55 protein-coding genes (1 of these 55 running past the window's edge) are annotated in these 56837 nt (G+C 71.2%); 36 read left to right on the top strand and 19 right to left on the bottom strand.

The genetic code is table 11. The features are described from left to right. A partial coding sequence (locus EAO72_RS28225; protein ID WP_148022085.1) for a DUF2786 domain-containing protein occupies positions 1-780 on the top strand: 780 nt, incomplete at its 5' end. 102 nt (positions 781-882) lie between these two features. Then, complete coding sequence (locus EAO72_RS28230) at positions 883-3033, top strand: FUSC family protein (RefSeq protein ID WP_148019979.1); 2151 nt, start codon at positions 883-885, stop codon at positions 3031-3033. A gap of 73 nt (positions 3034-3106) precedes the next feature. Here EAO72_RS28230 and EAO72_RS28235 read toward each other — a convergent pair whose 3' ends face one another. Next, the gene (locus tag EAO72_RS28235; protein ID WP_148019980.1) at positions 3107-3598 is read right to left on the bottom strand and encodes a hypothetical protein; all 492 of its coding nucleotides are present in this window, start codon (positions 3596-3598) and stop codon (positions 3107-3109) included. Between the two features lie 251 nt (positions 3599-3849). Here EAO72_RS28235 and EAO72_RS28240 point away from each other — a divergent pair, with 251 nt between their 5' ends. Further along, complete coding sequence (locus EAO72_RS28240; protein ID WP_148019981.1) at positions 3850-4092, top strand: DUF397 domain-containing protein; 243 nt, start codon at positions 3850-3852, stop codon at positions 4090-4092. 76 nt (positions 4093-4168) lie between these two features. On the opposite strand, the gene EAO72_RS28245 is transcribed toward EAO72_RS28240, so the two are convergent. Continuing rightward, positions 4169-4669, bottom strand: a complete 501-nt coding sequence (locus tag EAO72_RS28245; RefSeq protein ID WP_148019982.1) for an ATP-binding protein — start codon at positions 4667-4669, stop codon at positions 4169-4171. Positions 4670-5001: 332 nt separating this feature from the next. Here EAO72_RS28245 and EAO72_RS28250 point away from each other — a divergent pair, with 332 nt between their 5' ends. The 5 genes from EAO72_RS28250 (at position 5002) to EAO72_RS28270 (ending at position 9939) form a co-directional block, all read left to right on the top strand. Next, positions 5002-5883, top strand: coding sequence for a helix-turn-helix domain-containing protein (locus EAO72_RS28250; protein WP_148019983.1), 882 nt, complete (start codon positions 5002-5004; stop codon positions 5881-5883). Positions 5884-5937: 54 nt separating this feature from the next. Beyond that, positions 5938-7395, top strand: a complete 1458-nt coding sequence (locus EAO72_RS28255; protein ID WP_148019984.1) for an aldehyde dehydrogenase family protein — start codon at positions 5938-5940, stop codon at positions 7393-7395. 95 nt (positions 7396-7490) lie between these two features. Further along, complete coding sequence (locus EAO72_RS28260) at positions 7491-8132, top strand: PadR family transcriptional regulator (protein ID WP_148019985.1); 642 nt, start codon at positions 7491-7493, stop codon at positions 8130-8132. Positions 8133-8206: 74 nt separating this feature from the next. Next, on the top strand, positions 8207-9157 hold the full coding sequence (locus EAO72_RS28265) for an ATP-binding cassette domain-containing protein (protein ID WP_315986316.1): 951 nt from the start codon (positions 8207-8209) through the stop codon (positions 9155-9157). Further along, entirely contained in the window at positions 9154-9939 is a 786-nt protein-coding gene (locus EAO72_RS28270) for an ABC transporter permease (RefSeq protein WP_148019987.1), read from the top strand. The genes EAO72_RS28265 and EAO72_RS28270 overlap by 4 nt, the downstream gene beginning before the upstream one ends. 70 nt (positions 9940-10009) lie before the next feature. Here the strand turns inward: EAO72_RS28270 and EAO72_RS28275 are convergent, their stop codons facing one another. Further along, positions 10010-11434 (bottom strand): glutamate decarboxylase, encoded by a 1425-nt coding sequence (locus EAO72_RS28275; RefSeq protein ID WP_148022086.1) that lies wholly within the window; start codon positions 11432-11434, stop codon positions 10010-10012. A gap of 152 nt (positions 11435-11586) precedes the next feature. Further along, positions 11587-12873, bottom strand: a complete 1287-nt coding sequence (locus tag EAO72_RS28280) for an ion channel protein (RefSeq protein ID WP_148019988.1) — start codon at positions 12871-12873, stop codon at positions 11587-11589. Between the two features lie 136 nt (positions 12874-13009). Here EAO72_RS28280 and EAO72_RS28285 point away from each other — a divergent pair, with 136 nt between their 5' ends. Next, positions 13010-13768: a MerR family transcriptional regulator gene (locus EAO72_RS28285; protein WP_148019989.1), complete on the top strand. Its 759-nt coding sequence runs from the start codon at positions 13010-13012 to the stop codon at positions 13766-13768. A 46-nt stretch (positions 13769-13814) separates the two neighbouring features. On the opposite strand, the gene EAO72_RS28290 is transcribed toward EAO72_RS28285, so the two are convergent. Beyond that, complete coding sequence (locus tag EAO72_RS28290) at positions 13815-14180, bottom strand: YbjQ family protein (protein ID WP_148019990.1); 366 nt, start codon at positions 14178-14180, stop codon at positions 13815-13817. 148 nt (positions 14181-14328) lie between these two features. Here EAO72_RS28290 and EAO72_RS28295 point away from each other — a divergent pair, with 148 nt between their 5' ends. Then, complete coding sequence (locus tag EAO72_RS28295) at positions 14329-15045, top strand: DedA family protein (RefSeq protein WP_148019991.1); 717 nt, start codon at positions 14329-14331, stop codon at positions 15043-15045. A 40-nt stretch (positions 15046-15085) separates the two neighbouring features. Here the strand turns inward: EAO72_RS28295 and EAO72_RS28300 are convergent, their stop codons facing one another. Both EAO72_RS28300 and EAO72_RS28305 read right to left on the bottom strand, forming a co-directional pair. After that, the gene (locus EAO72_RS28300) at positions 15086-16783 is read right to left on the bottom strand and encodes a threonine/serine exporter family protein (RefSeq protein ID WP_148019992.1); all 1698 of its coding nucleotides are present in this window, start codon (positions 16781-16783) and stop codon (positions 15086-15088) included. A gap of 144 nt (positions 16784-16927) precedes the next feature. Further along, positions 16928-17422 carry an inorganic diphosphatase gene (locus EAO72_RS28305; protein WP_123525235.1) on the bottom strand — a complete coding sequence of 165 codons (495 nt, stop codon included), beginning with the start codon at positions 17420-17422 and terminating at the stop codon, positions 16928-16930. An 86-nt stretch (positions 17423-17508) separates the two neighbouring features. On the opposite strand from EAO72_RS28305, the gene dacB reads away from it, so the two are divergent. The 6 genes from dacB (at position 17509) to folE (ending at position 25104) form a co-directional block, all read left to right on the top strand. Then, the gene (gene dacB / locus EAO72_RS28310) at positions 17509-19014 is read left to right on the top strand and encodes a D-alanyl-D-alanine carboxypeptidase/D-alanyl-D-alanine endopeptidase (RefSeq protein WP_148019993.1); all 1506 of its coding nucleotides are present in this window, start codon (positions 17509-17511) and stop codon (positions 19012-19014) included. 49 nt (positions 19015-19063) lie between these two features. Beyond that, complete coding sequence (locus tag EAO72_RS28315) at positions 19064-20197, top strand: zinc-dependent metalloprotease (protein WP_148019994.1); 1134 nt, start codon at positions 19064-19066, stop codon at positions 20195-20197. Positions 20198-20398: 201 nt separating this feature from the next. Beyond that, on the top strand, positions 20399-21490 hold the full coding sequence (tilS, locus tag EAO72_RS28320; protein WP_148019995.1) for a tRNA lysidine(34) synthetase TilS: 1092 nt from the start codon (positions 20399-20401) through the stop codon (positions 21488-21490). Positions 21491-21587: 97 nt separating this feature from the next. Beyond that, positions 21588-22127 (top strand): hypoxanthine phosphoribosyltransferase, encoded by a 540-nt coding sequence (gene hpt / locus EAO72_RS28325; protein WP_148022087.1) that lies wholly within the window; start codon positions 21588-21590, stop codon positions 22125-22127. Between the two features lie 196 nt (positions 22128-22323). Continuing rightward, positions 22324-24348 (top strand): ATP-dependent zinc metalloprotease FtsH, encoded by a 2025-nt coding sequence (gene ftsH, locus EAO72_RS28330; protein ID WP_148019996.1) that lies wholly within the window; start codon positions 22324-22326, stop codon positions 24346-24348. Between the two features lie 150 nt (positions 24349-24498). Then, complete coding sequence (folE, locus tag EAO72_RS28335) at positions 24499-25104, top strand: GTP cyclohydrolase I FolE (protein WP_148019997.1); 606 nt, start codon at positions 24499-24501, stop codon at positions 25102-25104. Between the two features lie 77 nt (positions 25105-25181). On the opposite strand, the gene EAO72_RS28340 is transcribed toward folE, so the two are convergent. The 6 genes from EAO72_RS28340 to EAO72_RS28365 all read right to left on the bottom strand — a co-directional run bounded on the left by EAO72_RS28340 (position 25182) and on the right by EAO72_RS28365 (position 30139). Continuing rightward, positions 25182-25664, bottom strand: a complete 483-nt coding sequence (locus EAO72_RS28340; RefSeq protein WP_148019998.1) for a DUF3180 domain-containing protein — start codon at positions 25662-25664, stop codon at positions 25182-25184. A gap of 83 nt (positions 25665-25747) precedes the next feature. Beyond that, on the bottom strand, positions 25748-26359 hold the full coding sequence (folK, locus tag EAO72_RS28345; RefSeq protein ID WP_148019999.1) for a 2-amino-4-hydroxy-6-hydroxymethyldihydropteridine diphosphokinase: 612 nt from the start codon (positions 26357-26359) through the stop codon (positions 25748-25750). Then, a complete protein-coding gene (folB, locus tag EAO72_RS28350; RefSeq protein ID WP_148020000.1) occupies positions 26356-26715 on the bottom strand; it encodes a dihydroneopterin aldolase in 360 nt (119 codons plus the stop codon). The genes folK and folB overlap by 4 nt, the downstream gene beginning before the upstream one ends. A 212-nt stretch (positions 26716-26927) precedes the next feature. Further along, positions 26928-27410 carry a nuclear transport factor 2 family protein gene (locus tag EAO72_RS28355; RefSeq protein WP_148020001.1) on the bottom strand — a complete coding sequence of 161 codons (483 nt, stop codon included), beginning with the start codon at positions 27408-27410 and terminating at the stop codon, positions 26928-26930. Beyond that, positions 27407-28267 (bottom strand): dihydropteroate synthase, encoded by an 861-nt coding sequence (gene folP / locus EAO72_RS28360; RefSeq protein ID WP_459112828.1) that lies wholly within the window; start codon positions 28265-28267, stop codon positions 27407-27409. The genes EAO72_RS28355 and folP overlap by 4 nt, the downstream gene beginning before the upstream one ends. A 30-nt stretch (positions 28268-28297) precedes the next feature. Next, positions 28298-30139 (bottom strand): phosphatidylglycerol lysyltransferase domain-containing protein, encoded by a 1842-nt coding sequence (locus EAO72_RS28365; protein ID WP_187285251.1) that lies wholly within the window; start codon positions 30137-30139, stop codon positions 28298-28300. Between the two features lie 140 nt (positions 30140-30279). On the opposite strand from EAO72_RS28365, the gene EAO72_RS28370 reads away from it, so the two are divergent. Then, positions 30280-31401: an alpha/beta hydrolase gene (locus tag EAO72_RS28370; protein ID WP_148020003.1), complete on the top strand. Its 1122-nt coding sequence runs from the start codon at positions 30280-30282 to the stop codon at positions 31399-31401. A gap of 189 nt (positions 31402-31590) precedes the next feature. Here EAO72_RS28370 and EAO72_RS28375 read toward each other — a convergent pair whose 3' ends face one another. Continuing rightward, positions 31591-32778, bottom strand: coding sequence for a betaine/proline/choline family ABC transporter ATP-binding protein (locus EAO72_RS28375; protein WP_148020004.1), 1188 nt, complete (start codon positions 32776-32778; stop codon positions 31591-31593). 128 nt (positions 32779-32906) lie between these two features. On the opposite strand from EAO72_RS28375, the gene EAO72_RS28380 reads away from it, so the two are divergent. The 4 genes from EAO72_RS28380 (at position 32907) to EAO72_RS28395 (ending at position 36491) form a co-directional block, all read left to right on the top strand. Continuing rightward, positions 32907-33620 (top strand): ABC transporter permease, encoded by a 714-nt coding sequence (locus EAO72_RS28380; RefSeq protein WP_148020005.1) that lies wholly within the window; start codon positions 32907-32909, stop codon positions 33618-33620. A 3-nt stretch (positions 33621-33623) separates the two neighbouring features. After that, positions 33624-34298: an ABC transporter permease gene (locus tag EAO72_RS28385; RefSeq protein ID WP_148020006.1), complete on the top strand. Its 675-nt coding sequence runs from the start codon at positions 33624-33626 to the stop codon at positions 34296-34298. A gap of 70 nt (positions 34299-34368) precedes the next feature. Then, positions 34369-35355, top strand: coding sequence for an ABC transporter substrate-binding protein (locus EAO72_RS28390; RefSeq protein ID WP_148020007.1), 987 nt, complete (start codon positions 34369-34371; stop codon positions 35353-35355). A 101-nt stretch (positions 35356-35456) separates the two neighbouring features. Beyond that, on the top strand, positions 35457-36491 hold the full coding sequence (locus EAO72_RS28395) for a hypothetical protein (RefSeq protein ID WP_187285252.1): 1035 nt from the start codon (positions 35457-35459) through the stop codon (positions 36489-36491). A 37-nt stretch (positions 36492-36528) separates the two neighbouring features. Here EAO72_RS28395 and EAO72_RS28400 read toward each other — a convergent pair whose 3' ends face one another. Next, positions 36529-37671, bottom strand: coding sequence for an NADH-quinone oxidoreductase subunit D (locus tag EAO72_RS28400; protein ID WP_148020008.1), 1143 nt, complete (start codon positions 37669-37671; stop codon positions 36529-36531). A gap of 56 nt (positions 37672-37727) precedes the next feature. Next, complete coding sequence (locus tag EAO72_RS28405) at positions 37728-38720, bottom strand: SAM-dependent methyltransferase (RefSeq protein WP_148020009.1); 993 nt, start codon at positions 38718-38720, stop codon at positions 37728-37730. A gap of 96 nt (positions 38721-38816) precedes the next feature. On the opposite strand from EAO72_RS28405, the gene EAO72_RS28410 reads away from it, so the two are divergent. From EAO72_RS28410 to EAO72_RS28420, 3 genes are all read left to right on the top strand, one after another. After that, positions 38817-40031: a sensor histidine kinase gene (locus EAO72_RS28410; protein ID WP_148020010.1), complete on the top strand. Its 1215-nt coding sequence runs from the start codon at positions 38817-38819 to the stop codon at positions 40029-40031. Between the two features lie 140 nt (positions 40032-40171). Then, the gene (locus EAO72_RS28415; protein WP_148020011.1) at positions 40172-40846 is read left to right on the top strand and encodes a response regulator; all 675 of its coding nucleotides are present in this window, start codon (positions 40172-40174) and stop codon (positions 40844-40846) included. A 3-nt stretch (positions 40847-40849) separates the two neighbouring features. Next, positions 40850-41458 carry an AAA family ATPase gene (locus EAO72_RS28420; RefSeq protein WP_148020012.1) on the top strand — a complete coding sequence of 203 codons (609 nt, stop codon included), beginning with the start codon at positions 40850-40852 and terminating at the stop codon, positions 41456-41458. An 18-nt stretch (positions 41459-41476) separates the two neighbouring features. On the opposite strand, the gene EAO72_RS28425 is transcribed toward EAO72_RS28420, so the two are convergent. Together EAO72_RS28425 and EAO72_RS28430 are read right to left on the bottom strand one after the other, a co-directional pair. Next, entirely contained in the window at positions 41477-42595 is a 1119-nt protein-coding gene (locus EAO72_RS28425) for a DUF5937 family protein (protein ID WP_148020013.1), read from the bottom strand. A gap of 101 nt (positions 42596-42696) precedes the next feature. After that, positions 42697-43914, bottom strand: coding sequence for a threonine aldolase family protein (locus tag EAO72_RS28430; protein ID WP_148020014.1), 1218 nt, complete (start codon positions 43912-43914; stop codon positions 42697-42699). 184 nt (positions 43915-44098) lie between these two features. On the opposite strand from EAO72_RS28430, the gene EAO72_RS28435 reads away from it, so the two are divergent. From EAO72_RS28435 to EAO72_RS28480, 10 genes are all read left to right on the top strand, one after another. After that, on the top strand, positions 44099-45055 hold the full coding sequence (locus EAO72_RS28435; protein WP_410090512.1) for a Rossmann-like and DUF2520 domain-containing protein: 957 nt from the start codon (positions 44099-44101) through the stop codon (positions 45053-45055). Next, positions 45052-46068 carry a pantoate--beta-alanine ligase gene (gene panC / locus EAO72_RS28440; RefSeq protein WP_148020016.1) on the top strand — a complete coding sequence of 339 codons (1017 nt, stop codon included), beginning with the start codon at positions 45052-45054 and terminating at the stop codon, positions 46066-46068. Before EAO72_RS28435 ends, panC begins: the two co-directional genes overlap by 4 nt. Continuing rightward, on the top strand, positions 46065-47801 hold the full coding sequence (locus EAO72_RS28445; protein WP_148020017.1) for an L-aspartate oxidase: 1737 nt from the start codon (positions 46065-46067) through the stop codon (positions 47799-47801). Before panC ends, EAO72_RS28445 begins: the two co-directional genes overlap by 4 nt. A gap of 2 nt (positions 47802-47803) precedes the next feature. Continuing rightward, complete coding sequence (nadC, locus tag EAO72_RS28450) at positions 47804-48847, top strand: carboxylating nicotinate-nucleotide diphosphorylase (protein ID WP_148020018.1); 1044 nt, start codon at positions 47804-47806, stop codon at positions 48845-48847. Further along, positions 48847-49644 (top strand): type III pantothenate kinase, encoded by a 798-nt coding sequence (locus tag EAO72_RS28455; RefSeq protein WP_148020019.1) that lies wholly within the window; start codon positions 48847-48849, stop codon positions 49642-49644. The genes nadC and EAO72_RS28455 overlap by 1 nt, the downstream gene beginning before the upstream one ends. Positions 49645-49782: 138 nt before the next feature. Next, positions 49783-50358: a hypothetical protein gene (locus EAO72_RS28460; RefSeq protein ID WP_148022090.1), complete on the top strand. Its 576-nt coding sequence runs from the start codon at positions 49783-49785 to the stop codon at positions 50356-50358. Between the two features lie 45 nt (positions 50359-50403). Further along, positions 50404-50583, top strand: coding sequence for a hypothetical protein (locus EAO72_RS28465; RefSeq protein ID WP_148020020.1), 180 nt, complete (start codon positions 50404-50406; stop codon positions 50581-50583). 112 nt (positions 50584-50695) lie between these two features. Beyond that, entirely contained in the window at positions 50696-51205 is a 510-nt protein-coding gene (locus tag EAO72_RS28470) for a BlaI/MecI/CopY family transcriptional regulator (RefSeq protein ID WP_148020021.1), read from the top strand. Between the two features lie 63 nt (positions 51206-51268). Continuing rightward, positions 51269-51772, top strand: coding sequence for an amino-acid N-acetyltransferase (locus EAO72_RS28475; RefSeq protein WP_148020022.1), 504 nt, complete (start codon positions 51269-51271; stop codon positions 51770-51772). Between the two features lie 145 nt (positions 51773-51917). Continuing rightward, positions 51918-52253, top strand: a complete 336-nt coding sequence (locus EAO72_RS28480) for a histone-like nucleoid-structuring protein Lsr2 (RefSeq protein ID WP_148020023.1) — start codon at positions 51918-51920, stop codon at positions 52251-52253. On the opposite strand, the gene EAO72_RS28485 is transcribed toward EAO72_RS28480, so the two are convergent. Further along, positions 52232-52852: an SCO3374 family protein gene (locus EAO72_RS28485; protein WP_148020024.1), complete on the bottom strand. Its 621-nt coding sequence runs from the start codon at positions 52850-52852 to the stop codon at positions 52232-52234. The two genes, EAO72_RS28480 and EAO72_RS28485, sit on opposite strands and share 22 nt — an antisense overlap. A gap of 442 nt (positions 52853-53294) precedes the next feature. Between EAO72_RS28485 and EAO72_RS28495 the strand changes: the two genes are divergently transcribed. Together EAO72_RS28495 and EAO72_RS28500 are read left to right on the top strand one after the other, a co-directional pair. Next, a complete protein-coding gene (locus EAO72_RS28495; RefSeq protein WP_148020025.1) occupies positions 53295-55823 on the top strand; it encodes an ATP-dependent Clp protease ATP-binding subunit in 2529 nt (842 codons plus the stop codon). Between the two features lie 220 nt (positions 55824-56043). Continuing rightward, positions 56044-56837 carry the 5' portion of an outer membrane protein assembly factor BamB family protein gene (locus tag EAO72_RS28500; protein WP_148020026.1) on the top strand. Its footprint extends 394 nt past the window's final position, so 794 of the gene's 1188 nt are visible here — the first part of the coding sequence; the start codon lies at positions 56044-56046; its stop codon lies beyond the right edge, outside the window.

Below are 56837 nucleotides of genomic sequence, written 5' to 3' on the forward strand. Positions count from 1 at the left end.
CCCGTCGGGCCGCCGCCCGGCGCGTTGCGCGACGCCCTGCACCTGCCGCCCGCGCACGACGAACCGCGCATGCTGACCCGGATCCGGGCCCTGCTGGCCAAGGCCGAGGCGACGGGCTTTCCCGAGGAGGCGGAGGCGCTCACCACCAAGGCGCAGGAGCTCATGGCCCGGCACAGCATCGACGAGGCCCTGCTGGCGGCCCGTACGCACAGCGGCAGTGTGCCCGGCGCCTGCCGGATCGGGGTGGACGCCCCGTACGAGACGGCCAAGGCGATCCTGCTCGACGCCGTCGCCTCGGCGAACCGCTGCCGGGCCGTGTGGAACAGCGATCTCGGCTTCTCGACGGTGGTCGGTTTCGAGCCGGACCTGGAGGCCGTGGAACTGCTCCACACCTCGCTGCTGGTGCAGGGCACGGCGGCGATGACCCGGGCCGAAGCGGGCCAGCGGGCCGGCGGCCGCAAACGGACCAAGACCTTCCGGCAGTCCTTCCTGATGGCCTACGCGCAGCGGCTGGGTGCCCGGCTGGCCGACGGCACCGCCCGTGCCACCGCCGAGGCCGAAGCCGAGGGCGCGGTCCCCGGCGCACCGGCCCCCGGTGCCGGGCTGCTGCCGGTCCTGGCCGCCCGGGACGTGGCGGTCACCGGCGCCGCCGAGAAGATGTTCCCCGAGACCACGACCACCCGGGTCCGCGGCGCCACGGACCTGGACGGCTGGACCCACGGGACGGCCGCGGCGGACCGTGCCCGGGTGGGCGGGAACACCCCGGAGATCTCCGGCTGAGGGCGGCGGCCCCGCCCTCGGGAGCGTCCGGGCCCGGCCCGCGAAGCAGACAAGCACACCCGACAACTCGGGCATACCGGAAAATCCGGTTAGGCTCTGGGCATGAGCTGGCTCCGGGCGCTGAGGGAGACCGCCCGCTCGGGGCTGACGATCGAGAGGACGCGTCTCGAACCGCTGATCGCCATCCGCGGCGCGGCGGGTCTCGCCCTGGTGATCGGGGTGAGCCTCGCGCTCTTCGGACCCGTGGTCGCCGCCAGCTCCGCGTTCGGCGCCTACCAGGCGGCGATCGCCACCTTCCAGCGCAGCTGGCGGCCCCGGCCGGTACTCGCCCTGGTCTCCGGCTTCAGCCTCGGCATGTCGACGTTCCTCGGCTACGTCACCGGCTCCCATCTCCCGCTCTTCATGGTCCTGCTGGTGCTGTGGACCTTCCTGGCCGGGCTGGCCTGGGCGGCGGGCCCGACGGGCGGCATCATCGCCGCGTCCAACGTCGCGATCATGCTGGTGACGGTCACGCTGCCCACCTCCGTCGCCGAGGCGGCCCTGCACGCCCTGATGATCACCTTCGGCGGGGTCGTCCAGGCGGCGCTCATCGTGATGTTCCCCGTCCGCAGATGGGGCGCCCAGCGCGACGCCCTGGCCGACGCGCTGGCCGCCGAGGCCGACTACGCCCGCAGACTGCGTCACGACCCGGTCGCCCACTTCGACCCGGCCCCCCTGATGGAGGCCCGCAGAGCCGCCGCCGTCACCGCCCGCCAGGCCCGGCGCCGCCCCGCCGAACTGCACGGTTCGCGCGGCGCCGCCGAGCGGATCAGGCCCGTCCTCGCCTCACTCGCGGACCCGGCTATGGGCGTCCCGGCCGAGGGCCCCGAGCGCGACCGCGTCCGCGAACTCCTCGCCGCCGCAGCCTCCCTGCTCGACGCGGCCGCCCGGGCCATCCGCCACGGCGACCCGGTGCGCCTGCCCGCCCCCGCCGTCGCCGCGCTCAAGACCCCCGACACCGGCGCGCTGCTCACCGGCCCCCCGCTCCGCGCCGCCGACCGGCTGGCCGCCCTGCTCTCCGACGTCATCGAGGCCGCCGAGGGCGACGGTACGAAGGAGGAGCGGGCCGGGGCCGCGGAGGCGGCCGACGCCATCGAGGCCGGGCGGGGCCGCCGGGGCACCGCCGAGCACCACCGGCGGCCCACCCTGCTGCGGCTGATCCCGGTCGTGATCGCGTCGATGCGCCGCGAACTGCACCCCGGCTCACCGATCCTGCGGCACGCGATCCGGATCTCCGTCGTCGCCGCGGCCGGCTACCTGCTCGGCCTGGCGCTGCCGTACGGCCACGGCTACTGGGTGCCGATGGCGGCCGTCATGGTCATGCGGCCGGAGTTCTCCCGGACGTACGAACGGTCCGTGGCGCGCTTCGGCGGCACCGTCGTCGGTGTCTTCGTCGCCAGCGCGATCGTCCAGGCGGCCCACCCCCGCGCCGGGCTGTCGGCCGTGCTCGCCGTGGTCTGCGCCCTGCTGATGTACCTGCTGATGCGCACCGGCTACGCCGTCGGCCAGGCCTGCGTCGCCGCGTATGTGGTCTTCCTGCTCGGCATGGCGGGCGACGACCTCTCGCAGACCGTGCTCGAACGGGTCCTGCTGACCCTGCTCGGCGGTGTCCTGGCGATGATCTCGTACGCCGTCTACCCGGCCTGGGAGACCCCGCGGCTGCGCGGCCGGCTCGGCGACTGGCTGAAGGAGGACGGCCGGTACGCCGCCGCGGTCGTCGACCAGTACGCGGACCCGGCCGACCGCGGCCATGACGACGTCCGCCAGGCCCTGCTCGCCACCCGGAACGCCCGGGTCGCCTGGCAGGAGGCGGTGGCCACCGCCCAGCACGAACCGGTGCGCCACCGCGGCCTCTCGCACGCCGCGGCCGACGACACCCAGCACGCGCTGGCCCAGCTCGGCCGGGTCGCGATGCTGATGGAGGCGCACCTTCCGGAAGGCGGCGCCACTCCCGTACCGGCGGCCGCTCCGCTCGCCGACGCGCTGCGCCGGGCCACCGAGCAGGGGGCCAAGGCGGTCCGGGAGCGGCGGGTGCCCGACTGGTCGGCGGTGCGGGAGGCGCTCGCGCGATGGGACGAGGAGGACCGGCTGCGCGAAGAAGGGTCGGACCCGGTCGTACGGAACGGGGCCGACCTCCTGCTCGAAGCCCTGGAGGAGTTCTCCGAGGGCCTGGAGAGCGGCTCGTCGAGCTCCCGTGCTGCCTCCCGTGACTGAGTGGCGGTCAGGGCCCGGTCTGGTGCCGCCTCCCGTGACTGAGTGGCGGTCAGGGCCCGGTCCCGCGCCCGGATCAGGGGGTCGGGAGGTCGGGCAGGCCCTCCAGCGAGTCGGCGTCGGTCTTGGCGAGCGTGTCCTTGGTGCCGCCGTCCCACGAGACGACGACGGTCTTGCCGTCGTTGGACTCGATGGCTCCCGTGGTCCGGTCGGTGTTGCCGTCGGCGCACGTCAGCGACAGCATCGGCTTGCCCGTGTCCTTGGCGGTACCCGAGCAGACGTGGGAGTCGGCGACGACCACGGCCTTCCCGGATGCGACGGACAGCACCACGGCCTTGCCGCCGGTCTGTCCGGCCCAGGCGCCCTCCAGCGCCTTGAGGCCGCCGGTGGCGCCCTCGGTTCCCGAGGTGGCGTCGTCGCCGGCACCGCCGTCGGGTGCGGGGGTGGTGGTGGAACCGGAACCCTTGTCCGCGCTCTCCTTGTCGCCGTCGCTGCCGCACCCGGTCAGGGCGAGAGCGGTCAGCAGTCCGGTGGCGAGGACGGCGCCGGTACGTACGCGTTTGTGCATGCTGAATTCCCCCTGGTAGACGAATGACCGTCCAAGCTACCAGCCGGTCACCATCGGGGCGGAGCGGTCAACTCCCCGAATCGGGAGCCGAACAGCTCTCTCGTTCGTCTTTCTTCTGCAGAGAGCTGTAACCGAGGGAACACCCCGCGTGCACGTGCATCTGCGCATGCATCCGCTCATGCACCAGAAATTGAACACAGCTATGATCCGAGACAGTTGACACTTGCACTTTGCAACTCGGGGAGCGTCCTGTGCACCACGTGTACAACGGCATGGCGGCCACAGAGCTTCGCGGAGTCGTCTGGCAGAAGAGCAGGCACAGCAACTCCCAGGGATCCTGCGTGGAGTTCGCGAAGCTGCCCGGCGGCGATGTGGCGATGCGCAATTCGCGGCACCCCGACGGGCCGGCGCTCGTCTATACGCCCGCGGAGATAGAGGCACTGCTGCTCGGCGTGAAGGACGGAGAGTTCGACCACCTCATAGCGGAGGCGTGAGCGCTTTCTGTGCGGCGGAGGTCTGAGCGCCCTCTGCCCGCCGCACTTTCGCCCGTCCGTCGTACCTGCTCCGGCGTCAGGCCGGTTCGGACAGCCGGAAGAGTGCCCAGACGACCTTTCCGCGCGGCGCCGGTCCGGTGACGGTGCTTCCCGTCGCCCATACGGGTGAAGGGTGCCAGCCCCAGCAGTCGCTGAAGGAGTCCACCAGGAAGAGCCCGCGGCCCGACTCCGCGGAGTCCTCGGCCTCGGACGCGACGGGGCTCGCCTGGCTGGGATCACGCACCGCGCACACCAGCCGCGAGGTCCACCGCATCAGGTGCAGGCGGACCGGCGGGTCCTGGGGCTCGCGCGGCGCGTCGGTGGGTAGGGCGTGCCGCAGGGCGTTGGTGACCAGCTCGGACACGACCAGGGCGACGTCGTCGAAGCGCTCGTTCAGGCCCCAGCCGCTCAGGGTCGACCGGGTGAACTGCCGTGCTCCGCCGACCGCTTCGTAGCGGGCGGGCAGGGTGCAGGTGGCTGATCCGGAGACGGTGGAGGGGTCGATGGGGGGAAGCCCCTGCCGTAACGGCTCGAGCATCGTCGATCCATTCGTCCCCATGCGAGGCACTCCCAGGAATCGCGGCTGTATCGGTACTGCGGGTACGCGGGTACAGCGGCACAACACGAACGAGCACGCAGGTGCGCGAGGCCCATGGTTCCGAATGCGCAGGGCAGATGCAAGGGCAGATGCACGTGCACGCGCCGGACCTGTCCGATACCGTGCCGGTTCTTGCTCATTTCTTCCTGGGTGGAGTTTCGGGACCTTCGGGAAGTCTTCTCATTTCCGTAATCGAATGAGTACGGGCTGAAGCGTTTTGATGGCAGAATCCGGCACTTGGGGTTCGGGGGGACCCCGATGTCAAGGAAGCGATGGGGAGGGTTGGACCGGTGGCGGCAGGCGAGTCGAGTGGATCCGTGGTGCGGCGCATCCTGCTGGGCTCGCAGCTGAGGCGGCTGCGGGACTCACGCGGCATCACGCGCGAGGCGGCCGGCTACTCCATCCGGGCTTCCGAATCGAAGATCAGCCGCATGGAGTTGGGACGGGTGAGCTTCAAGGCCAGGGACGTCGAGGACCTGCTCACGCTCTACGGAGTCACGGACGAGGCGGAGCGCGACTCCCTGCTCGGCCTGGCGCGTGAGGCCAACGTGGCGGGCTGGTGGCACAGTTACGGGGATGTGCTGCCCGGCTGGTTCCAGACGTACATCGGCCTGGAAGGCGCCGCCTCACTCATCCGGATCTATGAAGTCCAGTTCGTCCATGGTCTGTTGCAGACCGAGGACTACGCGCACGCGGTCGTCTCGCGGGGTATGCGAGGTGCTCCCGCCGCCGAGATCGACCGCCGGGTCGCGCTCCGGCTGGAACGCCAGAAGGCCCTCGTCTCCGAACGGGCCCCCCGCTTCCACGCCGTACTGGATGAGGCCGCGCTGCGCCGCCCGTACGGCGGGCGGGAAGTGATGCGCACCCAATTGCGCCATCTGATCGAAATGTCGGAACGGCCCAACATCACGCTCCAGGTGATGCCTTTCAGTTTCGGCGGGCACGCGGGTGAGAGCGGTTCCTTTACGATGCTGCGATTCCCGGAATCCGATCTGTCGGACATTGTCTATTTGGAGCAGCTGACAAGTGCGCTCTATCTGGACAAGGCCGAAGAAGTCGCCCAGTACGAAAAGGCGATGGTCCGGCTCCACGACGAGAGCCCGGGGCCGGAGGAGAGCCGTGATCTGCTCCGTGGGCTCCTCCAACTCTCCTGATATTTCAGTACGATGACGTACCGACAGGAGTCTGCACCTGCAGTAAGGGATCGCATGTCCTTCTTCCACGAGCTGGCTGCCCAGTACATCGACGGTGAATGGCGCACCGGCACCGGCTCGTGGGACATCATCGATTTCAATCCCTACAACGGGGACAAGCTCGCCGCGATCACCGTCGCCACCGCGGACGAGGTCGATGCCGCCTACCGCGCCGCCGAGCGCGCCCAGCGGGAGTGGGCCGCCACAAGTCCGTACGAACGCCGGGACGTTCTGGAGCGGGCCGCGCGGATCACCGAGGAGTTGGCGGACGACATCGTCGAGGCGGTCATCGACGAACTGGGCGGCACCCGGGCGAAGGCGCTGTACGAGCTGAGCGCCGCCCAGGACTTCCTGCGCGAGGCAGCCCATCAGGCGCTGCACCCCGAGGGCCGGATCCTGCCTTCCCCGGTGGACGGCAAGGAGAACCGCCTCTACCGGCTCCCGGTCGGCGTCATCGGCGTCATCAGCCCCTTCAACTTCCCTTTCCTGGTGACGATGAAGTCGGTCGCACCGGCCCTGGCGCTCGGCAACGCGGTCGTCGTCAAGCCCAACCAGAACGCGCCGGTGACCGGCGGCGGGCTGATCGCCCGGATCTTCGAGCGGGCCGGGCTGCCGGCCGGGCTGCTCAACGTCGTCGTCACCGACATAGCCGAGATAGGCGACGCGTTCATCACCCACCCCGTCCCCAAGGTGATCTCGTTCGCCGGGTCGGACCGCGTGGGCCGTCACGTCGCCGCGACGGCGGGCGCGCTCTTCAAGCGCACCATTCTCGAACTCAGCGGCAACAGCGCCCTGGTGGTGCTCGACGACGCGGACGTCGACTACGCCGTCGACTCCGCCGTCTTCAGCCGCTTCGTCTACCAGGGCCAGGTCTGCATGGCCGCCAACCGGATCCTGGTGGACCGCGCCGTCGCCCCCGAGTTCACCGAGAAGTTCGTCGCCCGGGTGGCCGCGCTCCGGGCCGGCGACCCGCGCGACCCGGAGACCCAGATCGGCCCGGTCATCAACACCTTCCAGGCCGACGCGCTGACCGCCCTCGTCGACCAGGCGCTCGCGGACGGAGCCACGGCGCCGGTCCGGGGCCGCACCCGCGGCAACCTCGTCGAGCCCACCGTGCTCACCGGGCTCCCGGAGGGCTCGCCGCTGCTCTCCCAGGAGATCTTCGGGCCGGTGGCGCTGCTGATCGAGTTCGACGGCGAGGAGGAGGCCGTACGGATCGCCGACGACAGCCCCTACGGGCTCAGCGGCGCCGTGCACACCGCCGACGCCGAACGCGGAGTGCGCTTCGCCCAGCGGATCGACAGCGGCATGTTCCACGTCAACGACGCCACCGTCCAGGACGATCCGCTGGTCGCCTTCGGCGGCGAGAAGAACTCCGGGAACGGCCGGCTGAACGGCGAGGCGACGGTCGAGGCCTTCACCACCCGGAAGTGGATATCGATCCAGCACGGCCGGAGCCACTTCCCGCTCTGACCCCGGAGCCGCTTCCCGCTCCGGCCCCGGAGCCCTGCCGCGTCCCGATCACCGCACCGCTACGCTCGTCAAAGTTGAGTAGAGAGGTGGGTGGGATGTCAGCGATCCGGTTGCTGGTCCTCTGTGCCGTACGGCAGCACGGCCGGGCACACGGCTATCAGATCCGCAACGACCTGGAGTACTGGGGCGCGCACGAGTGGTCCAACGCCAAGCCGGGGTCGATCTACCACGCACTGAAGCAGATGGCGAAGCAGGGCGTGCTGCTCGCCCACGAGGTCGCGCCGAGCACGGTGGGCGGCCCGCCGCGCACCGAGTACGAGATCACCGAGCAGGGCGACGAGGAGTACTTCACGCTGCTGCGCGCGGCGCTGACCTCGTACGACCAGAGGCTGGACGTGCTGTCGGCCGGTCTTGGCGGGATCGTCGACCTGGAACGGGCCGAGGCGGTGGCCCTGCTCAAGGAGCGGGTGGCGGGCCTCGACCGGTGGCGGACCTCGGTCACCGAGTACTACACGCCCGAGGAGGGGCCCGAGTCGATCGGGCACATCGGCGAGATCATGAACATGTGGGTGCACTCGGCGGACTCGGGCGCGGAATGGACCCGGGGGCTGATCGAGCGCATCGAGGGCGGGGCGTACACCTTCGCGGGTGAGGGCGAGCCGTTCGTCGGCGTGCTGGCCGAGGGCGAGGCGAACCCGTACGCGACCGGGGTCGCCGATCCGGGGGACGCTCACTAATCAAGTTTGACGAATGCGGGACGGTCCGCTACCTTTCCGGAGCTAGTCAAGTTTGACTAATAGGGGGTGTGGCGATGTCCGACGACGCGATCGTCGTTGAAGGAGTGCACAAGCGCTACGGCACGAAGCGCGCCCTGGACGGCCTCGACCTCACGGTCGCCCGCTCCACCGTCCACGCGGTGCTCGGTCCCAACGGGGCGGGGAAGACCACGGCGGTCCGCATCCTGTCGACGCTGTCGCGGTACGACGAGGGCCGCGTCGAGGTGGCCGGGCACGACGTGCGGCGGCGACCGGGCGAGGTCCGGCGCCGGATCGGGCTGCTCGGCCAGAACGCGGCGGTGGACGAGCAGCTCGGTGGCCGGCAGAACCTGGAGATGTTCGGGCGGCTGTACCACCGGGGCGCACGCCGGGCGGGAGCCAGGGCGGACGAATTGCTGGACCGGTTCGGTCTCGCGGACACCGGCCGCAAGGCGGTCGCGGAGTACAGCGGCGGCATGCGGCGGCGGCTCGACCTGGCCGCCTCGCTGATCACGGACCCGGAGGTGCTCTTCCTCGACGAGCCGACGACCGGACTCGACCCGCGCGGCCGGGCCGAGGTGTGGGCGGCGGTGCGGGCCCTGGTGGGCGGCGGCACGACCGTACTGCTGACCACGCAGTACCTGGAGGAGGCCGACCAGCTCGCGGACCGGATCTCGCTGGTCGACGGCGGGCGCGTCGCCGCCGAGGGCACGGCCGACGAACTGAAGGCCCGGGTCGGCGGCGACCGGATCGACGTCGTCGTCCGCGACGGCGCGCAACTGGTCAGGGCGGCCGCCCTGCTCGCGGGCGGGGCGGTGACGGACCCGGACCGGCGCCTGATCGGCGCACCCGCCGGGGACCGGATGGCGACGCTCTCGCGGACCGTACGGGTCCTGGAGGAGGCGGGTATCGAGGCGGAGGACATCGCGGTGCGCCGGCCGACGCTGGACGAGGTGTTCCTGTCCCTGACGGGGAGCAGGCAGGACGACGTGGAGGTGGCGGTATGAGCGGGGCGGGATGGGCGGCGGTCGATTCCTGGACCATGACCCGGCGCGAACTGGCGCACTGGGCACGGCAGCCGGTGCAGGTCGTCGTGGGGCTGGTCTTCCCCGTGATGCTGCTGCTGATGTTCAACTACCTGGTCGGCGGCGGCCGGGGGGTCGACGGTGACACCACCGAGTACCTGGTGCCCGGCATGCTCGCCCTCACCATGGCCTTCGGCCTGGAGTCGACGATGCTCGCGGTCACCCAGGACCTCAACAAGGGGGTCGTCGACCGGTTCCGCTCGATGCCGATGGCCTCCGGCGCGGTACTCGTCGGCCGGGCCGTCGCGGACATGCTCCAGTCGGTGGCCGCGCTGGCCGTCATGACCGGGGTGGGGTACGCCATCGGCTGGCGCTGGCACCACGGACCGCTCGCGGCGCTGGGAGCCCTGGGGCTGCTCCTGCTGCTCCGGTTCGCGATGCTGTGGCTCGGCATCCTGCTGGCGCTGGTGGCGGGACGGCCGGAGATGGTGCAGGCGGTGCAGATCCTGGTCTGGCCGGTCGGCTTCCTGTCGAACGTCTTCGCGGTGCCGGATTCGATGCCGGGATGGCTGGGCGCGGTCGTCGAATGGAACCCGATGTCGGCGACGGCCACGGCGGTGCGCGATCTGTTCGGCAACCCGGGCGGAGGCGGGCTCTCCTGGGCCGCGGGCCATGCCGGACTGCTGGCGGTCGTGTGGCCGTTGGCGCTGCTGGCGGTGTTCTTCCCGCTGGCGGTACGGCGGTTCGCGCGGCTCAGCCGCTGACGGCGGCGTACGGCTCCGGCCCCCGTCCGGTGTTCACGGGCGGGGGCCGGAGTGTGCGGGTGACAGCCTCTCAGTGGTGGAACGACGTCGCCGGGCCGTGCTCGGAGCTCAGCGGGTGGTCCTGGCTGCGCAGCTCCGGCAGCAGCAGCCGCAGGTCCTCCAGCAACAGCTCCGCCAGGTCGGACGAGAACCCGTTGCGGCACACGATCCGGAGCACGGAGAGGTCCTCGCGGTTGGCCGGGAAGGTGTACGCGGGCACCAGCCAGCCGCGTTCACGGAGCCGGCGCGACACGTCGAAGACGTCGTACGCCGTCACCTCCGGCTTGGTTGTCAGCGCGAAGACGGGCAGTTGGTCGCCCAGGGTGAGCAGCCGGAAGTCGCCCAGTTCCTCGATCTTCTTCGCCAGCCCCATGGCCACGTCCCGTGACGCCTGCTGTACGGCCCGGTAACCCTCCCGGCCCAGCCTCAGGAAGGTGTAGTACTGCGCCACGACCTGGGCGCCCGGCCGGGAGAAGTTCAGCGCGAAGGTGGGCATGTCGCCGCCGAGGTAGTTGACCCGGAAGACGAGCTCCTCGGGCAGTTCGGCGGGCGAGCGCCACAGGGCCCAGCCGACGCCCGGGTAGACCAGGCCGTACTTGTGCCCGGAGGTGTTGATCGAGGAGACCCGGGGGAGGCGGAAGTCCCACACCAGGTCCTCGTCCAGGAACGGCGCCACCATCGCGCCGGACGCCCCGTCGACATGGACGGGGATGTCGAGGCCGGTGCGCTCCTGGAGGGCGTCGAGGGCGGCGCAGAGTTCGGCGATGGGTTCGTAGCTGCCGTCGAAGGTGGAGCCGAGGATGCCGACGACCCCGATGGTGTTCTCGTCGCAGAGGTCGGCGGCGGCCTGCGGGTCGAGGTGGAAGCGGTCGCCGTCCATCGGGACGAGGCGCGGTTCGACCTCCCAGAACGTGCAGAACTTGTCCCAGCAGACCTGCACGTTGATGCCCATGACCAGGTTGGGCCGGGCGGTCGCCGGATAGCGGTCGGCGTTCCTGGCCGCCCAGCGGCGCTTGAGCGCCATGGCGGCCAGCATGCAGGCCTCGCTGGACCCGGTCGTCGAACAGCCGACGGCCGTGGCGGGGTCGGGAGCGTTCCAGAGGTCGGCGAGCATCGCCACGCAGCGCCGTTCCAGTTCGGCGGTGCGCGGGTACTCGTCCTTGTCGATCATGTTCTTGTCGCGGCACTCGCCCATCAGCACACCGGCCTGGGGCTCCATCCAGGTGGTGACGAAGGTGGCGAGGTTGAGCCGTGAATTGCCGTCGAGCATCAGCTCGTCGTGGACGAGGCCGTAGGCGGTGGCAGGCGGCAGCGGTCCGTCCGGCAGCTTGTGGCGGGGTGGGGCGGAGTCCATCCCGGCGGTCGGGTCGGCCTCCCCGAAGAACGGGTTGAGCGCGAGCCGGCGTCGTGGGTCGGACGGTTCGGTGCTGTGTGCGGACCCCTTGTGGAGCGCCATCGCGGACCTGCCCTTCTCGGCTGTCGCCGGCATGACGGAAATGAATCCGGCGATACGGACAAAGCCTGACGATACGGATGGTGGGGGCGTCCGGCGCGCCGTACGGACGTCCGCCCGGCCGCAGGGCGTGTCGCGGCGCCGCGACACGCGTCTCAGCGCAGCGGCGTACCGTCCGCACGCAGTTGCATCAGCGGCCGACCGGTCACCAGCAGCCAGGCCGGCAGTGTGGCGACGCACAGCACGGGGAGCAGGGCCATGTCGGAGGCCAGTACCGCGGCGGTGAACAGGCTGAGCCAGCCCTGCCGGGTGATGGCGAGCAGAATGCCGAGCACTCCGCAGGTCACCGCGAGGGCCACCGGCACCCCGTCCACCAGGGCGTGCGCGCACAGGCCGAGCGCGACGCCGCAGAACACCGCCGGGAAGATCCGGCCGCCCCGGAAGCCGCAGGCGGCCGCGACCAGCAGGGCCGCGGTCTTCACTACCGCCATGCCCCCGAACCCGCCCGCCGACCAGCCGTCCGGATCGGCGGCCAGCACCTTTACCTCGTCCAGCCCCTTGAACAGGGTGAGGTGGCCGCCCAGCGCCCCGAGCAGGCCGAGCAGCAGCCCGCCCGCCGTCATGGCCAGGACCGGGTGGCGCAGGGCGCGGAAGGCGCGGTGCGCGTACGGGAAGGCGTACACCGCCGCCAGCCCGAGCAGCGCGCCCGCGCAGGCGATCACGGCGGCGGAGAGCAGGTCGCCCCAGTGGGCTCCGGGGTACGCGGGCAGCGACAGGTCGAAGCTCGGGTGCGCGGCCAGTGTCATGGTGAGCGCTCCCGCGGCGCCGGCCGCGAGCGGGCCGAAGAGGCGGTCCCAGAGGGCTCCCTTGCCCGGGGTGGCGGTGAGCGTCTCGGTGAGGATCAGTGCGGCGGCGACCGGGGTGCCGAAGAGGGCGCCGATGGTGCCCGCGGCGGCGAGTGCCAGCCACAGCTGGGCCGGGGCGCTCGGCGCGAACCGGCGGCCCGCCCAGCAGGCCAGCGCGATGTTGGCGGCGGTGATCGGGTTCTCCGGACCCAGGCTGACCCCGCCCGCCAGGGCCAGCACCGTCACGATCAGCAGTCCCGGCAGGACGGCCGGCGGCAGCGGCGGGTCGACCAGCCCCGTGGTCGCCGGGTCGGGTCCGGCGTGGCCCGGCACCGTCCGGATGGCCAGTCCGGTCACCAGGCCGATCGCGGTGAGCATCACGATCATCCACAGCGAGGAGTACCGGCCGATCGACAGGGTGTCGGGCAGCGTCTTCCACAGGACGTCCTGCAACTGTTCCGCGAGCAGGCTGACGCCGAGTAGGACGAGGGCGGAGACCACGCCGACGGCCAGCGCGGGCACGATGAGCATCAGCAGGCGGCGCGCGGGGGCCGGTTCGGCGGTGACGGGGGAACCGGCGGCGGATTCGGTGGCCATCGGCTCACCATAGCCATGCAAAAGACCTATAACCCCTCAAATGGGTCAGCGTCTGCGGTATTTCGGGCTTGCACCTCACGTCACGTCAGGGCCGAGGCTCAGACACGTACCGACCACACGGAAGGAGCGGGGAGCCATGGAGCACTCCGTGGGACAGGTCGCCGGGTATGCCGGGGTCACGGTGCGCACGCTGCACCACTACGACGGCATCGGACTGCTCTCGCCCAGCGGGCGCAGCCACGCGGGCCACCGGCGTTACGACGACGCCGACCTCGACCGGCTGCAGCAGATCCTGTTCTACCGGGAGCTCGGCTTCCCGCTCGACGAGATCGCCGCACTGCTCGACGACCCGGACGCGGACCCGCAGGAGCGTCTGCGCCGCCGGCACGCGCTGCTGTCGCACCGGATCGCCGAACTGCGGCGGATGGCCGCGGCCGTCGAGACAGCCATGGAGGCACGGAAGATGGGCATCAACCTCACGCCCGAGGAGAGGTTCGAGGTCTTCGGTGACAAGGACCCGGAGCACTACGCGCAGGAGGCCGAGCGCCGCTGGGGCGGCAGCGACACCTACGCCGAGTCGCAGCGCCGGGCCGCCCGTTACACCAAGGAGGACTGGCAGCGGATGAAGGCCGAGGTCGCCTCCTGGGGCGAGCGCTACGACGCGCTGATGGAGGACGGCGAGCCGGCCACCGGGCAACGCGCGATGGACCTCGCCGAGGAGCACCGGCTCCACATCACGACCTGGTTCTACGACTGCACGACGGAGATCCACCGGGGACTCGGCGAGATGTACGTCGCCGATCCGCAGTTCAAGGCGTTCTACGACGCGATGCGGCCGGGCCTTGCCGAGCACCTGCGCGACGCGATCAACGCCAACGCGCAGCGCCAGGAGTAGCCGGGCCGCGCGTACGGGGGTGGGGCGCCCCGCCCCCGTACGCCGCTCAGTTCTTGCTGATCACCGCCGCGGTGCCGTACGCACAGACCTCCGTGCCCACGTCCGCCGCCTCGGTCACGTCGAAGCGCATCATCAGCACCGCGTTGGCGCCACGGGCCCGCGCCTGCTCCACCAGCCGTTCCATGGCCTGGTTGCGGGTCTCGACGAGCGTCTTGGTGAGCCCTTTCAGCTCGCCGCCGATCATGGACTTCAGTCCGGCGCCGATCTGGCTGCCGAGGTGACGGGACCTGACCGTCAGCCCGAAGACCTCGCCGATGACCTGTGTCACCTGGTGGCCGGGTACGTCATTGGTGGTGACGACCAGCACATCGGACTGTGCCGTCTGACCGCCGCCGTAATCCTCAATGCCCATGGTGTGGCACCTCCTGGCACCGAGTTTTGCCCCGGTTCATCCTGTGTGCATCTCCACGGGGGCCAGTGGAACCGGGAGGAGGGCTGCGGCGTTGATAGCTTTGGGCGGCCACGCAGCCGCCATCGACCACATCCTGGAGCCCGGACCCTTGAATACGCTTGCGCTCGGACCGAGCTGGCTGGACCCGGACCACCTCATCGGGCAGTTCGGGCTGATCGGTGTGCTGGTCATCGTCTTCGCCGAGTCCGGGCTGCTGATCGGGTTCTTCCTGCCCGGCGACTCGCTCCTGTTCACCACGGGTCTGCTCGTGACGACGGACAAGCTGGACACCCCGCTGTGGCTGGTCTGCGTCCTGGTCGCCCTGGCGGCGATCATCGGCGACCAGGTGGGCTATCTGTTCGGCCGCAAGGTCGGCCCCTCGCTCTTCAACCGCCCGGACTCCCGCCTCTTCAAGCAGGAGAACGTCGAGAAGGCCCACGAGTTCTTCGAGAAGTACGGGCCGAAGTCGCTGATCCTGGCCCGCTTCGTGCCCATCGTGCGGACGTTCACGCCGATCATCGCCGGTGTCAGCCGGATGAACTACCGCTCGTTCATCACGTTCAACATCATCGGCGGAATCCTGTGGGGCGTCGGCGTGACGCTGCTGGGCGCGGGGCTCGGCCGGATCGAGTTCGTCCACAAGAACATCGAGGCGATGCTGGTCCTGATCGTGCTGATCTCGGTCGTGCCGATCGGCATCGAGTTCCTGCGCGCCCGCAGCAAGTCGAAGAAGGAAGCCGCGTCGGGCGAGGACGAGGACCAGGACCCGTCCGCCGGTGGCGGTACGGCCGCGGGCCGCCGCGGCGGCCGCCACGCCAAGCGCTGACACCGGCTCCCCGGGCCGGGACCCGGCCCGCGGGTCCCCGTCAGAAGCCGCGCGTCCGCTTGGCCGCGCGGCGGTTCGCTCCGCCGACCGCTCCCGGCACCCGCATGAACAGCCGGGAGATCTCGCTTCCCAGATTCACCCCGATCGCGATGGCCAGCGCCGTCGCCACCGCGGTCGACAGAGACGCGAGCCCCCGGTCCAGCTCGTTCTGCGCGACGCCCAGCAGACCGAAGTACGTGGCCGAGCCGGGTAGCAGCGGACCGATCGCGGCCGTGATGAACGGCAGCGACGAGGTGTAGCGGTAGCGCGAGAACAACTGCCCGAACAGCCCGACGAGACCGGCCGCGGCGGCGGTGGCCGCCACCGGGGAGAGACCGCCCGTGCGCGCCATCGCCCCGTAGATGACCCAGGCCACGCCACCGTTGAGGGTCACTGCCAGGACCGTGGACCGTTCCTGCTGGAGCAGGATCGCGAAGGCCAGCGTCAGCACCATCGACGCCAGGATCTGCGTCACCGGCCGGTCGTGCGAGATGAACCGCGCCTCCGGGTCCAGCTCGGCACCCAGCTGAAGCCCTCCGTAGAGCGCCAGCAGCACCCCGGCGACGATCGCGATGAAGAAGTACATGACCTCCAGCAGTCGCGCCGACGCGGTGATGTAGTAGCCGGTCAGGCCGTCCTGCACCCCCGCCACCAGCGCCCGCCCCGGCAGCAGCGCGAACAGCCCACCGGTGATCACCGCCGAGGGCCGTACGTCCGACCAGTGGGTGAGGGTCAGCGCCACGCCCATCGCGGCGGGCGGCATCGCCGCCACGACGAACTGGTAGAACTCCGGCAGCCCGCGTCCGGCACAGAGCCAGGCCAGCCGGTCACCGAGCATCGCGCCGAGCGCGGCGATCACGAACACCAGCGGCCCGCCGCCGACCAGCACCGATGCCGCGCCCGCCAGCCCGCCGGCGGCCATGGTGAGTACCCAGCCGGGATACGGATGCCGGTTACGGCGGATCTCCGCGAGGCGCCGGTAGGCCTCCTCCAGCGAGATCTCGCCCTCCACGGTCGTGATGTCGTCGATGAGCCGGAAGACCGCGGCCAGCCGGGTGTAGTCGGTGCCGCGGCGGCGTACGGTCCGGCTGGCCGTCACCGGGTCCTCGACCAGCGACGGCTGATGCGAGATCGACAGCAGTGTGAAGGTGACGGTCGGCTCGCAGCGGTCGAGCCCGTAGCTGCGGGTCACCGCGAACATGGCCGCCTCGACGTCCTCGGCGCCCTCACCGCCGGCGAGCAGCAGCTCCCCGATACGCAGGGTCAGGTCGAGCACGCGCGGCACGGCCGGGCCCGATTCCTCGTCGTGCCGCTGGACCGTTTCCGGGGCCGGCCGGTCGTGGACCGGCATCCGCAGCATCGTGCGCATCCGGTCCTGCCAAGGCGCCTCCTTGGTCAGCCGGATCATCGGGATGCCGTGCGCCGGCGTGAAGGCGGGCGGGGAGTTCCTGGCGTCGTAGGTGCGCGGCGGGGCGAAAGCGGAACCGATCGTGTCCGACCCGGAAGCGGAACCCGTTCCCGGTCCGGCAGACGGGGCCGGTGGCTCGGGCGCAAGACCCGACGGCAGGGAGAACTCCGATGTCGGATGGTCGTCGTCCGAAGGCCCTGCCGACCTCTCGACCCCGGCGGGCTGCGAGAAGGCGCTGCGCGCCTCGTCGGACTGGGGCTTCTGGTCATCGGGACCGCCCGGTTCCGCCACTACTCGACCTCGCTCCTCGTCGGCTGCGCGTTCTCGGCCGCACTCCTGCCCAGTATGGCCGCGCCTATGGGCGCTCATGCGAACGGGCGGCACACCCGTGAAGGTGTGCCGCCCGGAAGCGTGCTCAGAACCGCAAGCGGAACGTCAGTGCGCGCCGCCCTGCGCCTCGAGGCGCTTGTACGAGTTCTCGATCTCGGCCTCGGCCTCGACCCGGCCGACCCAGTCGGCACCCTCGACGGACTTGCCGGGCTCCAGGTCCTTGTAGACCTCGAAGAAGTGCTGGATCTCCAGGCGGTCGAACTCCGACACGTGGTGGATGTCGCGCAGGTGCTCCACCCGGGGGTCGGAGGCCGGCACGCACAGCAGCTTGTCGTCGCCGCCGGCTTCGTCCGTCATCCGGAACATGCCGATCGCGCGGCACTTGATGAGGCAGCCGGGGAAGGTCGGCTCCTCCAGGATGACCAGCGCGTCCAGCGGGTCGCCGTCCTCGCCGAGGGTGTTCTCGACGAAGCCGTAGTCGGCCGGGTAGCTGGTCGAGGTGAAGAGTCGACGGTCCAGGCGGATCCGACCGGTCTCGTGGTCCACCTCGTACTTGTTCCGCGAACCCTTCGGGATCTCGATAACGACGTCGAACTCCACGGGTGGCTCCTCCATGATCAACACATACGACTGATGGTTAAGTGTCCCCCACGGAGTTGTGTGCTCGCGAAAGGGGCTGGTCAACGGTGGCCGAGCCGGTGAAAAGACCGTCGATCAATCCGTTCTCCGCACAGACCGGGACGGCTCTCGCAAACCGGCTGGGCATGCGCGGCGGACTGAGCAACCGGCAGTTCACGGCCGTCTCCGCTGTCCTGGGCCTGGCGCTCGCAGCCGGCGCCGTCTTCGCCGCCGGTCCCTGGGACTCGGGTCAGCGTAAGGCCGAGCAGGACTGGGCGGCTGCCCGGGCCCGTACAGGTGGCGCACATCACGAGCCGGCCGCGCCCTCCCGGCCCGACCCGGCGCCCAGTGCCCCGGCCGTACTCGCGCCTCTCGGCACCGGTACCGACGAGCCCGCGCCCGACGCGGCGGCCGCCCCGGACGGAGCAGCGGCCGGACTCCGCGCCGCACTCGACCCGCTGCTGAGGAACGCGGCACTCGGCACCCGGCGCAGCGCCGTCGTCATCGACACGGCCACCGGCAAGCGGCTGTACGGGGTGGGGGCCGACACCCCCATGACACCCGCGTCCACCGTCAAGATCGCCACCACGGTCGCGGCCCTGACCGCGCTCGGCCCGGCCCACCGCATCCCCACGACCGTCGGGGCCTCCGCCGATCTGCGGACCGTGACGCTGGTCGGCGGCGGCGACCCCACGCTCGACCGGGCGGCCCTGCGCTCCCTGGCCGCCGACACGGCCCGCGCCCTCAAGGACGGCGGGGTCCGCTCGGTGCGGCTGCGGTACGACACCTCCGGGTACTCGGGACCCGCACTTCACCCGATCGGCCCCAACGAGAACATCGCGCCCGTGAGCGCCCTGATGATGAACGAGGGCAGGCTCGACGACACCTCCAGCGGTCCCGCGCCGCGCAGCGAGGACCCGGCCCGCGACGCGGCCGACGTCTTCGGCGAACTGCTGGACGAGGCCGGGGTCGGCACCGGGGACGGCCCCGAGCCGGGCCGGGCGGCCGCGAAGTCCCGGCCCGTCGCCCAGCACCTCTCCGCCCCGCTGTCCGCCCTCGTCGAGCGCGCGCTGACCAACAGCGACAACGACATCGCCGAGGCACTCGCCCGGCAGACCGCGCTCGCCACCGGGGAACCGGCCGACTTCAACGGCGGCCGACGGGCCGTCACCGCACAGCTGAAGAAGCTGGGTCTGCCGCTGAAGGGCGTGGTCGTCGCCGACGGCAGCGGGCTCAACCGCAAGGACAAGGTCACCGCCGCCCTGCTCGCCGGGCTCCTCGCCCGCGCGGCCGACCAGGACCACCCGGAGCTGCGCCCCGTCCTCACGGGACTCCCGGTGGCCGGCTTCAGTGGCACGCTGAGCGGCCGCTACACCACGAAATCCGGCGGCACCGGACTCGTCCGCGCCAAGACAGGCACCCTCACGGGCGTCAACAGCCTCTCCGGCACGGTCGTCGACCCCCACGGCCGGCTGCTCGCCTTCGCCTTCCTCGCCTCGGGCACCACCGCCCCGTCCGAGGCCCAGTCCGCCCTCGACGCGCTCGCGACCGCACTGGCCGCCGGCAGGCGATGAGCCCGTCAACACCTCACCCGAACAAGGTCCGAGCACGTACGGTTGACGCATGACGAGCATCGGTGGTGCCGGGATGGTCGACTGGAATCTCGCGGTCGCGACAGCGACCCGGCTTGTGCGGCCGGGTCCCGAGATCAGCCGCGAGGAGGCCCGTGAGGTCGTCGCGGAGCTGCGCAGGCATGCCAAGGCGGCGGAGGAACACGTCCGTTCCTTCACCCGGATGATCCCGGAAGGGACCGAACCGGAGGACACCCCCGTCCTGGTCGTCGACCGGGCGGGCTGGATCAAGGCGAACGTCGCGGGCTTCCGGGAACTGCTGCGCCCCCTTCTGGACAAGATGGAGGAGCGGCGCGGCGGCGGTGCGGGCGGCGCCGTGCTCGGCGCGGTCGGCTCCAAGGTGACCGGTGTCGAGGTGGGGATGCTGCTGTCGTTCCTGGCCTCCCGGGTCCTCGGCCAGTACGAGACGTTCGCCCCCGCCACCCGTGAGCTCCCGGCCTCGGCCGACGGGGGCGGCAGGCTCCTGCTGGTCGCCCCGAACATCGTCCACGTCGAGCGGGAGCTGGAGGTGGACCCGCACGACTTCCGCCTCTGGGTCGCCCTCCACGAGGAGACGCACCGCACGCAGTTCACCGCGGTGCCCTGGCTCCGCGACCATCTGCAGGGCGAGATCCAGTCATTTCTCGACGAGACCGACGTCGACCCGATGACGGTGCTCGAACGGCTCCGCGAGGCCGCCCAGTCACTGGCCGGCGGACGGCCCGAGGGCGAGGAGGGCGAGGACGGCGGCCGCAGCCTCGTCGAGATCGTCCAGACGCCCGCACAGCGCGAGATCCTCGGCCGGCTCACCGCGGTGATGTCCCTGCTGGAGGGGCACGCCGACTACGTGATGGACGGCGTCGGCCCCGAGGTCGTGTCCTCCGTCGGCGAGATCCGGGAGAAGTTCCAGCAGCGCAGGGCGCGCGGCGCGAGCCGTCTCGACCAGGCGCTGCGCAAGCTGCTGGGGCTCGACGCCAAGCTGCGCCAGTACCGCGACGGCGAGCGGTTCGTGCGCGCGGTGGTCGACGAGGTCGGGATGGACGGCTTCAACCGGGTCTGGACCTCGCCCAACACCCTCCCGACCAAGGCGGAGATCGCCAAGCCGGAGGACTGGATCGCGAGGGTGCACCGTAAGGCAGAGTCATGATCACGGCTCGCGCACAAGCCCGGGACCCGAGGGCAACGCGCCGGTAATCACCCATCCGAGGGACCGTAGGGGCATGGGAAGGCGTGCAATGCTCGATGAACGGGTTTGCTCTGTCACCATCGACGCACTCTGAGTGACGGCACTTTTCTCTGTCCCGCCACTCGGAGGCACCTCTCCAGAACTTCACGAAGGGCACCGGACATGGGTCCCCATCCTGCGGTCGCGGCGATACGCCTGGCGGTCCGCCGCGTACTCCACGACGTACTCACCGAATTCGCCGAACAGACCGAACGCACCGGGCGCGCCCCACGCGCCCCCCATCCCGAGCTCGCCGAGGCCGGGACGGGCCGGCGGCGCCCCGCGCTTCCCGAACGCACCGATACGCCCCTGGTCCTGGTCGCGTGCTCCGGCGGCGCCGATTCCATGGCGCTCGCCTCCGCCCTCGCCTTCGAGGCCCGGAAGCTCGCCGTCCGGGCCGGCGGCATCACCGTCGACCACGGCCTCCAGAACGGCTCGGACGCCCGCGCCACCGAGGTCGTCGGCCGCCTCACCGCCATGGACCTCGACCCGGTCGAGGCCGTCGCTGTGCGGGTCGGCCATGACGGCGGGCCCGAGGCCGCCGCCCGCGACGCCCGCTACGCGGCCCTGGACGCCGCCGCCGAACGCCACGGCGCCGCCGCCGTCCTGCTCGGCCACACCCGCGACGACCAGGCGGAGACGGTACTGCTGGGCCTCGCCCGCGGTTCCGGTATCCGCTCCCTCTCCGGCATGGCCGCCGCATCCGGACCGGCCGGCCGCTACCGCCGCCCCTTCCTCCAGCTCGACCGCCAGACCGCCCGCACGGCCTGCCTGGCCCAGTCGCTGCCCGTCTGGGACGACCCGCACAACATCGACCCCGCCTACACCCGCTCCCGGCTGCGCCACGAGGGCCTGCCCGCCCTGGAGAAGGCGCTGGGCAAAGGAGTCGTCGAGGCGCTGGCCCGTACGGCGCAGCTCTCCCGCGACGACGCCGACGCCCTGGACACCTGGGCCGCCGAGGCCGGACGTGACGTACGCGACGACGCGGGCCGGCTGGAGTGCGCCAAGCTGCACGCGCTGCCTCCCGCCGTCCGCCGCCGCGTCCTGCGCCGCGCGGCCATAGAGGCGGGTTCCCCGGCCGGGTCCCTCTTCGCCCGGCACATCGAGGAAGTCGACCGCCTCATCACCGGCTGGCGCGGCCAGCAGGCCATCAACCTCCCCGGCCGCGTCGAAGCCCTGCGCCAGGGTGGCAGACTGGTGATTCGGCAGAGCTGACGTACAAGCGGCTGACATGCAGGCGAGCGGCCGCGCAGGCCCGGGCACCGTCCCGGACCGGCAGGCAAAGAAAGAGACGCGGGTGAACGAGAAGGACATGGGCACCGACCTTCAGTCGGTGCTCCTCACCAAGGAAGAGATCGACGCGAAGCTCGTCGAACTGGCCGCGAAGATCGACGCGGAGTACGCGGGCAAGGACCTGCTCCTCGTCGGAGTCCTCAAGGGCGCGGTGATGGTCATGGCGGACCTGGCGCGCGCGCTGTCCACCCCCGTCACCATGGACTGGATGGCCGTCTCGTCGTACGGCGCGGGCACCCAGTCCTCCGGTGTCGTCCGGATCCTCAAGGACCTCGACACCGACATCAAGGGCAAGCACGTCCTGATCGTCGAGGACATCATCGACTCGGGTCTGACGCTGTCCTGGCTGATGTCGAACCTGGGTTCGCGCGAGCCCGCGTCGCTGGAGATCTGCACCCTGCTGCGGAAGCCGGACGCGGCGAAGGTCGCGCTCGACTGCAAGTGGGTCGGGTTCGACATCCCCAACGAGTTCGTCGTCGGCTACGGGCTGGACTACGCGGAGAAGTACCGCAACCTGCCCTTCGTCGGCACCCTCGCCCCGCGCGTGTACGGCGGCTGACGGCGGCACCGGCGAACCCGCCCCGGCGGCGGGGAACCCTCACCGTTTTCCCGCCGTTGAGCCTTCGAAGGCGGGTTTGACAGACGTCCCCGACGGTCGTCGGTGACAATGCTGGGGTACCGTCCGAAGAACAGTCTTTACTCACAGCAGCATTTACCTACGGGCAGGAGGGACGGGGCGACTTCGCTCCGTATGGATGGACGTGAAGCGATACTTCCGTGGGCCGGTCATGTGGATCGTGCTGGCCGTCCTCGCCGTGGTCGTGTTGATGAATGTCGTCGGCTCGGGTGGCGGCTACAAGACGGTGGACACCGGCAAGGTGATCCAGGCGATCAGTAAGAACCAGGTGGATGAGGCCAAGCTCACCACCGGTGACGATCACATCATCAAGATCGAGCTGAAAAAGGACCAGAAGCTCTCGGGCGAGTCCGGCAGCAAGTTCCAGGCGAGCTACATCGGCAACCAGGGCGTCGAGCTCGCCGATACGCTGCAGAAGAAGTTCGAGAGCGGTGACATCGAGAACGGCTACACCGTCTCGCCGTCGAAGCAGTCCCCGTTCGTCTCGATCCTCTTCTCGCTGCTGCCGTTCGTCCTCATCGTGGTCGTCTTCCTGTTTCTGATGAACCAGATGCAGGGTGGCGGCTCCAAGGTCATGCAGTTCGGCAAGTCCAAGGCCAAGCTGATCACCAAGGACACCCCGAAGACGACGTTCGCCGACGTGGCGGGCTCGGACGAGGCGGTCGAGGAACTCCACGAGATCAAGGAGTTCCTGCAGGAGCCGGCGAAGTTCCAGGCCGTCGGCGCCAAGATCCCCAAGGGCGTCCTGCTGTACGGACCTCCCGGTACGGGCAAGACGCTGCTCGCACGCGCCGTCGCCGGCGAGGCGGGCGTCCCGTTCTACTCGATCTCCGGTTCCGACTTCGTCGAGATGTTCGTCGGTGTCGGTGCCTCCCGTGTCCGTGACCTCTTCGAGCAGGCCAAGGCGAACGCCCCGGCGATCGTCTTCGTCGACGAGATCGACGCTGTCGGCCGGCACCGCGGTGCCGGTATGGGCGGCGGTCACGACGAGCGCGAGCAGACGCTGAACCAGCTGCTCGTGGAGATGGACGGCTTCGACGTGAAGGGTGGCGTCATCCTGATCGCCGCCACGAACCGTCCGGACATCCTCGACCCGGCGCTGCTGCGCCCGGGCCGTTTCGACCGGCAGATCGCGGTCGACCGGCCGGACATGCTGGGCCGTCTGGAGATCCTCAAGGTCCACCAGAAGGGCAAGCCGGTCGCACCGGACGTCGATCTCGGCGCCGTTGCCCGTCGTACGCCCGGTTTCACCGGTGCCGACCTGTCGAACGTGCTGAACGAGGCTGCGCTCCTCACGGCGCGCGGCAACCTGAAGCTGATCGACAACAACATGCTCGACGAGGCCATCGACCGCGTCGTGGCGGGTCCGCAGAAGCGGACCCGGATCATGTCCGAGAAGGAGAAGAAGATCACCGCGTACCACGAGGGCGGACACGCCCTGGTCGCGGCGGCCTCACCTCAGGCGGACCCGGTCCACAAGATCACGATCCTCTCCCGCGGCCGCGCCCTCGGTTACACGATGGTGCTCCCGGAGGAGGACAAGTACTCCACGACGCGCAACGAGATGCTCGACCAGCTGGCTTACATGCTGGGCGGGCGCGCGGCCGAGGAGCTGGTCTTCCACGATCCGACGACCGGCGCTGCGAACGACATCGAGAAGGCCACGGCAACGGCCCGCGCGATGGTCACGCAGTACGGCATGACGGAGCGGCTCGGCGCGATCAAGTTCGGTGGCGACAACACCGAGCCGTTCGTGGGCCGCGAGATGGGCCACCAGCGCGACTACTCGGAAGAGGTCGCCGCGCTGGTCGACGAAGAGGTCAAGAAGCTCATCGAGACCGCGCACAACGATGCGTGGGAGATCCTGGTCGAGAACCGCGACGTTCTGGACGCCCTGGTTCTCCAGCTCCTTGAGAAGGAGACTCTCGGCAAGGCGGAGATCGCCGAGATCTTCGCTCCGATCGTCAAGCGTCCGGCCCGTCCGGCGTGGACCGGCTCCGCCCGGCGCACGCCGTCCACCCGGCCGCCGGTGCTCTCCCCGAAGGAGCTCGCCCTCACCAACGGCGCCACCACGGCGAACGGTTCGGTCACGGACACGGTTCCGGTGACCGAGGCGATCCCCGAGGAGCGTCCCGAGAGCTAGACACCGACCCCGGTGTGGCCCCTGTCACGGGGGCTTCACCGGGCCCGGAATGGATGCCGCGTCCCCCAGGTTTTAGCCTGTGGGGGCGCGGTTTTTCCGTACACCTGCGCGGATGTCCACGCAGTGACAGCTCTGAGGAACGAGGCACAGATGACCGACCCGGTGACGCTGGACGGCCAGGGTTCGATCGGTGAGTTCGACGAGAAGCGGGCCGAGGCGGCCGTACGCGAGTTGCTCTACGCCGTCGGCGAGGACCCGGACCGCGAGGGGCTGCGGGAGACGCCGGGGCGGGTGGCGCGGGCGTACAAGGAGATATTCGCGGGCCTGTACCAGGAGCCCGAGGACGTCCTGACGACCACGTTCGACCTGGGCCACGACGAGATGGTGCTGGTCAAGGACATCGAAGTGTTCAGCACCTGTGAACATCACCTGGTGCCGTTCCGCGGAGTGGCGCATGTGGGGTATATCCCGGCGGCCAGCGGCAAGATCACCGGTCTGTCGAAGCTGGCCCGCCTGGTGGACGTCTACGCCCGCCGGCCGCAGGTCCAGGAGCGGCTGACCACGCAGATCGCCGAGTCCCTGATGGAGATCCTGGAGCCGCGCGGCGTCATCGTCGTCGTGGAGTGCGAGCACATGTGCATGTCGATGCGCGGGATCCGCAAGCCCGGGGCGAAGACGCTGACCTCGGCGGTGCGCGGACAGCTCCGCGACCCCGCCACGCGTGCCGAGGCCATGAGCCTGATCATGGCGCGCTGACCGCTGACCTGCCGGCCCGCTGACCCGCCGACGCCGGACGGGAACGGCCGGGAACGGCCGGGTCAGGAACGGACGGCCTACGCCGCCGCCGCGTTCTTGTTGTCGTCCTCGTCGTCCGGGAGCTTGCAGACGCGTTCCAGGAACAGGGCCGCCGCGATCACCGCGATGCCGGCCAGGACCGCGAAGCCCGCGTAGATGGCCTGGTCGCGGCGGGCCGGGATGTCGAGGGAGCCGAGCAGGAAGACCCCGACGCCGCCGTACATCCCGGCGACCAGGGCGACGACGAGGGCGCTGGCCTGGCCGAAGACCACGGCACGGGCCGCCATCAGGGGCTCGACGCCCTTCGCGCCCGGCCGGCGCTCACGCTGGGCGCGCAGCCGGGAGCGGATGGAGAGCGCCGTCGCCAGCAGGACCACGGCGATCACCGCGAGCACGATGGGTGCGAACAGCGGGACGCTCGGCAGGGTGCCGAGGGAGTCCCAGAGGCGGGCGCCGCCCCAGGACAGCACCCCGGCCGCGGCGAAGAGGCCGGCCAGTACTCCGAGCCGTAGTTGCTTCACCGGGTGAGCCGCCCTTCGTCGTCCGTGGACCGCGGCGGTCCGTGGATGTCCTGCTGTTCCGCTGTCTCCTTCGAGCCTAACGACTACTCGGGCAGCCGGAGTTCCAGGTCGGCCCGGGGCAGTACGCCGTCGCGTCCCACACCGGCCAGCAGAGCGGCGACCGGCCCGGCGCCGGGCAGTTGGGCCTCGGGGTCCACGTCGTGCCACGGGGCGAGCACGAAGGCGCGCTCGCGGGCCCGGGGGTGGGGGAGGGTGAGCTCCGGGTCGTCGGAGACGACGTCGGCGTACGCGACGATGTCCACGTCGATGGTGCGCGGCCCCCAGCGCTCCGCGCGGACCCGGTCGAAGGCCTCCTCGATGGCCTGGCCGCGTTCCAGGAGGGAGGACGGGGGCAGCGTCGTCTTCACGACGACGACCGCGTTGAAGTACGACGGCTGGGAGCCGGGGTCGACGCCCCACGGCTCCGTCTCGTACACGGGGGAGACGGCCTTGACCCGGAGGCCCGGCGTGTCCTCCAGGGCGTCGATGGCGCCCTGGAGGGTCTCCAGACGGTTGCCCAGGTTGGAGCCTAGGGAGATCACGGCGCGTTTGGGGTTGGAGAGGGTGATGTCCGCGGCGTCCACCTGCTCGACCACGAAGGCGGGAACCGGCTGTACGGTCGGGTCGCTCTGCCCCTCGGTAGAAAATGCAGTCATGCTCGGCTCCGGGTGATGGTGATGGTGACGTCGTCGAAGGGGACGGTGATGGGCGCATCCGGCTTGTGGACCACGACCTCCACCTCCTCGACGCCTTCGTGCTTGAGGCACTGCTGGGCGATGCGCTCCGCGAGCGTCTCGATCAGATCGACCGGTTCGCCCTGGACCACGGCCACGACCTCTTCGGCGACCACGCCGTAGTGCACGGTCCTGGTGAGGTCGTCCGCGGCTGCCGCGGGGCGGGTGTCGAGGCCGAGCACCAGGTCCACGATGAACGTCTGTCCCTCTTCCCGTTCCCGGGGAAAGACGCCATGGTGCCCACGGGCCTTGAGGCCGCGCAGCGCGACACGATCCACGCGAATCACTCCTGCTGTTGTTGTCGAAGGGGCACGGGACCGCGTGCGGGCGGCCGCATACCCATTTCCGAATCTACCTGCGAGCGCCGACAGTCCTCCCCCGCGGGGGCTATGGACACGGCGGTACGGGACTGGTAGCCGCTGATACCCCGATGTGCCCGGTTCCAACCCCGCCGAGCTGCCTTTGGGGCCCATACCGGCGTTGTACCCACTCAGGACGAGGAGTCTTCGTCCTCTTCCTCGCCGGTTTCGGCCAGTACGGGCGAGCCGTGGTGGGACCAGAGCTTCCAGCCGTCCGGAGTGCGGCGGAACACATTGGTCGCGACGACCAGTTGGCCGACGAGCGGCCCCAGGGAGCTGCCCTCCTCGGCGGGACCGCCGCTGAGGATGTTCTCGGTACAGGTCACCAGGGCGGTGTCGCCCGTCATGGAGACCCCGACGTCGGTCAGGAAGAACTGGATGTACTCGGTGTTCGCCATGATCAGGGCGTAGCTGCGCAGCACCTCGCCGCGGCCCGTGAGCACCGGCCAGCCGGGGTGGACGCAGGAGACGGTGAGGTCCTCCCCGGGCAGCCAGAGTGCGGTCAGCTCGTCCAGGTCGCCGCGCTCCATGGCCTCGTAGAAGGCGGTGTTGGCCCGCTCGACCGCCTCGATGTCGTCGGCGGCGGAGGTCTGTTCGTCCTGCGGCTCGTTCACGCGGCTCCCTCGACCGCCCGGGCGACCCGGACGGCGTCGGCGGTGGCCCGTACCTCGTGGACCCGGACGGCCCAGGCACCGGCCCGGGCGGAGAGCGCGGAGACGGCGGCGGTGGCCGCGTCGCGCTCGCGGGCGGGCGGCGGGGCGCCGCCCGCACCGGCCAGCACGTGTCCCAGGAACCGCTTCCGCGACGCGGCGACCAGCAGCGGGCGGCCGAGGCCGTGCAGCGCGTCGAGGCGGGCGATGAGCGACAGGTCGTGGGCGGCGTCCTTGGCGAAGCCGAGGCCGGGGTCGATCACGATCCGTTCGGGGGCGACACCCCCGGCGACCACGGCGTCCATCCGGACCCGCAGTTCCTCGACGACCTCGGCGACGACGTCCCCGTACACCGCCCTGCTGTTCATGGACTCGCTGAAGCCGCGCCAGTGCATGACGACGAACGGCACCGAGGCGGCGGCGACGACCGGGACCATGTCCGGGTCGGCGAGCCCGCCGCTCACGTCGTTGACCAGGACCGCTCCCGCGGCGACGGCCTGCTCGGCGACCCGGGCCCGCATGGTGTCGACGGAGACGGCGACCCCCTCCGAGGCCAGGCCGCGAACGACCGGGACCACCCGCCGCAGCTCCTCCGACTCATCCACCCGGCTCGCACCGGGGCGGGTCGACTCACCGCCGACGTCGACCAGGTCGGCGCCCTCGCCGACCAGGTCGAGGCCGTGCTTGACGGCCGCCGTGGTGTCGAACCAGCGGCCCCCGTCGGAGAAGGAGTCGGGGGTCACGTTGACGACACCCATGACCGCGCAGCGGTCCCACTCCGGCAGGCCCTGCACCGTGCCTCGTCCATGCAACGTACTCATACGACCAGCGTAGGCCCGTGCGGGGACCGGTCACGCCGGACGGACGCCGTGCTCCCCCGTGGAGGCCCGCATGTGCGGGCACGGGCGCCGGCCGCCCGCCGGCAGCCGGCGGGCCAGCGGGCGGGGGAGCGCGAAGCTGACGAAGCCCTCCGCCTGCATGGCCGCCAGGGAGATCCGGGGCAGGTCGCGGGCGGTGCGGTAGACCACGAACCGGGGTTCCCAGCGGGGCCGGAACTTGGCGTTGAACTTGTACAGGGACTCGATCTGGAACCAGCGCGACAGGAAGACCAGCAGCCCGCGCCAGACCCGCAGCACCGGCCCGGCCCCCAGCTTCTCGCCGCGGGCCAGGGCGGAGCGGAACATCGCGAAGTTGAGCGAGACACGCGTGATGCCGAGCCGGGGCGCGGCCTGCAGGGAGGCGACGATCAGCAGCTCGTTCATCCCCGGGTCGGCGGCGCGGTCGCGGCGCATCAGGTCGAGGGACATCCCGTCGGTGCCCCACGGGACGAAGTGGAGGACGGCCTTCAGGTCGCCGTACGGGGAGTCCGCGTCGTGCTCGTCGGCCTTGTGGGCGGTGGCGACGAAGCAGTCCGGGTCGGCGCCGTCGCCGATCCGGCCGAGTGCCATGGAGAAGCCGCGCTCGGTGTCCGTGCCGCGCCAGTCGGCGGCGGCCCGCCGGATGCGGGCCAGTTCGGCCTCGCCGATGTCGGCCACGCGCCGGACCCGCGTCTCGTACCCCCCGCGCTCAATGCGCTTCACCATCTGGCGCACGTTGCGCATCGCGCGTCCGGCGAGCGAGAAATCCGCGACGTCCACCACCGCCTCGTCGCCGAGTTCCAGGGCGTCGAGGCCGGTCTCACGGGTCCAGACCTCGCCGCCGGTCTCGCTGCAGCCCATCACCGCGGGGGTCCAGGAGTGCGCCCTGGCCTCGTCCATGAAGCGTTCGATGGCGCCGGGCCAGGCCTCCACGTCGCCGATCGGGTCGCCGCTGGCCAGCATCACCCCGGACACCACGCGGTAGCAGACGGCGGCCTTGCCGCTGGGCGAGAAGACCACGGCCTTGTCGCGTCGGAGCGCGAAGTGGCCGAGCGAGTCGCGGCGGCCGTGCCGCTCCAGCAGGGCGCGCAACTGTGCCTCGTCGTCCTCGGTGAGGCGGGCGGCCGGGTGCTCGGGCCGGAAGGCGAGGTAGATCGTGGTGACGGCGGTCAGCAGACCGAGCGCGCCCAGCGAGTAGGCCACGGTCCAGGAGGTGTCGCCGGCGTACTCGACCGGGCCCTCGAAGCCGAACAGCCCGTACAGCACGTGCTGGAGCCGGTCCGCGATGCTGGGGTTCCCGACCAGGCGGCCCGGGTGGACGCTCACGATGACCAGGCCGAGCCCGAGCGAACCCGCTCCGAGCAGGACGAAGTTGGCCAGGGCCCTCCAACGGCTGCGTGGGTCGGGGAGCGCGGCGAATTCACTCCGATGGCGCACCAGCAGGTAACACAGCGTCAGCGAGACGACGGCGCCCAGGACCGAGTGCCGGTAGGTGAACTGGGCCACCGCACCGGCCGGGAGCAGGACGACGGCGGCCCGCCAGGCCCGGCGCTTGTGCCGCTTCAGACCGTGGGCCAGGAGCAGCAGCAGGACGCCGGCGCTCAGCGAGAGCGCGGCGGCGAAGGGGCCGAGGGCGCCGGGGAGGACCTCGGCGAGGGTGTGCATCCGGCTGTGCCGGAAGCGCGGGAAGACGCCCGCGGCGACGTCGATCAGGCCGACGGCGGTGCAGGCGGTGCCGACGAGTGCCGGCACGGTCTCGGGTCGCGGTCCGTGCACGAACTTCCGTACACCATTCGGAACCGATCCCGATTTATCCCCATCTAGCGTGACAGACATCGCTTCCCGTGGTTCCGCGAGAGATTCTTGGAGTCCGTCGGCCGGAGCCCTGCGGACGATGTGCGACCTCTAGGACGAGGCTTCCGGGCCGCGGGTTCACCCGGCACCCGGAAATTTCCTGACAAGAAAGTTCTACCGCCATGGGCCTTACCGGCAACGCAGTGCTGATCCTGGCGATCACGCTGGCCGTCGTGCTGTTCGCCGTCACGATCTGGTGCTGGCCGAGGCTCGCCCGGCGCAGCGTCCCCGTGGTGTTCGGCAGGGTGGGGCTGCTGCTGGCGACCCAGGTGGCGGTCTTCGTCACCGTCGGTCTGATGGCGAACAACTCGTTCCTCTTCTACGGCTCCTGGGCGGATCTGTTCGGCCAGAAGCAGGACCTGGGTGTGGTGACCGACCATGCCCAGGGGACCCTGGCGGAGAAGAACATCGTCCGGGTGGGGACGCGGCGGCCCGATGTGCCGGGGGGCTCCCGTCCCGGCTCGGCCGGGCGGATCGACAAGGTCGTGATCGCCGGGCGGAGCACGGGGATCGAGACCTCGGCCTATGTGTACCTGCCGCCGGAGTACTTCCAGGAGGCGTACGCCCGGCGGAAGTTCCCGGCGGTCGTGGTGCTCACCGGCTACCCGGGCACCGCGGAGAACCTCATCAAGGGGCTCGACTACCCGAAGACATCACTCGGACGGGTGCGGGCCGGCCGCTCCCAGCCGATGATCCTGGTGATGCTGCGGCCGACCGTGGCGCCGCCGCGGGACACCGAGTGCGTGGACATAGAGGGCGGCCCGAAGACCGAGACGTTCTTCGCGGACGACCTGCCGTCCGCCGTCTCGGCGGCGTACCGGGTCGGGCGGCACGCCCGGAACTGGGGGATCATGGGCAACTCGACCGGTGGCTACTGCGCCCTGAAGATCGGTCTGCACCATCCGGAACGCTTCACGGCGAGCGCGGGGCTCTCCGCGTACTACAAGGCGGCCGAGGACCCGACGACCGGTGACCTCTTCCACGGCGACCGTCGGGCGCGCGAGCGTGCCGATCTGCTGTGGTCCCTGGAGCACCGGCCGCAGCCCGAATCGTCCTTCCTCGTGACGACGTCCCGCCGGGGCGAGGCGAACTACGCCGCGACGCGGAAGTTCGTGGCCGAGGTGCAGCGGCCCGCGCGGGTCTCGTCGATCGTGCTGGACAGCGGCGGGCACAACTTCAACACCTGGCGCCGGGAGATCCCGGCGGCCCTGGAGTGGATGAGCAGCCGGCTCAGCGAGAGCTGACCGGTGGCGCCGGGCGGGGGCGACGGGAGCTCGGCGCGGGCGCCCCGCCGGGCCGGCTCAGGCTGAGCGCGTGCACCCCGTCGGGGCGACGGGAGCTGAGGGCGTGCACTCCGCCGGGCCGGCTCAGGCTGAGTGCGTGCACCCTGCCGGGCCGGCTCAGGCTCAGCGCGGGCGCCCCGCCGGGCCGGCTCAGGCCCCCGGGGTCTGCGCGACGGCCGCCACGCTCTCGACGGCCACTTCGGCGCGCGGCACGGCCAGGTCGTCGGCGCTGATCGAACGCCGCAGCGCCTCGTGGAGCCGGGCCGGGGTGAGCACACCGAGGAACCGGCCCTCGCTCTGCTCGTCGATGACCGCGATCCAGCCGGCGTCGTGCTGGAGCATGGTGGCGAACGCCTGCTTGAGCGGGGCGCCGACGGGCAGCCAGGCCTCCATCCGGCGGGCGTGCTCGCGGACCGTGCCCGTGGCGCCGCTCAGTGCGTCACCGGCCGGGATCCAGCCGTGCAGCCGGCCGTCGCCGTCCAGCACCACGGCCCAGCGTGCCCCTTCCGCGCGCAGCCGCTCGGTCGCCCGGTCCAGCGGGTCGTCGAGGTGGACGACGGGCGGCCGGTCGAGGTCGCTCTCCTCGACGGGGGTCACCGAGAGCCTCTTGAGCCCGCGGTCCGCGCCGACGAAGTCGGCGACGTAGTCGGTGGCGGGGGCGCCGAGCACGGTGGCCGGTGAGTCGAACTGCTCGATCGAGCCCTGTCCGTAGACGGCGATACGGTCGCCGAGGCGGACGGCCTCCTCGATGTCGTGCGTCACGAACAGCACGGTTTTGCGGACCTGGGCCTGGAGGCGCAGGAATTCGTTCTGCAGCCGTTCCCTGACGACCGGGTCGACCGCGCCGAAAGGTTCGTCCATCAGCAGCACCGGCGGGTCCGCCGCCAAGGCCCGGGCCACGCCCACGCGTTGGCGCTGACCACCGGACAACTGTTCCGGATAGCGGTCGCCATAAACGGAAGGATCGAGTCCGACCAGGTCGAGGAGTTCCGCGGCGCGGGCCCGGCCCTTTCCCCGTTTCCAGCCGAGGAGATGCGGGACGGTCGCCGTGTTCTCCAGCACCGTACGGTGCGGAAACAGACCGACCTGCTGGATCACATAGCCGATGCGGCGCCGCAGTTGGACGGGATCGATGGCGGATATGTCGTCCCCGTCGAGGAATATCCGGCCCTCGGTCGGCTCGATCAGCCGGTTCACCATCTTCATGGTGGTCGTCTTGCCACAGCCCGACGGCCCGACGAGCGTGACGAGTTCACCTTCGGCGACCTCGAAGGAAAGGTCGTCGACGGCGGTCGTGCCGTCCGCATACCGCTTGGTGACGTGCTCGAAACGGATCATGGTTCCCCATTGTCGCGCGTGTTCTGTGAAGGACGTGTTGCTGGAATACAACGGCCTCGGCGATTGTCAGTGGTCGAGGATAGGCTCGCCGGACATCAGTACGAGAGACGATCGGGAGGTGGGGGCGGATGGCCGGACAGAACTGCCTGGTGACGAACGACTGGATCTGCGGCGAGTATCTCCGCTCCCGCAGTCAGGAGTTGACGGACGCGACGGTGCAGCACATCTGGATCACCGCCGTCTCGGTGGCGATCGGGGTGGCCGTGGCCTTTCCGCTGGCGCTGCTCGCCCGTCGCGGCCGGCACTTCGCCGGGCCCGTGCTCGGGCTGACGACGGTGCTCTACACGGTGCCGTCGCTCGCGATGTTCTCGCTCCTGCTGCCGCTGTTCGGACTCTCGGCGGCGCTCGTCGTCACCGGGCTCGTGCTTTATTCGCTGACGATTCTCGTACGCAACATCCTGGCGGGACTCCAAGCGGTGCCTCAGGAGGCGAAGGAGGCCGCCCGCGGCATGGGGTACGGGCCGGTGCGCCTGCTGTGGGAGGTCGAACTCCCGCTGGCGATGCCCGCTTTGATGGCGGGGATACGGATCGCCACAGTGTCCACGATCGCGCTGACCACCGTCGGATCGATCGTCGGCCGCGGCGGTCTGGGCAACCTCATCGAGGACGCCCTGCCGAGCTTCTTCAAGGCCCAGGTGCTGGCCGCCTCGGTGCTCTGCGTCCTGCTCGCGGTGGTCGCGGATCTGCTGCTGCTCGGTGTCCAGCGGCTGCTGACCCCCTGGACCCGCATACCGGCCGCCCGCGACGCCGTGGGCACACCCGTTCCGGCGAAGGCGGTCTGACCCGTGGGAGTTCTCGGCGAGGCCTGGACCTGGCTCGGCACCGGTGCCAACTGGTCGGGAGAGAGCGGGGTGGCCCATCGGCTCGGCGAGCATCTGTACGTCAGCGGGGTGGCGCTCGCCCTGTCCTGCGCCATCGCCCTGCCCATCGCGCTGTACCTGGGCCACATCGGGAAGGGCGGTGCGCTCGCCGTCAACATCTCCAACGTGGGGCGGGCGATACCGGTCTTCGCGGTGCTGGCCCTCTTCATGGTCTCGCCGCTGCGCAACGCGGGATACATACCGACGATCATCGCCCTGGTGCTCTTCGCGGTGCCGCCGCTGCTGACCAACGCCTACGTCGGGATGACGGAGGTGGACCGTTCGGTGGCGGAGGCGGCGCGGGGGATGGGCATGTCCGGCGGGCAGCTCTTCCTCCGGGTCGAACTCCCGCTGGCCTACCCCATGATCATGACCGGGCTGCGTTCGGCGGCGGTGCAGGTCGTGGCCACCGCGACGATCGCCGCGATGGTCGGCCAGGGCGGTCTCGGCCGGATCATCACCGCCGGCTTCAACACGTACAACACCCCGCAGGTGGTCGCGGGCGCCCTGCTGGTCGCCGTACTGGCGCTGCTGGTGGAGACGGCACTGGTCGGTATCGACCGGCTGCTGTCACCGCTGCGCCGCCGCCGGACCGCATGAGCGTCCGGCCGGCCCGCTCAACCGATAACGCACATCGCATATGGCCTCGTTGCCGTGGACGGAGAACAGTATGAGCAGGACCTCGCGCCTGGCCGGTGCGGTCATCGGCATCGTGGCGCTCGCGGGCTCGCTCGCCGCCTGCGGCGGCGACAGCCTGGAGAAGGACAAGGGCGGAACGGCCGCGTCCGACGCGGACAAGGGCTCGGGGAAGAAGGGCTCGCTGGTCGTCGGCGCCGCCGCCTTCACCGAGTCCAAGGTGCTCGCGGAGCTGTACGCCGGAGTCCTGTCGGAGGCCGGATACAGCACGTCGGTCACCACGGTGAAGAACCGTGAACTCTACGAACCGTCGCTGGAGAAGGGCGAGATCGACGTCGTCCCGGAATACGCGGCGACGATCGCGGAATTCCTCAACGCCAAGGTGAACGGGGCGAAGGCGGCCGAGGCGAAGCCGGTCGCCTCGGGCGACACCGCCGCCACGGTCGCCGCCCTGGAGAAGCTCGCCACTCCGCGCGGGCTGAAGGTGCTGCCGGCCGGTGCGGCCGTCGACCAGAACGCCTTCGCGGTCACCAAGGAATTCGCCGACAAGAACAAGCTCAAGACGCTCTCCGATCTCGGCGCCTCCAAGATCAAGGTGAAGATCGCGGCGGGTGACGAGTGCGAGGTGCGGCCCTTCTGCGCACCCGGGCTGAAGAAGACGTACGGCATCGACGTCACCGGAATCGACCCCAAGGGGGTCGGCACCCCGCAGTCCAAGCAGGCGGTCAAGGACGGCAAGGACCAGCTGGTCCTGACCACGACCACGGACGCGGTGCTCGACACCTTCGGTCTGGTCTTCCTCGAGGACGACAAGAAGCTGCAGAACGCGGACAACGTGCTGCCCGTCCTCAATGCCGAGGACGCCGGAGCCCAGGACATCGCCGACGCCCTCGGCAAGCTCACCGACGCGCTCACGACACAGGATCTGGCGGAACTGAACCGCAAGGTCGACGCCGAGCGCGCCAAGCCCGGCGATGTCGCCAGGGAATACCTGGAGACGAAAGGTCTGATCAAGAAGTAGCAAGGGCGGAATGAGCGATTCAGGGGCCGTCAGGTAACTGCCGGGGAACAGATTGCCGGGCGGCCCCCCAAGCGGACCGTACGCACGGTAAATTTCAGGCCATGCCACGTGGACGCCATCGCCATTCGCCACCTCTGCACAGAATCCTTCCGCCTTCGGTCGTCGCCGGAGCGGCGGTCCTCTGTGCCGCGGGAGCCTGGCTGCTCGCCGAGCCGCTGGTCCTGCGCGGACTGGTCGCCGCCGCGGCGGCCGCCGCCGTCACCGGCGCGTATCTGATGCGCAGCTGGGACCGGGAGGCGGGCCGTCGCGTCGCGGAGCTGACGCGCGCCCGCGCCAGTGACGAATGGCGCGCCGAGGAACGGGTGGCGGAGCTGGAAACGGATCTGGAGGAGTCGCGCGAACTGCGCGCCCGCCTGGAGACGAAGCTGCGCCGCAAGCGCGTGGAGCTCGCCGGGCTGCGGGGCGAGCACGCCGCGCTGCTGCGGCGGTACGCCAACGCGGAGACCGAGCGCGCCAGCGTCCTGGAGAGCCGGCGGCAGCTTGCGCTGGAGGCGTCCGCGCCGCCCCGCGAACTGCCCGCCGCGCGCAGCACCCCGACCCCGTCGGCGTATCTGCGCGCCGCCCAGGCCCTCGACGACCTCTCGCGCAACGGGGCGCTCCAGGAGGCCCGGCGCACCGCCGAGCAGGCCAGGAAGCGCGATCTCGCGGAGCGGGCCCGGGAAGCGGAGGAGCCGCAGGGGAAGCACGCGGCGGCCGGGCACCCGCAGGCAGCCGCCGGGCAGCCGGGTGCCGAGCCGCACCGTCGTCCGCAGGCCGCCCTGCCCGCGAGCCGGCCGGACCGGGCGCTGCCCGCCCCGCGCGCGGTTCAGGCCGCCAGCGCGGTCGTTCCGTACGCGGCCTCGCGCCGCCATCTGGTGCCGCAGGGCAGCTTCGACTTCTTCGGTACGCAGAAGGCGCACGCCGCGATCGAGTCCGTGCAGAACGAGGACCTCGCCGACGTGGTGGGCGAGGAGGCGCTGGCCGCGCACCGCACGGGCGCGGCCGAGAACCGGGCCGTCGGCAAGGTCATCGACCTCACCGCGCACGACGAGACCGAGCAGCTGGACGTGGCGGAGCTCCGCAGCGCGATCTCGTAGAACGAAACGAAACGAACCAGGCGGCAGCCGCCGGCGGCTACTTGTCGATGTCGCCGACGACGAAGAACAGCGAACCGAGGATCGCCACCATGTCGGCGACGAGCGTGCCCGGCAGCAGTTCGGTGAGCGCCTGGATGTTGTTGAACGAGGCGGAGCGCAGCTTCAGCCGGTACGGGGTCTTCTCGCCCTTGGACACCAGGTAGTAGCCGTTGACGCCGAGCGGGTTCTCGGTCCAGGCGTAGGTGTGGCCCTCGGGGGCCTTCAGCACCTTGGGCAGCCGCTGGTTGATCGGACCGGGCGCCAGGTCCGCCATCCGGTCCAGACAGGCGTCCGCCAGGTCCAGCGCGTTGTGCGTCTGCTCCAGCAGGCACTCGAACCGGGCGAGGCAGTCGCCCTCGGTACGCGTGACGACCTTCAGGGTGTCCCGGAGCTCCCCGTACGCCAGATACGGCTCGTCGCGCCGCAGGTCGAAGTCGACGCCCGAGGCGCGGGCGATCGGCCCGGACACCCCGTAGGCGTGCACCGCCCGATCCGACAGGACGCCCACTCCACGGGTACGGCCTCGGAAGATCTCGTTGCCGAGCACCAGCTTGTCGTAGACGTCCATCCGGGAACGGACCGAAGCGACGGCGTCCCGGGCGCGCCCGAGCCAGCCCGCCGGAAGGTCCTCCTTGAGGCCGCCGACCCGGTTGAACATGTAGTGCATCCGGCCGCCGGAGACCTCCTCCATCACGGCCTGGAGCTCCTCGCGCTCCCGGAACGCGTAGAACACCGGCGTGATCCCGCCGAGTTCCAGCGGGTACGAGCCCAGGAACATCAGGTGGTTGAGGACCCGGTTCAGCTCGGCGAGCAGGGTGCGGGTCCACACCGCGCGCTCCGGGACCTCCATGCCGAGCATCCGCTCGACGGCCATCACGACGCCCAGTTCGTTGGAGAACGCCGACAGCCAGTCGTGGCGGTTGGCGAGCATCACGATCTGCCGGTAGTCGCGGGCCTCGAAGAGCTTCTCCGCGCCGCGGTGCATGTAGCCGATGACCGGTTCGGCGTGCTGGATGCGTTCGCCGTCCAGGACGATGCGCAGACGGAGCACGCCGTGGGTGGAGGGGTGCTGGGGGCCGATGTTGAGCACCATGTCGGTGCTTTCCGCTGCGCCGCCGATGCCGACTGTCGTCTCCGTCATGGGGCACAGTATTGCCTGCGGCCCGTCTTCCCGGGGCTCCGCCCCGGACCCGCTCCTCAATCGCCGGCGGGGCTGAGTGGGCCCACCCGTTGCGTCAGCCAGCCGAAGTCGCCCAGTCCGCCCCGGGCCGTGAGTTCCGCGGCTTCGCCCGCCGAGGCCAGCGCCCGTACGTAACCCGCCGGATCGCTCGACGCGAGCGACAGCGGAGGGCGTTCGCCCGTGACGCCCAGCTGCCGCAACGCCTCGCGCTGCGTGCGGATCTCCGCGCCCGGCCCGCCCGCCGCCGCGCACGCGTCCAGGGCGACGTGCGCGGTGAGGTCGCAGCTGCCGTCCGGCACCGGCGGCACCTCGCGCCCCGCCCGGAACCCGGTCAGCGTGCCGAACGGCGGCCGCCGCTCCCGTACGTGCATGTAGTCCACCGCCACCGCGAGCCCGCCGGACAGGGTGGCCACCGCACCCGCCCACGCCTCGTCGCGCGGGCGGCCGATCTCGGCCCTGCTGCCCGGCCCCGCCGACGGCCACCAGCGGCGCAGCCACTGCGCGTCCGCCCCGCTCACCGGGTCGCCCAGCCGCTCCGCACCGTCCGCCGTCCGCACCAGGACGTACCGCTCGGTGCCGTCCGGGTCGCTCTCGGCCACCGGCAGCGGCACGTTGTCCAGCCACTCGTTGGCGAACAGCAGCCCGCGCGCCCCCTGCGGCGGCTTCGCGCACCACTCGATCCGTGGGTCCAGGCCGGGCGGCCGGGCGGCGAGCTCCACTGCGTACGCCCGTACCGTGAGGCCGTTCCCGCCCTCGGCCGGGAGCGCGGCGAGCACTCCCGTCAACAGCTCTCCGCGTCCCGCCCCCATATCCACCAGGTCCACGGACGCGGTCCGCAGTTCCCCGGCCGTCCTGACCAGCAGCCGGGCGACGGCCGCGGCGAACAGCGGGGAGGCGTGCACCGAGGTGCGGAAATGCCCCGCGGGCCCCTCCGGGCTCCGGTAGAACCCCCCGTCCCCGTACAAAGCGGTCTCGGCCGCCTCCTGCCACCCACGCCACTCATCCGTCACGTTCCCAAGTCTCCACCTTGGGGAGTACGGTCTCCGGACCCGGATCGGCCCTTCGGCTGACCCGTGCCCCCCTCGCCCTTCCCTACGCTGGGTTACGTGCAGCGCCTCTACGACTTCATCCGCAGACACCCGACGGGCGTCGACAGCTTCTGGGCTGTCTTCCTCCTCGGGATCTCCGGCATGACGATCGTGGTCGGCGACGTCGGGCACGGCGGACGCGCGGAGCGCATCGCCATCGTGCCGGTCGTCATCGGTCTCTGCGTCGTCGTGGCGCTGCGCCGGCGCGCACCCGAGAAGATGCTGCTGCTCGCCATCGCGATGGGCGTGGCCCAGCTGGCGTTCGGGGTCAGACCGACCGTCGCGAACTTCGCCATGCTGGTGATCACCTTCACCGTGGCCACCGTCGGCGAACGCTGGGCCTCCCGGCTCGCCCTGGCGTGCAGCCTGTGCGCGGCCGCGCTCTCCCAGCTCCGCTGGCCGGAGCGGGAGGACATGCCGCGCAGCTGGGCGGAGTCGGTCTTCGTCGTCGTCGTGATGACGGTGCCGTTCGTGCTGGCCTGGGTGCTCGGCGACTCGATGCGGACGCGGCGGGCCTACTTCGACCAGCTGGAGGAGCGTGCCGCCCGGCTGGAGCGGGAGCGCGAGGCGCAGTCGAAGGTCGCGGTGGCGGCCGAGCGGGCCCGTATCGCCCGCGAGCTCCACGACGTCGTCGCGCACAACGTCTCGGTGATGGTGGTGCAGGCGGACGGTGCCGCCTATGTGATGGACGCGGCCCCCGACCAGGCCCGGCAGGCGCTGGAGACGATCTCCAGCACCGGTCGGCAGGCGCTCGCGGAGATGCGCCGGCTGCTGGGCGTGCTGCGCACGGGCGACGCCCCGGAGTCGGGGGAGTACGTCCCGCAGCCCGACGTCGAGCAGATCGAGGATCTGATCGAGCAGGTCAGAGCGGCCGGTCTGGCCGTCGACTTCAGGATCGAGGGCACCCCGCGCTCGCTGCCCAGCGGAGTCGAGCTGACGGCGTACCGCATCGTGCAGGAGGCGCTGACCAACACCCGCAAGCACGGCGGTCCGAACGCCGGGGCCAGCGTGCGGCTGGTCTACTTCGACGACGGGCTCGGCCTGCTGGTGGAGGACGACGGCCGGGGCGCGGCGCACGAACTGTACGAGGACGGCGGCGCCGACGGGGCGGGCCACGGCATGATCGGTATGCGCGAACGGGTCGGCATGGTCGGCGGCACACTGGATGCCGGACCGCGCCCCGGCGGCGGATTCCGGATCAGCGCGCTGCTGCCGCTCAAGGCCGCGAACTAGGGTCTTTCGGTAAGACAGCCGGTTCAGATGTGCGTGCCGGGACCCGCGAGCCCGGCGTGGTGCAAACGAAAGGCCCCAGGGACCGGGCCGGTTTTCCGAGCCACCGACCGACCGCAGGACGAACAGGAGACAGGGACCCCATGGCGATCCGCGTGATGCTCGTCGACGACCAGGCGCTGCTGCGTACCGGCTTCCGGATGGTGCTCGCCGCGCAGCCGGACATGGAGGTCGTCGCCGAGGCGGGCGACGGCGCGGAGGCGATCGAGAACCTCCGCGCGACCGCCGTCGACGTGGTGCTCATGGACGTGCGGATGCCCCGGCTGGACGGGGTCGAGGCCACCCGCCGCATCTGCGCGCAGCCCGATGCGCCCAAGGTGCTCATCCTGACGACGTTCGACCTCGACGAGTACGCCTTCTCGGGGCTGAAGGCAGGCGCCAGCGGCTTCATGCTGAAGGACGTACCGCCCGGCGAACTGCTCGCCGCGATCCGTTCCGTGCACAGCGGCGACGCCGTCGTCGCCCCGTCCACCACCCGCCGGCTGCTCGACCGCTTCTCGCCGATGCTGCCCAGCAGTACGGCCGAGCCGCAGCACAAGGACGTCGCCAAGCTCACCGAGCGCGAACGCGAGGTGATGCTGTTGGTCGCCCAGGGCCTGTCGAACGGCGAGATCGCGGGGCGGCTGGTGCTCTCCGAGGCGACCGTGAAGACACATGTCGGCCGGATCCTGACCAAGCTGGGTCTGCGCGACCGGGTGCAGGTCGTGGTCCTCGCCTACGAGACCGGGCTGGTGCGCGCCGGGGGCGGGGCCGGCTGACCGATGGGCGCGCTCCTGTGGATCAACGGCCCGTTCGGCGGCGGCAAGACACAGACGGCGTACGAGCTCCGGCGGCGGCTGCCCGGAAGCGTGGTCTGCGATCCGGAACACGTCGGCTTCGGACTGCACCGGACGCTGCCGCCCGCGCTGCGCGGCGACTTCCAGGATCTGCCGGCCTGGCGGCGGGGCGTGCACGACATGCTCGCTCTCGCCCTGGACGGGCATCCCGGCACGGTCATCGCCCCGATGACCCTGGTCGAGCCCGGCTACTTCGCGGAGATCGTCGGACGGCTGCGCGAGGACGGGCGGACGGTGCATCACTTCTCCCTGCTCGCCGAGCGCGAGACGGTACTGGGGCGGCTGCGCGAACGCGGCCTGGGACGGGGCCTGAAGCGCGAGAGCTTCGCCGTCGCGAAGCTGGACCACTGCCTGGAGCGGCTCGCAGCCCCGGAGTTCGCCGAGCACATCCGTACCGACCGGCTGACGGTCCCCCAGGTCGCCGACCGGATCGCCGCGTCGGCGGGCCTCACCCTGCTGCCGGACACGGACGGCGCGCTGCGGCACCGGGTGCGCCGGGCCTGGACGGGGATCCGGCACATCCGGTTCGACTGAGAGGGCGCCGCCGGGCGCTCAGCGCAGGATCCCCTCCAGAAAGTCGCTGCCGAGCCGCGCCACCACGGTCAGGTCCAGCTGGTGCAGTACGTACCGGCCGCGGCGCCGCGTCGTGACCAGGCCCGCCTTCTTGAGGACGGTGAGATGGCGGGAGACCTCGGGGGCGGTAATGCCGTTCGTGTCGGCGAGCTCGCCGGTCGTGTAGGGCGAGCGGGCGATGTTGCGGCACAGCCGCATCCGCAGCGGGTGGGCCAGGGCCTCCATCCGGAGCTGGAGCAGTTCCACCGAGGCGGGCGAGGGCAGCTCGGGCCGGTGGACGGGGTAGTGGATCACCGGCCGCCAGCCGGGGGCGTGCAGCACCATCAGATGCGGCCAGCCGAGGCTGGTCGGGATGAGGGTGAGGCCGGGGCCGACGGCGGGGTCGGTGGCCTCGGTCGAGCCCTCGGTCAGCTTGTCGACGCTGATCCGTGCACCGTCCTCGCCGACGGAGAGGGCGGGCGAGACGGCCCGTACGGCCTCGGCGATCCCCTTGCGCCGCAGCAGATCCGTCTTGTGCCGTGCGTCGGCCGCCAGCGGGACCCGCACCCGCTGCCAGGTGTCCGCGAAGAACGCCTGGTCGCAGTCCTCGAACAGACGCCGGATCCAGCGGCGTACCGGGGCGGGGTCGGCCAGCAGCCGCTGGGTGAACTCCACCTGCTGCGGGCCGCGCGCCGCCGCCATCTCCAGGGCCCGGGCCCGCATGCCGGGGTCGTGGAGCGGGGAGGCCGCGCCGGTCCCGTACAGGTTGGCGCAGGTGAACTCCAGGGCCGCGGACACGAACCGCTCGTCGTCCAGCCGGTCCAGGATGTCCAGGTCCTCGGCGAGGCCGGCGCCGGTCCTGCCGTTGCCGCCGAGGACGCCGGCGAACGGCATGAAGATGTCCGAGAACGTGTTCCGCCACAGGAAGTCCGCCTCATGCAGCCGGTCGGCCAGGTCCGGTTCCAGGGACGTGGTGGTGGCCGTCGCCCAGCCGTGCAGTCCGGGGTGGTGCCCCGGCTCGGAGAGCGCGTGCAGGGCGACCCCCAGCTCGACGAGGGGCGAGGTCTCGAAGACGACGTGCCGGGGGTCGAGGCCCGCGATGCCGATGGTTACGCTCACCCGTCCATGGTGCGTGGTGAGCGGGACGGCCCGGGCCCCGATTGACGGCCGGCGTCAATCGGGGGCCCGCCGGGCCCCGGCTCACCGCAGCCGGCTCCGCCTCACCGCTGCCGCGCCACCCGCTCCAGGAACTCCGCCGCCGCCGCCCGGACGTCGGCCGCCGTCCACTCCAGCCCCGCCTCCGCCACCGTGACCTCGGTGAACGACACCCCGGGCGGGCCCGCGGCAGCCGGATGCCACAGGCGGAAGAGGGCCACGCCCGTCTCCTCCGCCTGGCGCAGCGACGCCTCCTCCAGCACATCCGCCGGGTAGGGCAGCCAGACCTGGAACTGGTGGGTGTGCGGGGGTTCCGGATGCACCCGGAACCACCCGGCACCGGCCTCCGTGAACGCCTCGGACAGCGCCGCCGCGACCACCCTCGCCTGGGCCACGTACGACGGCAGCTTCGGCAGCTCCCGGTCCAGGCCGATCAGCGCGGCGAGCGCCGCCGGGAACTGCTGGAAGAGCTGGCCGCCGTACCGGTGCCGCCAGGTGCGGGCCTCCTCGATCAGCGAGGCGGAGCCGGCGAGCGCCGCCCCGGAGATCCCGCCGAGGGTCTTGTAGAACGACACGTACACACTGTCGGCGAGCGCCGCGATCTCCGGCAGTTCCCGCCCGAAGTGGGCCGCGCACTCCCAGAGCCGCGCCCCGTCGAAGTGCACCACCGCGTCGCGCTCGCGGGCCGCCGCGACCACGGCCTCCAGCTCCTCCCACGTGGGCAGGACGAAGCCCGCGTCGCGCAGCGGCAGCTCCAGCATCAGGGTGCCGAACGGCTCTCCGAAGTCGCGGACCTCGTCCGCCGTGGGCAGCCGGGGCTCGTGCGTCGGGTGGACCGTACGCAGCCCGCTGACCGCGGACAGGGCCCCGCGCTCGTGCACCTCGGGGTGGGCGAGCGGGTGCAGGGCCACCGTCGGGTTGCCGGTCCGCCCGGCCCAGCAGCGCAGCGCGACCTGCTGCGCCATCGTCCCGGTCGGGAAGAACGCGGCGTCCTCGGTGCCCAGCAGTGCGGCGATCCGCCGCTCCAGCTCGGCGACGACACCGTTGCCGTAGATGTCGGCGGGCCGGTCGAGATCGGTGACCGTGGCCGCGCCCGCGGTCAGCGCCGCCAACTGCTCGCCGAGCGGGCGGTCCACCGGCGACCGTGACAGGAGCCTTCGGGCCTCCCGCCATGCGGCGATGCGGCGCAGCCGCCGCGGGTCGGGCTCCTCGTCCCCGTATCCGCGGGGGGTCTGCGGGCCGTCCGTGGCCTCGTCGCGCACCTGCTCGTCTGTGTCTGCCATGGGACGATCATCACGCAGAAGGCTGCCCCTGCCCACAGGATATGGACGCCGGTGCCACCGCGGCCGGGACTGTCCACAGCCTGTGGACAGCCGAGGGCCCGGGCGATGTGCTGGCGTAGCATGCAGAGGAATCGTCCGGTACCCCCCGCGGACTGGAACGGAAGGCCACCGCCGCGTGAATGCAATGACCCCCCAGGAGCCCCTCGACGCGAGGGACCGCCCCGCCAGGCTCACCGTCGGCGTCGTGGGCGCGGGCCGCGTCGGCCCCGCTCTCGCCGCCTCCCTGGCGCTCGCCGGGCACCGCCCCGTCGCCGTGTCGGGCGTCTCCGACGCCTCGGTGCGCCGCGCCGCCACCCTGCTTCCCGATGTCCCGCTGGTACCGCCCGCCGAGGTCCTCGCGCGCGCGGAGCTGGTCCTGCTGACGGTGCCCGACGACGCCCTGCCGGGGCTGGTCGAGGGCCTCGCCGAGACCGGCGCGGTCCGCCCGGGCCAGCTGATCGTCCACACCTCGGGGCGGTACGGCACGAAGGTGCTGGACCCCGCGCTGCGGGCCGGAGCCCTGCCGCTGGCCCTGCATCCGGCGATGACGTTCACCGGCACGTCCGTGGACGTGCAGCGGCTGGCCGGCTGCTCCTTCGGGGTCACCGCGCCCGAGCAGCTGCGGCTCGCCGCCGAGGCGCTGGTCATCGAGATGGGCGGCGAACCCGAATGGATCGACGAGGAGTCCCGCCCGCTCTACCACGCGGCCCTCGCCCTCGGCGCGAACCACCTGGTCACCCTGGTCGCCCAGTCGATGGAGCTGCTGCGCACGGCCGGTGTCTCCGCGCCCGACCGGATGCTCGGCCCGCTGCTCGGCGCCGCCCTCGACAACGCCCTGCGCTCCGGGGACGCCGCCCTGACCGGCCCGGTCGCCCGCGGCGACGCGGGCACGGTCGCCGCGCACATCCACGAGCTGCGCACCCACGCCCCGCAGACGGTGGCCGGTTACGTCGCGATGGCCCGCGCCACCGCGGACCGCGCGCTCTCCCACGGCATGCTCAAGCCGGAGTCGGCCGAGGACCTGCTCGACGTCCTGGCCGACGGCTCGGGCGCTACGGGCACCCCCGGCAGCGCCGGAACCGGACCGGAGGACTCCCGATGACCGCATCCGCCGCCACGCTGCTGCGTACCGCCGCCGAACTGGCGGGATACGCCCCCGACGGGGACCGGGCCGAGCGTGCCGTCGTCATGACGATGGGCGCCCTGCACGAGGGCCACGCCTCCCTGATCCAAACCGCGCGTGCGGTTGTCGGACCGGGCGGCCAGGTCGTCGTCACCGTCTTCGTCAACCCGCTCCAGTTCGGTGAGAGCGCCGACCTGGACCGCTACCCGCGCACCCTGGACGCCGATCTCGCCGTGGCCGGCGCGGCCGGCGCCGACGTGGTCTTCGCGCCGTCCGTCGACGAGGTGTACCCCGGCGGTGAACCCCAGGTCCGGATCTCCGCGGGCCCGATGGGCGAGCGGCTCGAAGGCGCCTCCCGCCCCGGACACTTCGACGGCATGCTCACGGTCGTCGCCAAGCTGCTCCATCTGACCCGCCCCGATGTCGCGTTCTTCGGGCAGAAGGACGCGCAGCAGCTGGCGCTGATCCGCCGCATGGTGCGCGATCTGAACTTCCCGGTGGAGATCGTGGGCGTGGAGACGGCCCGGGAGGCCGACGGTCTCGCGCTCTCCAGCCGCAACCGCTTCCTCGACACGCATGAGCGCCGCACCGCGCTCGCGCTGTCCCGGGCCCTGTTCGCGGCCCGTGACCGGCTCGCCGCCCAGCAGGCGCTGCACGCCCGCGCCCAGACGACGGGCGCGACGGAGAACCGGGCCGCCGGACTCAGCCGGCTCGGCGAGGCGCGGCTCGCGGCCGACGCCCAGGCCGTGGCCCGGGCCAGGCCGGACGGGGGCCCCGCCGCCGTGCGCGCGGCGGCCCGCGCGATCCTGGACGACGCGGCGGCCGAGCAGCCCCCGCTCGCCCTCGACTACCTGGCGCTGGTGGACCCGGCGGACTTCACCGAGATCCCCGACGACCGCACCGCGGGCGACGCGATCCTCGCCGTCGCCGCGCGGGTGGGCACCACCCGCCTCATCGACAACATCCCGCTGACCTTCGGAGCCACCGCGTGACCGGAATACGGCTGACCGCCCCCGCCCCTGGCTGGTCCATCGACGCCGACGTCGTGGTGGTCGGCTCCGGCGTGGCCGGCCTCACCACCGCGCTGCGCTGCGCCGCCGCGGGCCTCGCCACCGTCGTCGTCACCAAGGCCCGCCTCGACGACGGATCCACCCGCTGGGCGCAGGGCGGCGTGGCCGCCGCCCTGGGTGAGGGCGACACCCCGGAACAGCACCTGGACGACACCCTGGTCGCCGGCGCGGGCCTGTGCGACGAGGCGGCGGTCCGCACCCTCGTCACCGAGGGCCCCGACGCCGTACGCCGGCTGATCGGCACCGGCGCCCACTTCGACACGGCGGACGACGGCACCATCGCGCTGGGCCGCGAGGGCGGCCACCACCGCCGCCGCATCGCCCACGCGGGCGGCGACGCGACGGGCGCGGAGATCTCCCGCGCCCTGGTCGAAGCGGTCCGCGAGGCGGCCCTGCACACCGTCGAGAACGCCCTCGTGCTCGACCTGCTCACCGACGCCGAAGGCCGTACCGCGGGCGTCACCCTGCACGTCATGGGTGAGGGTCAGCACGACGGGGTCGGCGCGGTCAACGCCCCCGCGGTCGTCCTCGCCACCGGCGGCATGGGCCAGGTCTTCTCCGCCACCACCAACCCGCCGGTCGCCACCGGCGACGGCGTGGCACTCGCGCTGCGGGCGGGCGCGGAGGTCTCGGACCTCGAATTCGTCCAGTTCCACCCCACGGTCCTCTTCCTCGGCGCCGGTGCCGAGGGCCAGCAGCCGCTCGTCTCGGAAGCGGTACGGGGCGAGGGCGCCCATCTCGTCGACGCCCACGGCACGCGCTTCATGCTCGGGCAGCACGAGCTGGCGGAGCTGGCGCCGCGCGACATCGTCGCCAAGGCCATCACCCGCCAGATGCAGCTGCACGGCACCGAGCACATGTACCTCGACGCCCGCCACTTCGGCGCCGAGATGTGGGAGCAGCACTTCCCGACCATCCTGGCGGCCTGCCGGACCCATGGCATCGACCCGGTCACCGAGCCGATCCCGATCGCACCGGCCGCGCACCACGCCTCCGGCGGCGTCCGCACCGACCTGCGGGGACGTACGACCGTGCCCGGTCTGTACGCCTGCGGCGAGGTCGCCTGCACCGGGGTGCACGGCGCGAACCGGCTGGCGTCCAACTCGCTCCTGGAAGGCCTCGTCTTCGCCGAACGCATCGCGGCCGACATCGTCGCCGACCGGCCCCGGTCCGCGGCCGCCACGGTCGCCGACCGCCCCGCGCCCTCCCCGCTGCTGCCGCCCGAGGCCCGGAGCACCATCCAGCGGATCATGACCCGCGGCGCCGGCGTCGTGCGGTCCGCCGACAGCCTCGCCAGGGCCGCCGAGGAGCTGGAGGACCTGCACCGCAGCGCGTTCCTGAAGGCCGGGGCCGCCGAGCCCAAGGACGCGGTGCCCGGGGTCGAGGCCTGGGAGGTCACCAACCTGCTCCTCGTCTCCCGGGTCCTGGTCGCCGCCGCCCGGCAGCGCGAGGAGACCCGCGGCTGCCACTGGCGCGAGGACCGGCCCGAGCGCGACGACGAGAACTGGCGCCGCCACCTCGTCGTGAAGCTCACCCCGGACCGGCAGCTCGTCCTCCGTCGGACGGATACCGAGGCGTTCGGGCCCGTACAGCCGTCCGGGGCAGCAGACTGCGCAGCAACGAGCACCACCCACCCCACTCCCGAGGAGCCGTAACCGTGAGCACGCCCGAAGAGAATCCGCGCCCCACACCCGTGGACGTACCGCTGATCCAGATCGGCGCGCCCGCATCCGCCGCGGGCGGCTGCGGTGACGGCTGCGGCTGCGGCGGGGAGGACGGCTACGACCTGGACGCCCTGGAGTGCGGCCTGGACCCGGCGCTCGCGCAGCTCCTCGCCGACGCGGGGCTGGACCCGGTCACCGTCGAGGACGTCGCGCACGTCGCCATCGAGGAGGACCTCGACGGCGGGGTGGACGTCACGACCGTCGCCACGGTCCCCGAGGACGCGGTGGCCACCGGCGACTTCACCGCCCGTGAGGCGGGCGTCGTGGCCGGTCTGCGGGTCGCCGAGGCCGTTCTCTCCATCGTCTGTACGGACGAGTTCGAGGTCGAGCGGCATGTCGAGGACGGCGACCGCGTCGTCCCCGGCCAGAAGCTGCTGACCGTCACCACCCGCACCCGTGACCTGCTCACCGGCGAGCGCAGCGCGCTCAACCTGCTGTGCCGGCTCTCCGGCATCGCCACCGCCACCCGCGCCTGGGCCGATGTCCTGGAGGGCACGAAGGCCCAGGTCCGCGACACCCGCAAGACGACTCCTGGGCTGCGCGCCCTGGAGAAGTACGCGGTGCGCTGCGGCGGCGGCGTCAACCACCGCATGTCGCTGTCCGACGCCGCACTGGTCAAGGACAACCACGTGATCGCGGCGGGCGGCGTCGCCGAGGCGTTCAAGCGGGTCAGGGAGGAGTTCCCGGACCTCGCGATCGAGGTCGAGGTCGACACGATGCAGCAGGTCACCGAGGTCCTGGACGCCGGTGCCGATCTGATCCTGCTGGACAACTTCACCCCGTCGCAGACCGCCGAAGCGGTCGCGCTCGTCGGCGGCCGCGCGGTCCTGGAGTCCTCGGGCCGGCTGACCCTGGACTCCGCCCGCGCCTACGCGGAGGCCGGTGTGGACTACCTGGCCGTCGGCGCGCTGACCCACTCCTCGCCGATCCTCGACATCGGCCTGGACTTCCGCGACACCGACGGGGCCGGCGTCTGATGCTGCTCACCATCGACGTCGGCAACACCCACACGGTCCTCGGGCTGTTCGACGGTGAGGAGATCGTCGAGCACTGGCGCATCTCCACCGACGCCCGCCGCACCGCGGACGAGCTCGCGGTGCTGCTCCAGGGCCTGATGGGCATGCACCCGCTGCTCGGCATGGAGCTGGGCGACGGCATCGAGGGCATCGCGATCTGCTCCACCGTCCCGGCCGTCCTGCACGAGCTGCGCGAGGTGACCCGCCGCTACTACGGCGACGTCCCCGCCGTCCTCGTCGAGCCGGGCATCAAGACCGGTGTGCCGATCCTGATGGACAACCCGAAGGAGGTCGGCGCGGACCGCATCATCAACGCGGTCGCCGCCGTCGACCTGTACGGCGGTCCGGCGATCGTCGTCGACTTCGGCACCGCCACCACCTTCGACGCGGTCTCCGCCCGCGGCGAGTACACCGGCGGCGTCATCGCGCCCGGCATCGAGATCTCGGTCGAGGCGCTCGGCGTCAAGGGCGCCCAGCTGCGCAAGATCGAGCTGGCCCGGCCGCGCAGCGTGATCGGGAAGAACACCGTCGAGGCCATGCAGGCGGGCATCATCTATGGCTTCGCCGGCCAGGTCGACGGTGTCGTCGGACGCATGAAGAAGGAGCTGGCCGCCGACCCCGACGACGTCACCGTCATCGCGACGGGCGGCCTTGCTCCGATGGTGTTGGGCGAGTCCTCCGTCATCGACGAGCACGAGCCCTGGCTCACGCTCATCGGGCTGCGCCTGGTGTACGAGCGCAATGTGGCGCGCCTGTAGCGACGCGGCCCTGACCGGGAGGTTCCCGGCGCGGTGGCTCACCGGAGCCGCCGCGCCGCCGACGGCCAGTTAAACGGATTTTGTCCATTTAGCACGTATTGTCGCGCTATGCCCACGCCCTACGGATCACGCGGCGGTATGGCGTTCAGCGCGGACGAGCTGCGAGTGCTCCGCCGTGCCCTCGCCATCGCCCTCCACCCCGCGCCCCTGCCCGACGAGGACGTCCAGGACTGCCTGCGGCTAGCGGGCGCCGTCGACGAGGCGGTCGGTGAGGCCGGACGGCTGCGCGCCTTCCTCCTCGCCGACCTCGTCCGCTACCGCAACGCCCTCCCCGGCTCCCTCAGCGGCTATCTGGAGCGCCTCCAGGACGCACTGGCCGCCGGATACGACCCCCGCCCCGAGGATCTCGCCGCGCTGCGCGCCCTGCGCGGCGGGCCGGCCGCCGCGGCGCTCCTGGAGCGCTGTCAGGTGCTCGCCGAGCGTTCGGTGCGGGCCCGTCTCGCCGGACGCGCGGTCCCCGCCACGGCACCCGCGCCGCGCAGCCGGCTCCTCGCGCTGCCCGGCGGACGTGCCGCGGAGCCCGAGAAGCCGAAGGCCCCGGCGGCCCCGGCCCGTCCGGCCGCGCCGTCCGAGCGCCCGGCGCCCAAGCCCTCCGAGGTCTTCCCGCCCCGCCGCCGCCCCGTCCCGCCGCCGCAGCAACGCGCCGCGGGGTAGGGCCCTGCATCGGGGGCGGTGGCCGGGCTCGCTACTCTGGACGCCATGGACTACGTATCCGCGCTTGTGCCCCCCGTGGTGATGGCCGCCTTCTTCATCGGCCTGGTCGTGACGATCGTCAAGAGCCAGGGCGGGCCGAACAAGGCCAAGGAGGACGCGGCCGTGGACGCCGCGATCAGCCGCGCGGAATCGGCGCAGCGCACGCCGCGTACCGACGGGGTCTGACCTCCCGGCACGCGCACCACGCATACGAAGGGCGTACGGCTCCCAGGAGCCGTACGCCCTTTTGCTGTGTAAATAACCGTCCATTCCAGACATCTGGCACTAAGGTGACGCTGTGCCCCGCCAATTGGGAGAGCTGGAAGACGCCGTGATGACGCGGGTCTGGCAATGGAACCGACCGGTAACCGTACGGGAAGTCCTTGAGGACCTTCAGCAGGAGCGGTCCATCGCCTACACCACCGTCATGACGGTTATGGACAATCTCCATCAGAAGGGCTGGGTCCGCCGGGAAGTGGACGGCCGCGCATATCGATATACGGCGGTCTCCACGCGTGCCGCGTACTCGGCCGCACTGATGAACGAAGCCTGGTCGCAGAGCGACAACCCCGCCGCCGCACTGGTCGCGTTCTTCGGCATGATGTCGGCCGAGCAGCAGGATGCCCTCAGGGACGCCATGCGGATCGTTCTGCCCACACTTCCCGCGGGTTCCGTTCCGGCGACCGGCGAACGCGCCGGTGAAGAGGGCGGCGAAGGTGCCGGTGAAGGCACTGGTGAAGACGCCGGGGGCGGATCCGGTGAAGGTGCCGAAGCAGCCGATGACACGGAGCCGGACGCCGGGCGATAGCGTCGGGGTATGTCCTCAGAGCTTCCGCATACCGATTTCCAGACCGCTCAGTCGGTTATAAACATGGCCATCACCGTCCGCCGTGCGAGGACGAGCGATGTGGCCGCGGTCCGGCGTCTCCTCGACGGCTACGTACGAGAAGGCATCCTGCTCGACAAAGCGACGGTCACGCTTTACGAGGACATCCAGGAGTTCTGGATCGCCGAACGCGACGAGGACGCCCGGGTCATCGGCTGCGGCGCACTGCATGTGATGTGGGAAGACCTGGCCGAAGTGCGTACTCTCGCCGTCGATCACAGCATCAAGGGCGCAGGAGTCGGACATCAAGTACTGGACAAGCTGTTGCAGACCGCCCGTTGGCTGGGCGTGCGACGGGTTTTCTGCCTCACCTTCGAAGTCGACTTCTTCGCGAAGCACGGCTTCGTGGAGATCGGGGAGACGCCGGTCGACGGAGATGTCTACAGCGAGCTGCTGCGTTCCTATGACGAGGGAGTCGCGGAGTTCCTCGGTCTCGAACGAGTGAAGCCGAACACCTTGGGCAACAGCCGGATGCTTCTGCACCTGTGACCGTCGCAAGAAGACCGATCCCTATGTCCGAATCGCGCACGTTTCCCGTCCCGTTGCGCTCCTGAACCTCTCCCGGGGGTTTGTGTTTTCCGGTGAAAAGCGGTTTCCTTTCCGCGTACTCCATTTTCGATGAAAGGAAATCCCGGTGGCACAGAAGGTTCAGGTCCTTCTTGTTGACGACCTCGACGGTGGCGAGGCGGACGAGACCGTGACGTTCGCTCTCGATGGCAAGACGTACGAGATTGACCTCACCACGAGCAACGCGGACAAGCTCCGGTCTCTTCTGGAGCCGTACGCGAAGAGCGGCCGGCGTACCGGTGGCCGTGCGGCGTCCGGTCGTGGCAAGGGCCGCGCCGTTCCCGGCGGCAACAAGGACACCGCGGAGATCCGTAAGTGGGCGCGCGAGAACGGCCACAGCGTGAATGACCGCGGCCGTGTTCCCGCGGAGATCCGTGAGGCTTACGAGAAGGCCAACGGCTGAGCAGCCGAATTTTTGGGGGGCAACCCCGTCCGGGCACGCGCCAGCCGTGCCCGGTGGCATTCCGTCGCCACGGCGTCCACGAGCCGGATGAGATCGGGAGCATCCCCACCCCTGCTCCCGAAGCCGGAGAGGGCCGGGAACACCGGCTCCCCCTCCTGCCCGTGCGGTGGGCCGGGGGGCCGCAGCCATACGGCGGCCCCCGGCGAACCCGGCCGGCCCGGCGGCGGCGGCGCGGTGATCCGCCCGCCCACACCGAGGGCGGTCAGGTCGAGGGCGACCCCGCCCCACTCCAGCCAGTCGAGCAGCCCCGGCAGCTCGTCGGCGCTCCCCGGCGCCACCAGCAGACTCATCCGCCGGCCCGCCAGCGCCACAGGGCCGGTGGCGCCCACCCGCTCCAGCGCGGCACGACCGGCGGCCGCCGGGACGACGAGCGCGTCGAACCGCAGCCCGGTCAGCAGCCTCACCGGCGCACTGCCGGCCGTCGCCCAGCCGAGCTCCTGCTCGTACCACCGGGCACACGCGCCCCGTGACACACCGTCGGCGCGACTGTTCCGCTCCGCGGGGAGCGCCGTGCGGGGAGGCGGGACGGTGGGAGTCATGACGGAAGAACTCCCGAGCCGCGCCAAGAGTTACGCAGAGTCCTTGATCGAACGCGTACTGTGTCCGGGTTGGGGGCGTACGGGCGCATTCGGGAGTACGAATATGTTCGCCCGTAGCGGAGGGAACCCGCGTACGCCGCATGGACTGTCTGTAATTGCGGGTAAGACATCCCTAGTGGGGAGGGGCGACACGCAAGCCACGGACGTCTCACGTTCGCCATCGGCGTACAGGCGATAGGGGTATCTGCCTGGCCTGCGGGAACATCGTCTCGCACCATCGGGTTGGAGCAGTTGTCGGCGTTCGGGGCAGGAGATCCCCCCGGGAAGCAGGGCCGGGTGTCGGCAGTCGAAATGAGCGGTCCCCGCTTGCGGGACTAAGCTGCGGAAGGACAGGGAGGGGACCGACCCCTTACTGCCTGACCGCTCTGAGGAGCGATTAACGATGTTCGAGAGGTTCACCGACCGCGCGCGGCGGGTTGTCGTCCTGGCTCAGGAAGAAGCCCGGATGCTCAACCACAACTACATCGGCACCGAGCACATCCTCCTGGGCCTGATCCATGAGGGTGAGGGTGTCGCCGCTAAGGCCCTGGAGAGCCTCGGGATTTCGCTCGAGGCGGTCCGCCAGCAGGTGGAGGAGATCATCGGTCAGGGCCAGCAGGCCCCGTCCGGTCACATCCCCTTCACGCCCCGAGCCAAGAAGGTCCTGGAGCTGTCGCTCCGCGAGGCCCTTCAGCTCGGCCACAACTACATCGGCACCGAGCACATCCTGCTCGGCCTGATCCGCGAGGGCGAGGGCGTCGCCGCCCAGGTCCTCGTGAAGCTGGGCGCCGACCTGAACCGGGTGCGCCAGCAGGTCATCCAGCTGCTGTCCGGCTACTCGGGCGGCAAGGAGGCGGCCACAGCGGGCGGCCCCGCGGAGGGCACGCCCTCCACGTCGCTGGTGCTCGACCAGTTCGGCCGGAACCTCACCCAGGCCGCTCGTGAATCCAAGCTCGACCCGGTCATCGGGCGCGAGAAGGAGATCGAGCGGGTCATGCAGGTGCTGTCCCGCCGTACGAAGAACAACCCGGTCCTCATCGGCGAGCCCGGCGTCGGCAAGACGGCGGTCGTCGAGGGCCTGGCGCAGGCCATCGTCAAGGGCGAGGTGCCCGAGACCCTCAAGGACAAGCACCTCTACACCCTCGACCTCGGTGCGCTGGTCGCCGGCTCCCGCTACCGCGGTGACTTCGAGGAGCGCCTGAAGAAGGTCCTCAAGGAGATCCGCACCCGCGGCGACATCATCCTGTTCATCGACGAGCTCCACACCCTCGTGGGTGCGGGCGCCGCCGAGGGCGCGATCGACGCGGCGAGCATCCTCAAGCCCATGCTGGCGCGAGGCGAGCTCCAGACCATCGGCGCCACCACGCTCGACGAGTACCGCAAGCACCTGGAGAAGGACGCCGCTCTCGAGCGACGCTTCCAGCCCATCCAGGTCGCGGAGCCGTCGCTGCCGCACACCATCGAGATCCTCAAGGGTCTGCGCGACCGCTACGAGGCCCACCACCGCGTGTCCATCACGGACGAGGCGCTGGTCCAGGCCGCGACGCTGGCCGACCGCTACATCTCGGACCGCTTCCTGCCGGACAAGGCGATCGACCTGATCGACGAGGCCGGATCCCGGATGCGCATCCGCCGGATGACCGCGCCGCCGGACCTCCGCGAGTTCGACGAGAAGATCGCGGGCGTGCGTCGCGACAAGGAGTCGGCCATCGACTCCCAGGACTTCGAGAAGGCGGCGTCTCTCCGTGACAAGGAGAAGCAGCTGCTGGCGGCGAAGGCCAAGCGCGAGAAGGAGTGGAAGGCCGGCGACATGGACGTCGTGGCCGAGGTCGACGGCGAGCTCATCGCCGAGGTCCTCGCCACCGCCACGGGCATCCCGGTCTTCAAGCTGACGGAGGAGGAGTCCTCCCGTCTGCTGCGCATGGAGGACGAGCTCCACAAGCGCGTCATCGGCCAGAAGGACGCCATCAAGGCCCTCTCGCAGGCGATCCGCCGTACGCGAGCCGGTCTGAAGGACCCGAAGCGCCCCGGTGGCTCGTTCATCTTCGCCGGTCCGTCCGGTGTCGGTAAGACCGAGCTGTCCAAGACGCTCGCCGAGTTCCTCTTCGGTGACGAGGACGCGCTGATCGCCCTCGACATGTCGGAGTTCAGCGAGAAGCACACGGTCTCGCGGCTCTTCGGCTCTCCCCCCGGCTACGTCGGGTACGAGGAGGGTGGCCAGCTCACCGAGAAGGTGCGCCGCAAGCCGTTCTCCGTCGTCCTGTTCGACGAGGTCGAGAAGGCCCACCCCGACATCTTCAACTCCCTGCTCCAGATCCTGGAGGACGGTCGCCTGACCGACTCCCAGGGCCGGGTCGTGGACTTCAAGAACACGGTCATCATCATGACGACCAACCTCGGGACCCGGGACATCTCCAAGGGCTTCAACCTGGGCTTCGCCGCCCAGGGCGACGTCAAGACGAACTACGAGCGGATGAAGACGAAGGTCAACGAAGAGCTCAAGCAGCACTTCCGGCCCGAGTTCCTCAACCGTGTCGACGACACGGTCGTCTTCCACCAGCTCACCGAGGAAGACATCATCCAGATCGTCGACCTCATGCTCGCCAAGGTGGACGAGCGCCTGCGGGACCGCGACATGGGCATCGAGCTGAGCCCGGCCGCCAAGTCCCTGCTGGCGAAGAAGGGCTACGACCCCGTGATGGGCGCCCGGCCGCTGCGCCGGACGATCCAGCGCGAGATCGAGGACATCCTCTCCGAGAAGATCCTCTTCGGTGAGCTGCGCCCCGGTCACATCGTGGTCGTCGGCACCGAGGGCGAGGGTGACGAGCAGAAGTTCACCTTCCGCGGCGAGGAGAAGTCGGCTCTGCCCGACGTCCCCCCGATCGAGCAGGCGGCAGGCGGCGCCGGCCCGAACATGACGAAGGAAGCGTGAGCGGCGCCTAGCGCCCGAGCGCACGAAGAGGCGGCCCCGACCGGTTTCACACCGGTTCGGGGCCGCCTCTTTGCTGTTGCGTACACAGTGACGGGCGTGTCACAGGGATGTCCCGGTCGGGTCCGGGCCGCGCGGGGGCGGAAAATCGCTGGCTAGTCTGGCCCGGCTCCGGACACGTCGTCCGGGTGCGGACGAGACAGCGAGGGGGCCGGAGCAGATCATGCGCAGACGCGATGTGTCACGCAGGCAGATGATGAAGGCGGCGGGAGCCGGGCTGGTGCTGCTGGGGGCCGGCGCATCGGCCTGCGGGCCGGAGGACGAGCCGGGCGCCGGCGGACCGGACGTGCCGAGGCCCAGTACGCCGAAGGCGGGGAGCAAGCCGAAGCCCTCCTGGCAGCACGCCTCGACGTTCGACGGACTGGCCTGGATCGACGCGATCGCGGTCGTGGGCAACGTCGTCCTGGTCTCGGGCGATCCGCTGGTGGCCCGCGACATATCCACGGGCAAGGAGATCTGGTCCCGCGCCGAGGTCACCACTCCGGGCGCCACCATGCTCGTCGGCGACGGGACGCTTTACCTCCAGAGCGCCCGCTACGACGGGAACATCGTCGGCCTGGACGCCGAGACGGGCAAGGACACCTGGCGCAGCCACATGGGGAAGCAGTACTCCCAGCCCCGGCCCATCGCCGTGGACACGAACCGCCTCTACGTCGTCGCGGGAATCCTGGACGAGGAGTTCAGGACGCCGGAGAACGTGATCGCCGCGATCGACACCACCTCGGGGAAGGTCCTCTGGCGCGAGAAGCGCGACAAGGGCACGGAGGAGAACGGCATCACCGCGCGGGTGGCCGGCCGGCGTCTCGTCTACACGGACTTCCGGGAGAACCTCACGGTGCGCGACACCGTGACCGGCCGCCAGATCTGGACGAAGAAGATCGGCCGGTCCAACAACCGCGGTTTCGTGGTCCACGACGGCCTCGCCATCCTCGCCAACGGGGAGCGGATGCGCGCCTA

The sequence above is a fragment of the Streptomyces sp. OR43 genome (assembly GCF_008042275.1).
Classification (GTDB): Bacteria; Actinomycetota; Actinomycetes; order Streptomycetales; family Streptomycetaceae; genus Streptomyces.

Coding starts and splice junctions, on each gene's coding strand:
- EAO72_RS28230 (WP_148019979.1), top strand. CDS start 883: ATGAGCTGGCTCCGGGCGCTGAGGGAGACCGCCCGCTCGGGGCTGACG.
- EAO72_RS28235 (WP_148019980.1), bottom strand. CDS start 3,598: ATGCACAAACGCGTACGTACCGGCGCCGTCCTCGCCACCGGACTGCTG.
- EAO72_RS28245 (WP_148019982.1), bottom strand. CDS start 4,669: ATGCTCGAGCCGTTACGGCAGGGGCTTCCCCCCATCGACCCCTCCACC.
- EAO72_RS28250 (WP_148019983.1), top strand. CDS start 5,002: ATGGGGAGGGTTGGACCGGTGGCGGCAGGCGAGTCGAGTGGATCCGTG.
- EAO72_RS28255 (WP_148019984.1), top strand. CDS start 5,938: ATGTCCTTCTTCCACGAGCTGGCTGCCCAGTACATCGACGGTGAATGG.
- EAO72_RS28260 (WP_148019985.1), top strand. CDS start 7,491: ATGTCAGCGATCCGGTTGCTGGTCCTCTGTGCCGTACGGCAGCACGGC.
- EAO72_RS28265 (WP_315986316.1), top strand. CDS start 8,207: ATGTCCGACGACGCGATCGTCGTTGAAGGAGTGCACAAGCGCTACGGC.
- EAO72_RS28270 (WP_148019987.1), top strand. CDS start 9,154: ATGAGCGGGGCGGGATGGGCGGCGGTCGATTCCTGGACCATGACCCGG.
- EAO72_RS28275 (WP_148022086.1), bottom strand. CDS start 11,434: ATGGCGCTCCACAAGGGGTCCGCACACAGCACCGAACCGTCCGACCCA.
- EAO72_RS28280 (WP_148019988.1), bottom strand. CDS start 12,873: ATGGCCACCGAATCCGCCGCCGGTTCCCCCGTCACCGCCGAACCGGCC.
- EAO72_RS28285 (WP_148019989.1), top strand. CDS start 13,010: ATGGAGCACTCCGTGGGACAGGTCGCCGGGTATGCCGGGGTCACGGTG.
- EAO72_RS28290 (WP_148019990.1), bottom strand. CDS start 14,180: ATGGGCATTGAGGATTACGGCGGCGGTCAGACGGCACAGTCCGATGTG.
- EAO72_RS28315 (WP_148019994.1), top strand. CDS start 19,064: ATGACGAGCATCGGTGGTGCCGGGATGGTCGACTGGAATCTCGCGGTC.
- tilS (WP_148019995.1), top strand. CDS start 20,399: ATGGGTCCCCATCCTGCGGTCGCGGCGATACGCCTGGCGGTCCGCCGC.
- hpt (WP_148022087.1), top strand. CDS start 21,588: ATGGGCACCGACCTTCAGTCGGTGCTCCTCACCAAGGAAGAGATCGAC.
- ftsH (WP_148019996.1), top strand. CDS start 22,324: ATGGACGTGAAGCGATACTTCCGTGGGCCGGTCATGTGGATCGTGCTG.
- folE (WP_148019997.1), top strand. CDS start 24,499: ATGACCGACCCGGTGACGCTGGACGGCCAGGGTTCGATCGGTGAGTTC.
- folK (WP_148019999.1), bottom strand. CDS start 26,359: ATGACTGCATTTTCTACCGAGGGGCAGAGCGACCCGACCGTACAGCCG.
- folP (WP_459112828.1), bottom strand. CDS start 28,267: ATGAGTACGTTGCATGGACGAGGCACGGTGCAGGGCCTGCCGGAGTGG.
- EAO72_RS28365 (WP_187285251.1), bottom strand. CDS start 30,139: ATGTCTGTCACGCTAGATGGGGATAAATCGGGATCGGTTCCGAATGGT.
- EAO72_RS28370 (WP_148020003.1), top strand. CDS start 30,280: ATGGGCCTTACCGGCAACGCAGTGCTGATCCTGGCGATCACGCTGGCC.
- EAO72_RS28375 (WP_148020004.1), bottom strand. CDS start 32,778: ATGATCCGTTTCGAGCACGTCACCAAGCGGTATGCGGACGGCACGACC.
- EAO72_RS28380 (WP_148020005.1), top strand. CDS start 32,907: ATGGCCGGACAGAACTGCCTGGTGACGAACGACTGGATCTGCGGCGAG.
- EAO72_RS28390 (WP_148020007.1), top strand. CDS start 34,369: ATGAGCAGGACCTCGCGCCTGGCCGGTGCGGTCATCGGCATCGTGGCG.
- EAO72_RS28395 (WP_187285252.1), top strand. CDS start 35,457: ATGCCACGTGGACGCCATCGCCATTCGCCACCTCTGCACAGAATCCTT.
- EAO72_RS28400 (WP_148020008.1), bottom strand. CDS start 37,671: ATGACGGAGACGACAGTCGGCATCGGCGGCGCAGCGGAAAGCACCGAC.
- EAO72_RS28415 (WP_148020011.1), top strand. CDS start 40,172: ATGGCGATCCGCGTGATGCTCGTCGACGACCAGGCGCTGCTGCGTACC.
- EAO72_RS28420 (WP_148020012.1), top strand. CDS start 40,850: ATGGGCGCGCTCCTGTGGATCAACGGCCCGTTCGGCGGCGGCAAGACA.
- EAO72_RS28430 (WP_148020014.1), bottom strand. CDS start 43,914: ATGGCAGACACAGACGAGCAGGTGCGCGACGAGGCCACGGACGGCCCG.
- EAO72_RS28435 (WP_410090512.1), top strand. CDS start 44,099: ATGACCCCCCAGGAGCCCCTCGACGCGAGGGACCGCCCCGCCAGGCTC.
- panC (WP_148020016.1), top strand. CDS start 45,052: ATGACCGCATCCGCCGCCACGCTGCTGCGTACCGCCGCCGAACTGGCG.
- EAO72_RS28455 (WP_148020019.1), top strand. CDS start 48,847: ATGCTGCTCACCATCGACGTCGGCAACACCCACACGGTCCTCGGGCTG.
- EAO72_RS28460 (WP_148022090.1), top strand. CDS start 49,783: ATGGCGTTCAGCGCGGACGAGCTGCGAGTGCTCCGCCGTGCCCTCGCC.
- EAO72_RS28465 (WP_148020020.1), top strand. CDS start 50,404: ATGGACTACGTATCCGCGCTTGTGCCCCCCGTGGTGATGGCCGCCTTC.
- EAO72_RS28475 (WP_148020022.1), top strand. CDS start 51,269: ATGGCCATCACCGTCCGCCGTGCGAGGACGAGCGATGTGGCCGCGGTC.
- EAO72_RS28485 (WP_148020024.1), bottom strand. CDS start 52,852: ATGACTCCCACCGTCCCGCCTCCCCGCACGGCGCTCCCCGCGGAGCGG.
- EAO72_RS28495 (WP_148020025.1), top strand. CDS start 53,295: ATGTTCGAGAGGTTCACCGACCGCGCGCGGCGGGTTGTCGTCCTGGCT.